The organism is Bacillus bruguierae (assembly GCF_037104725.1).
GTDB classification, from domain to species: Bacteria; Bacillota; Bacilli; order Bacillales; family Bacillaceae_G; genus Bacillus_A; species Bacillus_A bruguierae.
Map to the genome: position 1 here is coordinate 115,344 of NZ_JBAWSX010000005.1, position 57,671 is coordinate 173,014.

General features: G+C 35.0%; 55 protein-coding genes and 5 pseudogenes (2 of these 60 cut by a window edge). 45 read left to right on the forward strand and 15 right to left on the reverse strand.

The window, feature by feature from the left end; translation table 11 throughout:
* Positions 1-147 carry the 5' portion of a PAS domain-containing sensor histidine kinase gene (locus WAZ07_RS10905; RefSeq protein ID WP_336472462.1) on the reverse strand. The gene continues 1,413 nt to the left of window position 1, outside the view, so the window shows 147 of its 1,560 coding nt (coding positions 1-147); its start codon is at positions 145-147; its stop codon lies beyond the left edge, outside the window.
* A gap of 584 nt (positions 148-731) precedes the next feature.
* Between WAZ07_RS10905 and WAZ07_RS10910 the strand changes: the two are divergent.
* Positions 732-1,106: pseudogene (locus tag WAZ07_RS10910) on the forward strand (VOC family protein).
* A gap of 34 nt (positions 1,107-1,140) precedes the next feature.
* Here WAZ07_RS10910 and WAZ07_RS10915 read toward each other — a convergent pair.
* Complete coding sequence (locus WAZ07_RS10915; protein ID WP_090913167.1) at positions 1,141-1,950, reverse strand: YitT family protein; 810 nt, start codon at positions 1,948-1,950, stop codon at positions 1,141-1,143.
* Between the two features lie 154 nt (positions 1,951-2,104).
* Between WAZ07_RS10915 and WAZ07_RS10920 the strand changes: the two genes are divergently transcribed.
* Genes WAZ07_RS10920 through WAZ07_RS10930 form a run of 3 tightly spaced genes read left to right on the forward strand, consistent with a single transcriptional unit; the run spans position 2,105 to position 3,640 of the window.
* Positions 2,105-2,908: a protein phosphatase 2C domain-containing protein gene (locus WAZ07_RS10920; RefSeq protein WP_336472463.1), complete on the forward strand. Its 804-nt coding sequence runs from the start codon at positions 2,105-2,107 to the stop codon at positions 2,906-2,908.
* A gap of 11 nt (positions 2,909-2,919) precedes the next feature.
* On the forward strand, positions 2,920-3,393 hold the full coding sequence (locus WAZ07_RS10925; protein WP_336472464.1) for a peptidoglycan recognition protein family protein: 474 nt from the start codon (positions 2,920-2,922) through the stop codon (positions 3,391-3,393).
* A 1-nt stretch (position 3,394) separates the two neighbouring features.
* Positions 3,395-3,640, forward strand: a complete 246-nt coding sequence (locus WAZ07_RS10930; RefSeq protein WP_090913175.1) for a DUF2164 domain-containing protein — start codon at positions 3,395-3,397, stop codon at positions 3,638-3,640.
* A gap of 583 nt (positions 3,641-4,223) precedes the next feature.
* Here WAZ07_RS10930 and WAZ07_RS10935 read toward each other — a convergent pair.
* A complete protein-coding gene (locus tag WAZ07_RS10935) occupies positions 4,224-4,988 on the reverse strand; it encodes an ANT(4')-I family aminoglycoside nucleotidyltransferase (protein ID WP_413788883.1) in 765 nt (254 codons plus the stop codon).
* A 523-nt stretch (positions 4,989-5,511) separates the two neighbouring features.
* Here WAZ07_RS10935 and WAZ07_RS10940 point away from each other — a divergent pair.
* The 11 genes from WAZ07_RS10940 (at position 5,512) to WAZ07_RS10990 (ending at position 17,919) form a co-directional block, all read left to right on the forward strand.
* Positions 5,512-6,750, forward strand: a complete 1,239-nt coding sequence (locus tag WAZ07_RS10940) for an esterase/lipase family protein (protein ID WP_336472466.1) — start codon at positions 5,512-5,514, stop codon at positions 6,748-6,750.
* Between the two features lie 169 nt (positions 6,751-6,919).
* Entirely contained in the window at positions 6,920-7,933 is a 1,014-nt protein-coding gene (locus tag WAZ07_RS10945; protein ID WP_336472467.1) for a S66 family peptidase, read from the forward strand.
* A 24-nt stretch (positions 7,934-7,957) separates the two neighbouring features.
* Positions 7,958-8,533 (forward strand): GNAT family N-acetyltransferase, encoded by a 576-nt coding sequence (locus WAZ07_RS10950; RefSeq protein WP_336472468.1) that lies wholly within the window; start codon positions 7,958-7,960, stop codon positions 8,531-8,533.
* A gap of 308 nt (positions 8,534-8,841) precedes the next feature.
* Positions 8,842-9,489: a 2OG-Fe(II) oxygenase gene (locus tag WAZ07_RS10955; protein WP_336472469.1), complete on the forward strand. Its 648-nt coding sequence runs from the start codon at positions 8,842-8,844 to the stop codon at positions 9,487-9,489.
* A gap of 349 nt (positions 9,490-9,838) precedes the next feature.
* The gene (locus tag WAZ07_RS10960; RefSeq protein WP_336472470.1) at positions 9,839-11,452 is read left to right on the forward strand and encodes a long-chain fatty acid--CoA ligase; all 1,614 of its coding nucleotides are present in this window, start codon (positions 9,839-9,841) and stop codon (positions 11,450-11,452) included.
* 120 nt (positions 11,453-11,572) lie between these two features.
* Positions 11,573-12,133 carry a biotin transporter BioY gene (locus WAZ07_RS10965; RefSeq protein ID WP_336472471.1) on the forward strand — a complete coding sequence of 187 codons (561 nt, stop codon included), beginning with the start codon at positions 11,573-11,575 and terminating at the stop codon, positions 12,131-12,133.
* A gap of 39 nt (positions 12,134-12,172) precedes the next feature.
* Positions 12,173-13,636, forward strand: a complete 1,464-nt coding sequence (locus WAZ07_RS10970; RefSeq protein ID WP_336472472.1) for an acyl-CoA synthetase — start codon at positions 12,173-12,175, stop codon at positions 13,634-13,636.
* The gene (locus WAZ07_RS10975) at positions 13,629-14,723 is read left to right on the forward strand and encodes an acetyl-CoA C-acyltransferase (protein ID WP_336472473.1); all 1,095 of its coding nucleotides are present in this window, start codon (positions 13,629-13,631) and stop codon (positions 14,721-14,723) included. The genes WAZ07_RS10970 and WAZ07_RS10975 overlap by 8 nt, the downstream gene beginning before the upstream one ends.
* A 527-nt stretch (positions 14,724-15,250) precedes the next feature.
* Positions 15,251-16,699: a MocR-like pyridoxine biosynthesis transcription factor PdxR gene (pdxR, locus tag WAZ07_RS10980; RefSeq protein ID WP_336472474.1), complete on the forward strand. Its 1,449-nt coding sequence runs from the start codon at positions 15,251-15,253 to the stop codon at positions 16,697-16,699.
* Positions 16,700-16,704: 5 nt separating this feature from the next.
* Entirely contained in the window at positions 16,705-17,619 is a 915-nt protein-coding gene (locus WAZ07_RS10985) for a D-alanine--D-alanine ligase (protein WP_336472475.1), read from the forward strand.
* Between the two features lie 36 nt (positions 17,620-17,655).
* Positions 17,656-17,919 carry an HAD hydrolase-like protein gene (locus tag WAZ07_RS10990; protein WP_336472585.1) on the forward strand — a complete coding sequence of 88 codons (264 nt, stop codon included), beginning with the start codon at positions 17,656-17,658 and terminating at the stop codon, positions 17,917-17,919.
* 19 nt (positions 17,920-17,938) lie between these two features.
* On the opposite strand, the gene WAZ07_RS10995 is transcribed toward WAZ07_RS10990, so the two are convergent.
* The gene (locus tag WAZ07_RS10995; protein ID WP_336472476.1) at positions 17,939-19,147 is read right to left on the reverse strand and encodes an alanyl-tRNA editing protein; all 1,209 of its coding nucleotides are present in this window, start codon (positions 19,145-19,147) and stop codon (positions 17,939-17,941) included.
* Between the two features lie 340 nt (positions 19,148-19,487).
* On the opposite strand from WAZ07_RS10995, the gene WAZ07_RS11000 reads away from it, so the two are divergent.
* Positions 19,488-19,880: a hypothetical protein gene (locus WAZ07_RS11000; protein WP_336472477.1), complete on the forward strand. Its 393-nt coding sequence runs from the start codon at positions 19,488-19,490 to the stop codon at positions 19,878-19,880.
* Positions 19,881-19,962: 82 nt separating this feature from the next.
* A complete protein-coding gene (locus WAZ07_RS11005) occupies positions 19,963-21,201 on the forward strand; it encodes an MDR family MFS transporter (protein ID WP_336472478.1) in 1,239 nt (412 codons plus the stop codon).
* A gap of 128 nt (positions 21,202-21,329) precedes the next feature.
* Here WAZ07_RS11005 and WAZ07_RS11010 read toward each other — a convergent pair whose 3' ends face one another.
* Both WAZ07_RS11010 and WAZ07_RS11015 read right to left on the reverse strand, forming a co-directional pair.
* Positions 21,330-21,713, reverse strand: a complete 384-nt coding sequence (locus WAZ07_RS11010) for an Hsp20/alpha crystallin family protein (RefSeq protein ID WP_336472479.1) — start codon at positions 21,711-21,713, stop codon at positions 21,330-21,332.
* Between the two features lie 148 nt (positions 21,714-21,861).
* Positions 21,862-22,008, reverse strand: a complete 147-nt coding sequence (locus WAZ07_RS11015) for a small acid-soluble spore protein P (RefSeq protein ID WP_020063100.1) — start codon at positions 22,006-22,008, stop codon at positions 21,862-21,864.
* A gap of 208 nt (positions 22,009-22,216) precedes the next feature.
* Here WAZ07_RS11015 and WAZ07_RS11020 point away from each other — a divergent pair, with 208 nt between their 5' ends.
* Together WAZ07_RS11020 and WAZ07_RS11025 are read left to right on the forward strand one after the other, a co-directional pair.
* Positions 22,217-22,480 (forward strand): hypothetical protein, encoded by a 264-nt coding sequence (locus WAZ07_RS11020; protein WP_090913231.1) that lies wholly within the window; start codon positions 22,217-22,219, stop codon positions 22,478-22,480.
* Between the two features lie 106 nt (positions 22,481-22,586).
* Positions 22,587-23,255, forward strand: a complete 669-nt coding sequence (locus WAZ07_RS11025) for a polysaccharide deacetylase family protein (protein ID WP_396547766.1) — start codon at positions 22,587-22,589, stop codon at positions 23,253-23,255.
* A gap of 34 nt (positions 23,256-23,289) precedes the next feature.
* Here WAZ07_RS11025 and sspO read toward each other — a convergent pair whose 3' ends face one another.
* Entirely contained in the window at positions 23,290-23,439 is a 150-nt protein-coding gene (gene sspO / locus WAZ07_RS11030; protein WP_020063103.1) for a small acid-soluble spore protein O, read from the reverse strand.
* Between the two features lie 282 nt (positions 23,440-23,721).
* On the opposite strand from sspO, the gene acnA reads away from it, so the two are divergent.
* The 3 genes from acnA (at position 23,722) to WAZ07_RS11045 (ending at position 27,957) form a co-directional block, all read left to right on the forward strand.
* The gene (gene acnA, locus WAZ07_RS11035; RefSeq protein ID WP_336472481.1) at positions 23,722-26,445 is read left to right on the forward strand and encodes an aconitate hydratase AcnA; all 2,724 of its coding nucleotides are present in this window, start codon (positions 23,722-23,724) and stop codon (positions 26,443-26,445) included.
* A 303-nt stretch (positions 26,446-26,748) separates the two neighbouring features.
* Positions 26,749-27,105: a hypothetical protein gene (locus WAZ07_RS11040; protein ID WP_336472482.1), complete on the forward strand. Its 357-nt coding sequence runs from the start codon at positions 26,749-26,751 to the stop codon at positions 27,103-27,105.
* A 207-nt stretch (positions 27,106-27,312) separates the two neighbouring features.
* On the forward strand, positions 27,313-27,957 hold the full coding sequence (locus WAZ07_RS11045; protein ID WP_336472586.1) for an alpha/beta family hydrolase: 645 nt from the start codon (positions 27,313-27,315) through the stop codon (positions 27,955-27,957).
* A 140-nt stretch (positions 27,958-28,097) separates the two neighbouring features.
* Here the strand turns inward: WAZ07_RS11045 and WAZ07_RS11050 are convergent, their stop codons facing one another.
* On the reverse strand, positions 28,098-29,423 hold the full coding sequence (locus WAZ07_RS11050; protein ID WP_336472587.1) for an MFS transporter: 1,326 nt from the start codon (positions 29,421-29,423) through the stop codon (positions 28,098-28,100).
* Between the two features lie 615 nt (positions 29,424-30,038).
* On the opposite strand from WAZ07_RS11050, the gene WAZ07_RS11055 reads away from it, so the two are divergent.
* Positions 30,039-31,322, forward strand: a complete 1,284-nt coding sequence (locus WAZ07_RS11055) for a phytoene desaturase family protein (protein ID WP_336472483.1) — start codon at positions 30,039-30,041, stop codon at positions 31,320-31,322.
* A 17-nt stretch (positions 31,323-31,339) separates the two neighbouring features.
* Positions 31,340-32,212 (forward strand): RNA polymerase sigma-70 factor, encoded by an 873-nt coding sequence (locus tag WAZ07_RS11060; RefSeq protein ID WP_336472484.1) that lies wholly within the window; start codon positions 31,340-31,342, stop codon positions 32,210-32,212.
* A gap of 90 nt (positions 32,213-32,302) precedes the next feature.
* Here the strand turns inward: WAZ07_RS11060 and WAZ07_RS11065 are convergent, their stop codons facing one another.
* The gene (locus WAZ07_RS11065) at positions 32,303-33,808 is read right to left on the reverse strand and encodes a serine hydrolase domain-containing protein (protein ID WP_336472485.1); all 1,506 of its coding nucleotides are present in this window, start codon (positions 33,806-33,808) and stop codon (positions 32,303-32,305) included.
* 557 nt (positions 33,809-34,365) lie between these two features.
* Between WAZ07_RS11065 and WAZ07_RS11070 the strand changes: the two genes are divergently transcribed.
* From WAZ07_RS11070 to WAZ07_RS11090, 5 genes and pseudogenes are all read left to right on the forward strand, one after another.
* Entirely contained in the window at positions 34,366-36,132 is a 1,767-nt protein-coding gene (locus tag WAZ07_RS11070; RefSeq protein WP_336472486.1) for a sensor histidine kinase, read from the forward strand.
* Positions 36,110-36,850: a LytR/AlgR family response regulator transcription factor gene (locus WAZ07_RS11075; protein WP_336472588.1), complete on the forward strand. Its 741-nt coding sequence runs from the start codon at positions 36,110-36,112 to the stop codon at positions 36,848-36,850. Before WAZ07_RS11070 ends, WAZ07_RS11075 begins: the two co-directional genes overlap by 23 nt.
* A gap of 137 nt (positions 36,851-36,987) precedes the next feature.
* Entirely contained in the window at positions 36,988-38,190 is a 1,203-nt protein-coding gene (locus WAZ07_RS11080; protein ID WP_336472487.1) for an L-lactate MFS transporter, read from the forward strand.
* A gap of 222 nt (positions 38,191-38,412) precedes the next feature.
* Entirely contained in the window at positions 38,413-38,580 is a 168-nt protein-coding gene (locus tag WAZ07_RS11085; RefSeq protein ID WP_336472589.1) for a DinB family protein, read from the forward strand.
* Between the two features lie 39 nt (positions 38,581-38,619).
* A pseudogene (locus WAZ07_RS11090) lies at positions 38,620-38,812 on the forward strand (SMI1/KNR4 family protein); the annotation flags it as partial.
* A gap of 800 nt (positions 38,813-39,612) precedes the next feature.
* On the opposite strand, the gene WAZ07_RS11095 reads toward WAZ07_RS11090, so the two are convergent.
* Together WAZ07_RS11095 and WAZ07_RS11100 are read right to left on the reverse strand one after the other, a co-directional pair.
* The gene (locus WAZ07_RS11095; protein WP_336472488.1) at positions 39,613-40,647 is read right to left on the reverse strand and encodes an alpha/beta hydrolase; all 1,035 of its coding nucleotides are present in this window, start codon (positions 40,645-40,647) and stop codon (positions 39,613-39,615) included.
* Between the two features lie 193 nt (positions 40,648-40,840).
* Positions 40,841-41,287, reverse strand: coding sequence for a GNAT family N-acetyltransferase (locus tag WAZ07_RS11100; RefSeq protein WP_336472489.1), 447 nt, complete (start codon positions 41,285-41,287; stop codon positions 40,841-40,843).
* 156 nt (positions 41,288-41,443) lie between these two features.
* On the opposite strand from WAZ07_RS11100, the gene WAZ07_RS11105 reads away from it, so the two are divergent.
* Together WAZ07_RS11105 and WAZ07_RS11110 are read left to right on the forward strand one after the other, a co-directional pair.
* The gene (locus WAZ07_RS11105; protein ID WP_336472490.1) at positions 41,444-41,791 is read left to right on the forward strand and encodes an ammonia permease; all 348 of its coding nucleotides are present in this window, start codon (positions 41,444-41,446) and stop codon (positions 41,789-41,791) included.
* An 89-nt stretch (positions 41,792-41,880) separates the two neighbouring features.
* The gene (locus WAZ07_RS11110; RefSeq protein WP_336472590.1) at positions 41,881-42,267 is read left to right on the forward strand and encodes a Type 1 glutamine amidotransferase-like domain-containing protein; all 387 of its coding nucleotides are present in this window, start codon (positions 41,881-41,883) and stop codon (positions 42,265-42,267) included.
* A gap of 545 nt (positions 42,268-42,812) precedes the next feature.
* Here WAZ07_RS11110 and WAZ07_RS11115 read toward each other — a convergent pair.
* A complete protein-coding gene (locus tag WAZ07_RS11115; protein ID WP_336472491.1) occupies positions 42,813-44,015 on the reverse strand; it encodes a serine hydrolase domain-containing protein in 1,203 nt (400 codons plus the stop codon).
* Positions 44,016-44,472: 457 nt separating this feature from the next.
* Here WAZ07_RS11115 and WAZ07_RS11120 point away from each other — a divergent pair, with 457 nt between their 5' ends.
* Positions 44,473-45,246 carry a Cof-type HAD-IIB family hydrolase gene (locus WAZ07_RS11120; protein ID WP_336472492.1) on the forward strand — a complete coding sequence of 258 codons (774 nt, stop codon included), beginning with the start codon at positions 44,473-44,475 and terminating at the stop codon, positions 45,244-45,246.
* 30 nt (positions 45,247-45,276) lie between these two features.
* Here WAZ07_RS11120 and WAZ07_RS11125 read toward each other — a convergent pair.
* Positions 45,277-45,586, reverse strand: a pseudogene (locus tag WAZ07_RS11125) (IS4 family transposase); the annotation flags it as partial.
* A 13-nt stretch (positions 45,587-45,599) separates the two neighbouring features.
* Here WAZ07_RS11125 and WAZ07_RS11130 point away from each other — a divergent pair.
* Positions 45,600-45,962: pseudogene (locus WAZ07_RS11130) on the forward strand (DUF3139 domain-containing protein); the annotation flags it as partial.
* Positions 45,963-46,136: 174 nt separating this feature from the next.
* Here the strand turns inward: WAZ07_RS11130 and WAZ07_RS11135 are convergent.
* Positions 46,137-46,631 carry a DUF6022 family protein gene (locus WAZ07_RS11135; RefSeq protein WP_336472493.1) on the reverse strand — a complete coding sequence of 165 codons (495 nt, stop codon included), beginning with the start codon at positions 46,629-46,631 and terminating at the stop codon, positions 46,137-46,139.
* A 148-nt stretch (positions 46,632-46,779) separates the two neighbouring features.
* On the opposite strand from WAZ07_RS11135, the gene WAZ07_RS11140 reads away from it, so the two are divergent.
* The 10 genes and pseudogenes from WAZ07_RS11140 (at position 46,780) to WAZ07_RS11185 (ending at position 55,071) form a co-directional block, all read left to right on the forward strand.
* A complete protein-coding gene (locus tag WAZ07_RS11140; RefSeq protein ID WP_336472494.1) occupies positions 46,780-47,481 on the forward strand; it encodes a MerR family transcriptional regulator in 702 nt (233 codons plus the stop codon).
* Between the two features lie 326 nt (positions 47,482-47,807).
* Entirely contained in the window at positions 47,808-48,569 is a 762-nt protein-coding gene (locus WAZ07_RS11145) for a glycosyltransferase (protein ID WP_336472495.1), read from the forward strand.
* A gap of 515 nt (positions 48,570-49,084) precedes the next feature.
* Complete coding sequence (locus WAZ07_RS11150) at positions 49,085-50,014, forward strand: hypothetical protein (RefSeq protein ID WP_336472496.1); 930 nt, start codon at positions 49,085-49,087, stop codon at positions 50,012-50,014.
* Positions 50,015-50,485: 471 nt separating this feature from the next.
* Positions 50,486-51,089, forward strand: a pseudogene (locus tag WAZ07_RS11155) (DUF3967 domain-containing protein).
* A gap of 195 nt (positions 51,090-51,284) precedes the next feature.
* A complete protein-coding gene (locus WAZ07_RS11160; RefSeq protein WP_336472497.1) occupies positions 51,285-51,560 on the forward strand; it encodes a hypothetical protein in 276 nt (91 codons plus the stop codon).
* Between the two features lie 212 nt (positions 51,561-51,772).
* Entirely contained in the window at positions 51,773-52,399 is a 627-nt protein-coding gene (locus WAZ07_RS11165) for an ATP-binding protein (protein WP_336472498.1), read from the forward strand.
* Positions 52,400-52,954: 555 nt separating this feature from the next.
* On the forward strand, positions 52,955-53,296 hold the full coding sequence (locus WAZ07_RS11170) for a PadR family transcriptional regulator (RefSeq protein ID WP_242221317.1): 342 nt from the start codon (positions 52,955-52,957) through the stop codon (positions 53,294-53,296).
* Positions 53,289-53,771, forward strand: coding sequence for a hypothetical protein (locus WAZ07_RS11175; RefSeq protein WP_336472499.1), 483 nt, complete (start codon positions 53,289-53,291; stop codon positions 53,769-53,771). Before WAZ07_RS11170 ends, WAZ07_RS11175 begins: the two co-directional genes overlap by 8 nt.
* Positions 53,768-54,295 carry a permease gene (locus tag WAZ07_RS11180; protein ID WP_139207598.1) on the forward strand — a complete coding sequence of 176 codons (528 nt, stop codon included), beginning with the start codon at positions 53,768-53,770 and terminating at the stop codon, positions 54,293-54,295. The genes WAZ07_RS11175 and WAZ07_RS11180 overlap by 4 nt, the downstream gene beginning before the upstream one ends.
* 230 nt (positions 54,296-54,525) lie before the next feature.
* On the forward strand, positions 54,526-55,071 hold the full coding sequence (locus WAZ07_RS11185) for a GNAT family N-acetyltransferase (RefSeq protein WP_336472500.1): 546 nt from the start codon (positions 54,526-54,528) through the stop codon (positions 55,069-55,071).
* Between the two features lie 755 nt (positions 55,072-55,826).
* Here the strand turns inward: WAZ07_RS11185 and WAZ07_RS11190 are convergent.
* Positions 55,827-56,363 carry an NAD(P)H-dependent oxidoreductase gene (locus WAZ07_RS11190; protein WP_336472501.1) on the reverse strand — a complete coding sequence of 179 codons (537 nt, stop codon included), beginning with the start codon at positions 56,361-56,363 and terminating at the stop codon, positions 55,827-55,829.
* A gap of 291 nt (positions 56,364-56,654) precedes the next feature.
* Here WAZ07_RS11190 and WAZ07_RS11195 point away from each other — a divergent pair, with 291 nt between their 5' ends.
* Positions 56,655-57,002: a winged helix-turn-helix transcriptional regulator gene (locus WAZ07_RS11195; RefSeq protein ID WP_090913307.1), complete on the forward strand. Its 348-nt coding sequence runs from the start codon at positions 56,655-56,657 to the stop codon at positions 57,000-57,002.
* 241 nt (positions 57,003-57,243) lie between these two features.
* Positions 57,244-57,671: the beginning of a polysaccharide deacetylase family protein gene (locus WAZ07_RS11200; RefSeq protein ID WP_336472502.1), read on the forward strand. Its footprint extends 433 nt past the window's final position; the window shows 428 of its 861 coding nt (coding positions 1-428); its start codon is at positions 57,244-57,246; its stop codon lies beyond the right edge, outside the window.

The window sequence follows — 57,671 nt, forward strand, 5'->3', positions numbered from 1 at the left end:
AAGTGAATCTAATTGTTGTTTTGTTAATATGAAATTTTCTTTACTCTGTTTTGTGTTTCTTGTCTCTTTCATTCTATTTTTTGTAATAGTAGCGCGTCTTTTTAGATATATGCTTTTTTTAACAGACGTAAATCTTTTCCTTTGCATCAATGATTCCTCCGCATATATATAATAATTTTAAATAATGATTATACTATATAAAGTCATTTTAATTTTCCTGCATATAAGTGGCTGCAAGGCAGAGCAAGACATGACCTGCATGTGCTTTCTCCTTTTGTTTTAAGCTTTGCATGAGCAGGAAAGGACACTGATCGTTTCTATGCGCAGCCAGATTTCCTCGTTCTCTCTACTTATATATATTAATTTTTCGACATATAAGTCGGTGCTATGCAAAATCCAACATGACCGCTTCTAGGCATGGCCAGATGCTCTCGCCTGCCTAAAAAGAAAGAAGATTTTATGTCGATTTTTTCCTTTTGTATTTATATAACTTGTGTTTATATTTTATTTTAGAGATATAACGCTGCTAATGTTATATCCTTTAAGAGTATAGACGTGATAAGGATAAATAGTCAATTTCTCATTTAATATTTTTGAATTGTAAGTTTTATTTCACGATTTAAAAAATGAGAGGTTCTTTCGTTTTGCTTGTACATCTTCATAATAGGTATGAAAGTTATTGTTAAAACAATCTTTGGTATAATAAGGATAGTAAAGGGGAGGAGATTGTTATGACGTTTAAGATTCAAGGGATTGATCATGTACAATTAGCAGCACCAGAGGGGTGTGAAGAAAAAGCGCGTGCGTTTTATGGAAATATACTCGGATTAGAAGAAATTCCAAAGCCTGCAGAACTAAGAAAGCGGGGAGGTTGTTGGTTTCTCTGTGGGAGTTAAGAATTACACATTGGAGTAGAGCAGAAATTTTCTCCTGCAAAAAAAGCTCATCCGGCGTTTTATGTTCAACATATTGAATATTTCCAAGAAAAATTAACACAAAAAGGAGTCGCTGTTATAGTCGATACAGCACGTCCTGATGTTACAAGGTTTTATGTATTAGATCCATTTGGGAATCGAATTGAATTTATGGAACGGAAAAATAGATAAAAAAACGAGGTGGATACAATGCCACCTCGTTTTTTTATCCTCTTCTAAATAATCCTAATACTTCCACAGTTTCTGTAATATTCACGAATGCTTGCGGATCAATTTCAGAAATCATAGTTTTCATTCCTGCTAGTTCTTCCCTAGAAATAACAGTCATTAGTACACGTTTCTTCTCATTTGAGTATGCGCCTTCTCCATCAAGTAATGTAATGCCCCGTACAAGACTTGAAAGGAGCTTTTCTTTCATTTCTTCTGCTTGACTTGTTACAATCATTAGAGTTACTTTTCGATGTTTCGTGTGGATTGCATCAATTACTTTCCCTGTAACGAAAATAGATAATAAACTGTTTAAGGCAGTATCCCAATCGAAGAAAAATCCAGAAATAACGATTACAATAGCATTAAGTGCGATTAAGAATCCGCCAAGTTGAATATCTTTTTTACGTGAAAGTAACATACCAATAACATCAAAACCACCCGTTGAACCGTAGCAGTTGAAAACAAGGCCAATACCTGCCCCGGCAATTACACCACCAAATAAAGAAGAAAGTAGTGCATCTGTTGCCACTGCATGTACAGGAATCACATATAATGCCGCCGAAAGTGTAATAACGGATATGATTGTATAACCAATAAATCGTTTTCCAAGTCCAATATACCCTAAAATAAGAATGGGTAAGTTTAGTAAAAAGTTTACTAATCCGGTATTAAAGGGAGTTAAGATTCCAATGATCATTGCGATTCCGCTAATCCCACTGCTTAAAATCTTGTGTGGAATAAGGAAAAGATTAAAAGATAGTGCCACAACTAAAGATCCTAAAATCACTCCAAGTAATCGATACATACCTTTCCCGTCCTTCACTAAAGATGCTATATATACAAACTGACAATAATTCAAAATTATATATGAGATTGTAAGATTTGAGGGAAAACAGTTTATTTTGGGAAATTAGATTAGTTCGAAAATTGAAAGCGATTTATTCTAGGGGGAGAGGGATATGAAGGTCCAGCTTTTTCAACAAACAAGTCCATTAAAACAAGAATGCGAAGATGCACTAATTTGTAATGAAGCTTTAAAATTATATGGTGTTTGCGATGGGGCAACGCCGCTTATTGAGTTTCAAGATGAGAATGGGCATAACGGAGCATACTTAGCCTCTCATTTGTTTCGACAACATTTTGAATCGATTTCGAATATGTATTCATTACAAACTGAAGTTGCTATAGCAAATCAGTTACTGCAAGAAAAAATGCAATTATATCATATTGATATGGCAAAAAAGGATCAACTTTGGTGTACTTGCATTGCTGCTATTCATATCACAGATAAAACAATAGAATATGCGCAGCTTGGAGATTGTATGATTGTTGCTAAATTTGTTGACGGGTCAGTTAAAGTACTTACGGAAGATACAGTGAAAGGCATTAGTAAACGGGCAAAGCAACAACGCGAGGAAGATCGTAAAAAGGGGCTTTCTGTTCCAAATGAAGCAATATTTACTGATAAAAAAGAGCAATTACGATACAATCGTTACATGGCAAATACTCTAAACGGATATTCTGTTGCAAATGGGATGAATGAAGCAATTTCTCTTATTCAGCAAGGAGAACTGTTACGACAAGAAATTGCAAATCTATTTATTTGTTCAGATGGTTTGTTTCATCTCGAGTGGCCGCTAGAAATAAGTGCACAATTTGTGTGGGAACATGGTATTAAGAAATACTTAAAAATAATAGAAAAATTAGAAGCGAAACAGCTTATCCATCCAGATGATAAAACCGCAATTATCATTCATTTGTAAAGGGTGAGACTATGCACATTCAGAAAGCGCATTTATCTTTTCGTGATCCGTTGCAGCCATTACAAGCTGTTACACATATTATTATTCATCACACAGCGGAAGATGGCTGGGACGTATATAAGACACATGAATTTCATCAAAATAATCGAGGATGGAGCGGGATAGGATATAATTATTTTATTGAGGAAGATGGCACCATTTACGAAGGAAGAGGACTGCATATAGGAGCTCATGCGAAAGGTTATAATACGAGTAGTATTGGGATTTGTATATCTGGTAATTTTGATGTATATGATCCAATACCAGTACAAATGATTTCTTTGCATTGGCTATGTAAACAGTTCATGTATCAATTTTCTTTAGATAGTGAGCAAGTTCTCGGTCATCGTGAATTAGATGGGGTAACAAAAACGTGCCCAGGAACGCGTTTTTCAATGGGAAAACTACGCCATATTCTATCAAATAACGAAAAAGGAGCTGTATAATATGACTTTTATGAAATTACCAAATGAGAAAAAAGAAACACTTGTAGAACATATTCAAGAATTTTTTAAAGAAGAAGAGCTAGGGGAGATCGGCCGTTTTCAAGCGGAGCGCTTAATTGAAGAAATGATAAAAGAACTAGGACCACATATATATAATCAAGCAATAGGCGATGCTAGAAAACTTGTCGCAGATAAACTTGCAAATTTAGAAGAAGACTTATATGTGCTAGAAAAACCAATCAAATAGTACAAATAGGAGAGCAGTACTTTGTAATATTAAAGACAAGTGATAAAAGCTCCTCGCTCCATTTGATTCACGAGGAGTGTTTATCACTTAGGTTTTGTTTATTGACTATATATCCATTTTGATTTTTCAACATCTTTGTCTAGCTCTGCCTCCTAAGCCCTCATGTCTAAGAACCTTCCACACGAGAAGGTAAAAAACACCTTCTGTGTGAAAGAACCTTAGCCAACGGGCCTAAACAGTCGGCTCCGCTTTTCTTTATAATCCAGCTCCAGCGGCTAGAACAGTCGGTGGCTTCGCGTCTTCCGCCGAGGCAAAAAGCGCCTCTATGTCAGAAGCTCCATCCCCCTCTTGTTCTGAGCGAGCCGCTTCCGCTTTTCTTTATAAGTAGCGGCTATGCAGAATACAGCATGACCGCTACTTGCTTTCTCCTTTTGTTTTAAACCTTGCATGTGGTAGGAAAAGGCCCTGACCGTTTCTATGCATAACCAGATGCTCTCGCTCACCTAAAAAGAAAGAGAGTTTTTATGTCGATTTTTTAATTTGTGTTTATATAGAGTGCTTTTGTTGAAAAATTAATGAATTATCAAATAAAAGGTATATCATTTGAACATTTTATCACATAACCATTTTTAGCTGACCAACTTAATAAACCCTTCCAAAAGTTTTCACAGACATTCATAATTTGTTTAGGTTCGGAAAGATATCCTGACATCACCATTTCACAAAGTGCATCAAATCCTTCTGGCTTATCTGTAAAAGCTCTAGCCTCAGGTAATACTTGAGCTGATGTCGTAAAATATCGTTTGTTGTGTAATCCTAAAATCATCGCACCTGCAGTTGCTATTTTTATAGCCAAAGTAGGTAAGAACGTTTCAGGTCCTTGAATTTCTATATTTCTTAATTTCCCAATGTATTCGTACATTTCTTCAACTAGTGTTTTACAAATCGCTTTTTTAAAAATTGTGTGATCTACAGAACTTGCTTTTTGTCTTAACTCTTGGAAAAATTCTTCAGGATCATATATTGGTAGTATCGTGAAGAATTGTCCATGAGTAAGTGGCCAATCTTCTTCTATTGTAGTGGCTTCTTCTACAATATCTTCTTCACTATCAAAGTTTACTTCTGCCTTCCAATCACCTGCTGTCCATTCATAGCTATAGCTATCTTCTAAAGAATTTAAAATACATTTCATTTCGATATCTGAAAATGGACCATCTGCTTTTCTAGCTAAAGAACCGTATATACCAATAGCTTTAACTTCTGAACCATATTTTTCTAATATTTGATTTGCTATCGTATAAGCGATTTTTATTCTTTCTTCTCTTGTAACCTTTCCTGGACCCATCATATACATTTCTCCTTTTTTATAAAAATATTGAGTGAGATAATATATAGATGATCAAGGAGGACCACGGGCTTAACAGGGAACTTTATCTGGTGTCATTTAAATACACCACCTTTCTAAATCATATAAAGTGAAACTTCCATCAGTAGGGGGGCTCCATCCTCCACTGATGGTTAATTGAACTAATCGGGCTTTACGGGCAGTTGTCCCTCACCTATCTTCTTTAGAAAAGCGGAAGCGCCTCGTCGGAGGGGGACGAGCTGGACAACGCTTCTCCCTAAATTTTAAGGAGGGGGTCTTACTGCCTGTTAATGAGGGATAAAAAGTCACGTACATACAAATTAGGAAATGAAATAAAATCCATTTTATGAAGTTTATTGTAAATGGAATGAGATATTTAGTCAAAGAAGAATATAAAAACCCTCTTTTAGTTAACACATATGACAGCAATTGTTGAGAAAAATTTTCATGTCTTCAAAAATAACAGAAAATTCAGTAAAATTAATTAAAACAAAGGAGGTTTTTTATGAGGAGATATGTAAATGCAATGCTTTCTATGTTACTTATTATTGGTTTACTTTGGTCGCCGCTTGAATTAAAAGCAGAGGAACAAAATCAAAAAGAACCGATTATTCTTATTCATGGTTTAGGTGGTTGGGGCCGTGATGAATTATTTGGCTTTAAGTATTGGGGTGGTTTCAAAGACATCGAGACAAACTTGAATCGACAAGGGTATAAAACATATACAGCTTCTATTGGACCACTCTCAAGCAACTGGGATCGTGCAACAGAGCTATATTCTTATTTAAAAGGTGGAACAGTTGATTACGGAGAAGCTCATGCGAGAGCACATGGACATGCCCGTTATGGAAAAACATATTCGGGGGCATATAGCCAATGGGATAATCAACATAAAGTTCATTTCGTTGGACATAGCATGGGTGGTCAGACAGCAAGAGTATTATTACAGCTATTAAAAGAGGGAAGTTTAGAAGAACGAGAGTATTATAAACAACATCCTGAGGTAGGGATATCGCCTTTATTTGAAGGGAATAAAGATTGGGTACGTAGTGTAACAAGTATCGGTACGCCGCATAACGGTTCTACGTTTGCAGATGAAGAAACGATGTCTTCGTTTATTAAAGAATTTGTATTAAAGATTGCTAGTTTATCAGGCAGTAATCCAGAAACATTTGGCTATGACTTTAAACTGGAACAATGGGGATTAAAGCGAAAACAAGGAGAGAGCTTTTTACAATATGCAGATCGAATGCTTAATAGTTCCGTTTGGAAAAGTAAAGATGTCAGTGCTTACGATTTAACGACAGCGGGCTCTAAAGAGCTTAATCAATGGGTAAAAACATACGATGATGTATATTACTTTTCTTATACAGGAGATGCGACGTATCGATCACTACTGACAGGGCATTCTGTACCTTTGTTGACGATGAATCCACTTATGTATTTGTCTGGCTTACATATTGGCAAGTTTACACGAGGATATGCAGAGCCGTTTATTAATGGAAATTGGTGGCCAAATGATGGCCTTGTTAGTGTTGTTTCGTCACAATATCCGATAGGGCAGCGAAATCAGCTGTATGCAGGAAATGCTCAAAAAGGTGTTTGGAATTATACGGCGACAAAATATAATTGGGATCATCTCGATTTTATTGGAATTGATCTTGCAGATACGTTAGGGATTAGTGATATATATTCGTTTTATAATGAAGTTGCTGGCAATATTTATCGTTTACCCTTGAATTAAAAGAAGGAAATAGAAATCCCCTTCATATATTATGAAGGGGATAAAATATTATAGCATCTTTGTCCAAATCGCCTTCGTATAAGCAGTTTTGATTGCTTGAAATGAAGGGTTTCAATAGTAGTTTAACGAATATAAATCTAAATATATAGAAAAGAATGGAGAAATACATATGATACAATATCCGTTTTTGCAAAAAGGAGCAACAATTGGGGTAACGGCACCTTCTTCTGGTGTAAATTCTGCCTTACATAATATGTTCAAACAATCCTGTGAAAGTATGGAAAGAAAAGGTTATACAGTCGTCTGCGGAGAAACAGTTTGGACGCAAGAGAAAGCTAAGTCTTCTAGTGCGAACAAAAGAGCAAATGAATTTATGGAAATGATGCAAGATGAGAACATTAATATCATCATTCCTCCTTGGGGTGGTGAACTATTAATTGAAATACTAGAAGAAATTGATTTTGAAAAAATAAATAAGAAATGGGTATTGGGATACTCGGATACGAGTGTTTTATTATTAGCGATAACGTTAAAAATAGGAATAGCGACTGCTCACGGAACAAATTTCGTAGATGTAAGAGGCGAATATTCCGATCATACAACAGCAATGTGGCAAAGTGTATTATCAACGGAAGTAGGGGATTCAATCACTCAGTATTCTTCAGAGAAATATCAAGCGAAATGGCAACATAATAATCCATCGCCATGTGTGTTTCACTTAACAGAAGATACAAATTGGAAAACAATTTCGAATGGGAATGTGAGTATTACAGGTCGATTGCTTGGCGGATGTATTGATGTGATTAGACACCTCATTGGCACGCCATTTGGTAACGTGCAAGAGTTTAGGAAGAAGCATTGTAATAACGATCCGTTCATTTGGTATTTTGAAAATTGTGAGTTAACGACTACTGATTTACGACGTTCATTGGTTCAAATGAAACTGGCTGGTTGGTTTGAAAATTGTTCAGGTATTTTATTTGGCCGCAGTGCTGCAAATCATCCAGTGAATGAATATACCGCTGAAGATGTATATACAGAATTAGCTAATGAGTTGCAAATTCCAATTATTTATGATGTAGACTGTGGTCATAGGCCTCCGCAAATTACATTTATAAACGGGGCATTTGCAGAGGTTGAAGTGGAGGGCGGTAAAGGAGTAATTACACAGCATTTTAAGTAGAAATGTAGAAAGGAAATGATATGAATGGAATATGAAAAGATTGCAGAAAAATATCCAGCACTCATTACAGAACGATTATGTTTACGGCCGTTAACAATAGAAGATGCTGATGATGTATTTGAATATGCTTCAAATTCAGAAATTGCAACATATACAGTATGGTATCCGCATGAGACACTACAAGATTCAAAAATGTTTGTTCAGTCAATCTTAGATCAATACGAAAAAGGAGAAATGGCGGCTTACGGAATAGAACTGAAAAAGGAAAAAAAGATGATTGGGACGTGTGGTTTTATCGAGTATGACAAGAATCATCATAAGGCAGAGCTGGCTTATGCATTATCGCCAAACTATTGGGGACAAGGCATTGCGACAGAAGCAGCAAAGGCATGTATCCGTTATGGATTTGAAATCTTACAGCTAAATCGTATTGAAGCAAGATGTCATGCTAGTAATGTACAATCCGAACGAGTGATGAAACGTTTAGGAATGCAATATGAGGGAACGTTACGAAAAGATATGTTTGTGAAGGGAGCATATCGAGATACGAAAATATATTCGATTTTGCGAGAGGAATATGATGTACAAAAGGGAGAGTAATAGAGTGAATTACTCTTCTTTTCTTCTACTCTCTTAATCATCTAGAGGTATGCCCATTTTGACTCCAAATTCTTCGAGAGTGCGGTTTTTACCAGTGTAGGTCTACTGGTTTAGAACCCTACTCTTCTTAACACAACATGAGATAGAGAGAAAAATTATGAACCTCGATTCCAAAGTGAATCGAGGTTTTTTATGACAATGGTTAAAATACAACGGAATAGTCCTTGTTTTAATTTTAAAAAAACTGAATAGAAAGAAAAATATGATATATTTATACTATCCAATCATTTTTAAGGGAGATGGGGAACATGACAACGGAAAATCAAATAGTTGAAAATAAGGAACTCACGATTTTTAACCACATTGGAAACACAATTGTAACAGAAGATAGAGAAATCCAAATTATTTCAAGATTAGAAGAGCCTCTTATTGTCGTGTTAGCAAATGTATTAAGTGATGAAGAGTGTGAAATGTTAATGCAAATGTCCAAAAATAAAATGAAACGTTCTAAAATTGGTGTTTCGCGCAAAACAAATGACATTCGGACGAGTAGTGGTACGTTTTTAGAAGAAAGTGAGGTCACTACTAGAATCGAAAGACGAATTGCTTCGATCATGAATGTTCCTATTGAACATGGAGAAGGGTTACAGATTTTAAAGTATACAGTTGGCCAAGAATATAAAGCGCATTATGATTTTTTCGCAGAAAACAGTGCAGCAGCAAATAACAATCGGATGAGTACCCTTGTCATGTACTTAAATCATGTAGAAGAAGGCGGAGAGACTTTCTTTCCCAAACTCAACCTTTCTGTATCTCCGAAAAAAGGAATGGCGGTATATTTCGAATATTTTTATCAGGATGCATCATTAAACAAACTCACTTTACATGGCAGTGCACCTGTTATCAAAGGTGAAAAATGGGTTGCGACGCAATGGATGAGAAGAAGACCTTCGTAGTCAACTACCCACCACTTAAACGCTAACACGTTTTGAAGCGGGGGCTTAAAAAAAGCCCTGGTTGCCTAGCCTCAGTCTTTCGTGGACTCCGTTCGTAGTTGCATACCCAAGAATGATTCCCTAGTTCTTGGCTCTATGGTGGCTCTCTTTTAGTCAATATCAACATGAATGTTTGGCAGTGCTTTATTTAAAAAGAAAAATTAAAAATATATAAATATTTATCTAAATTTTCTAAAAATATTGACAAAATAACTTTCAATTTTTATACTTATGACAGCATAATGAACTGTTAATAAGTCCTTTTGTAATATCTAAAAATGAAAGCGTTTTTATAAGGGGGAGAAGAAATATGATGATGGATGTGCCATTAACAATTAGTTCGATGATCGAAAGAGCAGAGAAGTTATTCCCGAAGAAAGAAATTATTTCTCGTACACATAGCACAATTACACGGTTAACGTATAAGGAGTTAGGTGAGCGAACGAGACGTTTGTCTAGCGCGCTGCAAAAATTAGGTGTGAAGCAAGGAGAACGTGTTGGCACATTAGCATGGAATCACCATCGTCATGTAGAAGCATATTTTGCGATTCCTAGTATTGGTGCTGTATTGCATACGATTAACATTCGTTTATCTCCGCAGCATATTTCTTATATTATTAACCATGCAGAAGACCGCATTTTACTCATTGATGAAGATATGGTACCGGTTGTTGAGAAAATGCAAGAGGAATTATCAACTGTACAAGCTTATATCATCATGACCGATAAAAAAGAGCTTCCTGAAACTTCGCTTCAATTTGTATACCACTACGAACAACTTCTTGAAGAAGGGAATCCTAATTTTTCATTTTTAAAAGATATTGATGAAAATATGCCGGCTGGTATGTGCTATACATCAGCTACAACAGGCAATCCGAAAGGCGTCGTATATACACATCGCAGTACTGTTTTGCATAGTATGACGCTTGGGCTTGCAGATACAGCGGCACTTTCTGAAAGTGATGCTGCTATGCCGGTTGTTCCTATGTTTCATGTAAACGCTTGGGGATTACCGTTTGCAGCAACATGGTTTGGATCAAAGCAAGTTCTTCCTGGACCGATGTTTACACCGAAAATTTTATTAGAAATGATGCAGGAAGAAAAAGTAACATTGGCAGCCGGTGTGCCAACAATTTGGCTTGGTGTGCTGCAAGAATTAGAAAAGAATCGTTATGATCTATCAAATATGAAACGAATTTTATGCGGCGGTGCAGCTGCGCCGAAAAGTGTGATTGCAGCTTTCGAACAAAAATACAATGTCCCATTTGTGCATGCATATGGAATGACAGAAACAAGTCCGCTTGTCACGCTTGCGCGTTTGAAAAGTTATGAACGTGAACTACCATATGAAGAACAACTTACGATACGTGCGAAGCAAGGTTATTTAGTACCTGGTGTTGAAATGAAAGTTGTTGGAGAAAACGGAGATGTAGCATGGGACGGACAAGAAATGGGCGAGCTATGCTTACGTGCTCCTTGGATTGCGGCAAGTTATTATAAAGACGAGCGAACAGCAGAGGGATTTCGAGATGGATGGTTATATACAGGAGATGTCGTTACGGTTGATGAAGAAGGGTGTATTAAGATTGTCGATCGAACGAAAGATGTAATTAAAAGTGGGGGAGAATGGATTTCATCTGTTGATTTAGAAAATGCTTTAATGGCACATGAAGCAATATTTGAAGCGGCTGTTGTTGCAGTGCCGCATAAACAGTGGCAAGAGCGTCCTGTTGCATGTGTTGTTGTAAAACAAGGTCAATCTGTTACCAAGGAAGAATTATATGATTTTTTAAAACCACAATTTGCAAAGTGGTGGCTACCAGATGAGATTGTCTTTCTGAAAGAAATTCCGAAAACTTCAGTTGGGAAGTTTTTAAAGCAAGCGCTTCGAAAAGAGCTGGAGCAATATTATATAGAAAATTGAATAGTGATTGTAAACTTCGATTGAGTTTTGGTTGACAATATAGAAAGAGCAAGGTAACATATCACATGTGATATGTTACCTTATTTTAATTTATAGTTTACAAACAGGAGAAAACATAATATGGATACAAGAAATTTAGTTTTTGTCGCTTTATTTAGTGCCATTATGGCAGTGTTAGGACTTATACCGCCAATTGCTTTATCATTTACACCTGTACCGATTACATTACAATCACTTGGTGTTATGCTTGCGGGCGGTTTGTTAGGATCTCGTCTAGGGGCTCTTAGCCAATTCGTATTTTTACTTGTTGTAGCAGCGGGTGCACCGTTGTTAGCTGGAGGCCGCGGTGGATTTTCAGTTTTTGTGGGACCGAGTGCTGGTTATTTAATGGGATATGTAATCGGAGCATTTGTTATTGGATATTTCGCAGAACGTCTTCGCAACGTATCATTTCTGAAATTATTTTTAATTAATATTATTGGTGGTATTTTTGTTGTATATTTCTTTGGTGTTATCGTACAAGCCTTTGTGATGGATATAAGTGTAGTAAAAGCAGTGAAATTAAGTGTTGTGTTCTTACCGGGAGATATATTGAAGGCTGTATTTGCGACAATTCTTGTAACGAGATTACAACGTTCATTGAAACGAACAATTTATCATACAAATTCTGAAACACGTTAAAACGTGTTTCTTTTTGTTATAGAAAAGGAAGTGAAATAGGTGGGAATTACAAAATCTTATGCAGCACATGCACATTATCGATCGAACAAAACTGCAATAAAAACAAAAGATAGAAGCGTTACATATAAAGAATGGTATAAGTCTGTTTGCCAAGTTGCAAATTGGCTTCATGAGGAAGAATTAAGTAATAAAAAGATTGCGATTTTACTTGATAATAGCGTGGAATTTTTACAAATTTTTGCTGGATCTGCTATGGCAGGTTGGGTTTGTGTACCACTTGATCTAAAGTGGAGTATTCATGAACTTGAGGAACGACTACAAATCGTACAGCCTTCTATTATAGTTGTAGCACAGCATAAACGTAATCAATTGCCCAAAACAAATAGTAAAATATTTTCTATCAGTGCGTGGTCTGATAGAATAACAAACACTTCTATTACAGTAAATGATATAGAAAAGGTGGGAGAGTTACCTTTTTATATGGGATTCACATCAGGATCAACTGGAAAAGCAAAAGCGTTTCTCCGTTCACAACAATCATGGGTAGAAAGCTTTGCTTGTAATGTTCATGATTTTCATATGAAAAAAGATGAGACAGTATTGCTTACGGGAACGTTTGTACACTCTCTCTTTTTATACGGTGCAATGAGCGCTTTATTTTTAGGACAAACGATATACATGACAGAAAAATTCATTCCAAACCGTGTTCTTTCAATATTAGAGAAGGAATCTATTTCTGTTATGTATACAGTTCCAACGATGCTAGAGTCTCTATACAAAGAAGAAAGAATGATAGAACAGGAGATAAAGATTGTTTCATCAGGTGCAAAATGGGAAGCTGAAGCAAAGCGAAAAATAAAACAGGTCTTTCCAAATGCAAAGCGATATGAATTTTATGGAGCGTCTGAATTAAGTTTTGTTACAGCACTATCCCATCATGATAATGAACATAAACCATCTTCAGTTGGAAGACCATGTCATAATGTAAAGATTAGTATTCGCAATGGGGACGAACAAGAAGTAGAGAAAGGAACAGTCGGCACAATTTATGTGAAGAGTGAGCAGTTTTTTATGGGGTATATAATAGATCATGTACCAATTTCTCACGTAACGAGTGATGGATGGATGACAGTTCATGATGTGGGTTATGTTGATGAAGATGGGTTTTTATATATTGTAGGACGAGAAAAAAATATGATTATTTATGGTGGAATCAACATTTTCCCTGAAGAAATTGAACGTGTATTGCAGATGCATCCAAATGTAGATGAAGTAGTTGTTGTTGGTAAGAAAGATATATATTGGGGAGAAAAACCGGTAGCACTAGTTAAAGGAGCGGTATCAAAAAAGGAACTGAAGCAACTTTGTTTGGGAAGGTTATCTTCCTATAAAATTCCGACAGAATGGTATTTTGTAGATGTAATTCCTCATACAAGCAGTGGGAAAGTTGCACGGGCAGAAGTAAAAGAAATGCTTGAAAAGCAGGGGTTTATGTATGAATAGAGCAGTAATTGTTGAAGCAAAACGCACTCCAATTGGAAAGATAAATGGCATGTTTAAAGATTATTCTGTTGAAAAATTAGCAGCTCCTTTACTTACATATATAAGTAAAGGTATCGAAAAAGAAATCGATGATGTTATATTCGGAAATGTTGTCGGGCCTGGTGGGAATGTAGCTCGGCTGTCAGCATTAGAGGCCGGTCTCCCATATGAAGTACCCGGGGTGACGATTGATCGCCAGTGCGGGGCAGGACTGGAAGCAATTCGGTTGGCATGTCATCTGATTCAGGGCGGAGCGGGAACTTGTTACATTGCAGGTGGAGCCGAAAGTGTAAGTACCTCACGATTTGAAAAGCGAGCTCGTTTCTCACCTGAGCATATTGGTGATCCTGATATGGGAGTTGCTGCAGAGTATGTAGCGAAGCGTTACGGAATTACAAGGGAGATGCAAGATACATATGCATGTCTAAGCTATAAACGAACATTAGCAGCATTAGAAAAAGGATATTTACGAGAAGAAATTGTACCAGTTTCTCACAATGCAGTAGACGAAACGATTAAACATTGTATGAATTATGAAAGAATGATAAAACGAACACGCCCTGCCTTTTTACAAGAGGGGACAGTGACGGCAGGTAATTCATGTGGAGTGAACGACGGAGCGTGTGCACTTCTTATTATGAATGAAATGCAAGCTGAAAAGCTTGGTTATAAACCGGTACTACGATTTGTATATAGTGCCGTTTCTGGCGTAGATCCTCATTTTCCCGGTAGTGGGCCGATATTTGCGGTGCAAAAATTATTACAACAGATGAATCTCACAATGGAAGATATTGATTATATTGAAATGAATGAAGCGTTTGCTTCCAAAATAGTTGCATGTGCGCGCGAGTTAAACATCCCTTATGAAAAATTAAATGTAAACGGCGGAGCGATTGCTGTTGGACATCCATACGGTGCATCGGGAGCAATGCTTGTGACAAGGTTATTTTATCAAGTGCAAAGAGAACAGGTGAAATACGTGATTGCAACGTTAGGTATTGGCGGAGGGATTGGAGTTGCACTTTTGTTTGAAAAAGTAGAAACGTAGAAATTTTAGGCGCATATTATGTTACTCATTTTTACCCCGCTATTTTGGCGTAGTAAGAGCCCCACCTCAAGATTCAAAGAGAGACGAGGAAGATAGGCGGGGGATAATTGCCAGTAAAAGCCCGATTAGGCGAGATTTTCATCAGTGAAGGATGAAGAAAACGATCACTGATGGAAGTGTTTACGAATAATAGATTTGTTTAAATATGGAAGTTCAACATCCGTTTGCTTATTATTAAAATAAGTGAACGGATGTTTTGTTTTTTAGGAGTGAGAACAGTGGGGATTTCTATATAAAAGTTAGGATTTTCTAATATTGATAAGCATTTAGCACATTTATTTCAAGCACAAATTATTGATCTTATGAAAAAGTACTATAATGGAGAGAAAGTCGCAAATATTTTTTAGGAGAGAACGAGGATAAAATTAGTGCCTAAAACCATACCACTGGTTAAAGAAAATACCTATGTTGTGGACCTTTTGGGATAGATATAGTTATGCAAAAATGATAGCAAGGGGGTCAAGGAAGTGTTTAATGATTTTAAGCTTGTGGATAATCGTCCTGTTTATATTCAATTAAAGGATTATTTAAAAAAAATGATTATGAAAGGACACCTGCTGGAGCACCAGAAGCTTCCATCTACCCGAGAACTTAGTAAATTACTATTGATCAGCAGAAATACTGTACTCACTGCTTACGCAGATTTAGAACAAGAAGGTCTAATCTATGCAATAAAGGGAAAAGGAAATTTTGTAGGGAAAGTCAAAACAGCCAAAACTCCATCCATCGAATTAAACTGGAAAGAAAAGGTCAATGAAGTTACCTTGCTAGCTGATGAATTAGATTTAATGAAGCACGGTGTTCGCTGGAAAAAAGGCATGATTTCATTCAATAGCATTGCCCCAGACGAAAAGCTTTTTGATGTTGAAAATTTTAAAAGGGCTTTTCTGACCCGAATGTCTATTGAAGGAGATATCGTTTTGAACTACGGATATGCAAAAGGCTATAAACCCCTAATTGATTACCTTCTTCACTATATGGAAATGAAAGGCGTAGATATTTCCAATAAGGATATTCTGATCACAAATGGCTTCACCGAGGGTCTGGATATTTTGTTGTCTTCCTTAGCTAAAAAATCTGGGCGTATTATTTGCGAAAATCCTACCCATCATGCCGCATTAAAGCTTTTTCGATTATATGGACTTGATATCTACGGGATTGAAATGAAGGATGATGGTATCGATATTTGTGAAGTTGAGAAGATTTTATCCGAAATGGATTTTGATTTTGCATACTTAATCCCGTCCTATCATAATCCGACCGGGATTGTCACGTCCTCGGAAAAAAGAACTGAAATCATGAAACTTTTTTCAAAATATCAAATTCCTATTGTGGAAGATGGATTTAATGAGGAATTACGTTATTCAGGTTCCCATTTAGCACCGTTATTGACTTTCGCCGGATCAGGCAACAATGTGATCTATATCAGCAGTTTTTCAAAAATTCTTTTTCCGGGATTACGTGTTGGTTGGATTTTAGCAGATAAGGAATTAATCCATTGTTTGGAAAGTGTGAAAAGGGCACGAACGATTCATACATCCACGCTGGATCAGGCAGTGCTTTATCAATATTTGCATGATGGTTATTTTGAAAAATATTTAAAAAAGGCCAAGTCAGTTTATAAGAAAAAATATGAACTAGCCTTTCATGCTTGCAATCAATACATTCCTTTTCAAAGAATGACAGGGGATGGCGGACTTCATCTTTTTATAGAGTTAGCAAAAGGAATGAATTCGCGTACACTTTTGGAAAAATGCTATGAAAAGGGAGTTGTTTTTTCTCCTGGAGACGTCTTTTACACGGATGGAAGGGGAAGTAATACGTTTCGATTAGGATTCTCTCGGTTAAAAGAAGCGGATATTCTTAAGGGAATTAAGATAATTGGAGATACATTGAAAAATGAAAATGGGAGTTGAAAAAAGTGAGAGTTGGCGTAATTATGGGAGGCGTGTCCTCCGAAAAACAAGTATCCCTCATGACTGGGGAAGAAATGATTGCCCATTTGGATAAAAGTAAGTACGAAATTGTGCCTATTCAACTAAATAACAAAAAAGAGCTAATTGAAAAGGTAAGGAATATCGATATTGCCTTGTTAGCGCTTCACGGAGAATATGGGGAGGATGGTACGATTCAAGGTACATTGGAAACGCTCGGCATTCCATATACCGGAAGTGTCATGTTATCAAGCGGTATTTGTATGGATAAAAATATGTCGAAAAAATTGATTCGTTATGAAGGAATTCAAACCCCGGATTGGATTCATCTTTCGAATATGGAAGAACTTCAGCTTGATGAAATTGAAAAAATGGGGTATCCGTTAGTGGTAAAACCTAATTCGGGTGGTTCCAGTGTAGGGGTAAAGATCGTATACGATCAGGACTCTTTACTATCCTCGCTTGAAGATGTACTGAAATGGGATTCTGAAATCGTAATTGAAAAATATATAAAGGGTGAAGAAATTACCTGTTCCATTTTGGACGGAAAACTTTTACCGATTATTTCAATTCAACATGTGGCTGAGTTCTTTGACTATCATGCGAAATACGATGATGCGGCTACGATTGAAGAGATTGTAGAACTTCCGGTCACAACTCAAAAGCGTGTCGCCGAGGCTGCAATGGCCTGCTATAAAGCATTAAAATGCAGTGTTTATGCTAGAGTTGATATGATTATAAAAGATGGAATCCCATATGTCATGGAGGTTAATACATTGCCGGGGATGACAAAAAATAGCTTACTGCCGAAAAGCGCTCATGCGGTGGGAATCTCTTATAGCAAGCTATTGGATATGATCATTGAAATCTCTTTAAAGGCTAGGAGAAACGAAGGGTTTTAATAGAAATATAATTAAATGCAGTGTTAAAATGTATTGTTGATTCTACACTACTTTTCTGAAATTATTGGGTGGGAAGATGGATTTCCTAAAAAGCCGAATCCAGAAGCATATATCCATATGCAAAAGAAACACTCTATTAATTTTGTTGTGGGAGATCGTGCGTTAGACATTATGCCAGCTACAAAACTAGGAATCACAACATGTGCTTTTCAAAACGCGATAATTCAAGACGCAGATTATTATATTGATTCTTATCATCAGTTACTTCATATTATGAAAGAGAAGAGTCTTCACATATAAAAGAAACACAAGAAACGATTTATGCTTCTTGTGTTTCTTTTTGTATATGAATAAGGTGCGATAAAAATGCTTCGCCTGTAACAGTTGCTTTACCGCCGCCGCGTGCGCTTTTTGGATTTCCGCCACCTTTTCCTTCTATAAGGGGAAGGGCTGCTTTTAAAAGGGTATTCATATTTAGCTTAACGGCTTGACCACATGCACAAATGCATTGTAAGTTTTCGCCGTTTTGTGTAACAAAATATGTAATGGCATATTCATCTTTTTCTGTAAGGATGGCTGCTAATTTTGCAAGTTCCTGCATAGAACGATCTGTAAAGTTAACGGCAATTTGTTTCCCAAATGAAGTTTTTTCTGCGTGCTGTAACAATTCATTTGCTTCTACAAGAATGAGTTTTTCGTTGACTGCTTGCAACGCTTTCTCAGTTTCTTTTTGAGTGAAAAGGAGCTGCTTTATTTTGTTTGGAATATCGTCCTCTTTACTTTGTAACTGCTGTGCTGCGCCTTTTACGAGAGCTTGATTACGCTGCATCAGTTCAATTGTACGCCAGCCGCAAACAAATGTAAGACGAATGTTTCCTTTATGACGCTCCCAATTGATGATTTGAACCGGGCCGACTTCACCAGTTTGTTTTGGATGTGTACCACCACATCCGTTATAATCAAGATTTTCAATAATAACAACACGAATATTTTCTGTCACTGTTGGTTCCTTGCGTAAAGGAAGTTGCTTTGCTTCTTCTAGATCTACCCACTGAACTGTAATTGGACGGTTTTCAAGTACAATTTGATTAGCAAGATTTGCAGCTTCTTCAGCCGTTTCGAAAGAAAGGTCAGAAGTTTCTAAATCAATTGTTACGATTTCTCTTCCTAAGTGAAAACCGATTGTTGGAATGTTGAAGTGATCCCAAAATATAGCGGACAAAATATGTTGCCCAGCATGTTGCTGCATATGATCGAAACGACGTTTCCAAGAAACATGTCCCGTTACTTCATCTGCATGTATCTCTTCAGTAATGTAATGACGAATTTCTCCATCTATTTCTTCTACATTTATAACAGGAATTTGATTTAAATACCCTGTATCATGTGGCTGACCACCGCCCGTTGGATAAAACGCTGTTTGTGTTAATACAACATAGACTTTGTCGTCTTTGTCACATACTTGTTTTGTGATTTGAGCTGTAAATGTTTGTAAATATGAATCTGCATAAAATAATTTGTGATTCACGATCTTACTCCTTTCAAACTTAGCTATATAAATACAAAATAAAAAATCGAGATAAAAACCCTCTTTCTTTTTAGGTAGGCGAGAGCATCTGGCCATGCATAGAAGCGGTCAGGGCCTTTTTTCTGCCACAGGCAAGGTTTAAAACAAAAGGAGAAAGCAAGTAGCGGTCCTTTTGTATTCTACATAGCAGCGAGTTATATGTAGAAAAATTAAAATGGACAAATATAGTTCTATTGTAAAACAATACGTATTAATTTTCCTAATATTTCATAAGAAAAATTCTCCTTTTTGGAATTTTCTTGCTATAATGAGAAAAAGGAACATAACGGGGGTGGATGATATGTTGTATGAAAATGGCGTACGCAAACTGATTCATCTAAACACAAGTATTTCTGAACTATACCGAGAATTGCATGAAATGACCCGTCATTTAAAAGAATGTAACCGTGAAAGTGTAACATTTGATCGATTATATGTGAAAGAATTATTTTGGAAAAAAGAAGATATAGTTTCTATGTATGATCAGCTCCTAATTCAACTTTGTATTAATGATTGTTTTGATATGAAAAGTTTCATTTCTGGGGAATATGCTTATACACATGAAGAAGTAGAGAATTGTGTAGCAGAATTTAATAATAAACATAATGTGAATATTACAGTAGAGGAAGTATTAAAAGAATTACAGTTTACATATGGTATTGATATGGAGCTGAAACGAACAGCTCGTGTTTAAGAAAACGAAAATTATGTTTTCAAAGGAAGCTGCTTTTCAGCTTTCTTTTTCTTTGCATTTAGATATAGAGAAGGTGAAAGAGATGAAGGAGAAGTTAAGGAACATTCATCCAATCGGGATGAATATCATTATTGGAACATTATTTGCAAGATTTGCAACATCGATGAGCATTCCATTTTTAGCAATTTATTTGACGACTGCAAAAGGAATATCAGCTGGAGTTGCAGGAGCTATTATTGGAACGAGCGCATTAGTTGGTGTATTCGCAAGTTTTATTGGCGGAAATTTATCAGATCGTTATGGGCGAAAGAAGATTATGTTAGCCTCTATTTTTGTTTGGATTCTTGTCTTCATTGGATTTGGATTTGCGGAGCATGTTGTTGCATTTTTCCTGCTAAATGCACTAAATGGGATGTGCCGTTCATTTTTTGAACCAACGTCTCGTGCTTTATTATCCGATTTAACAAAGCCAGAGCATCGCTTAATGGTGTTTAACTTGCGCTATGGTGCGATTAATGTCGGATTTGCAATCGGACCGCTTATTGGTCTTCAGCTTGGCAGTGCAAAATCAACAATGCCATTTTTTATAACAGCTGTTGTGTATATTCTATATGCAATTGTGCTTGTAGTACAGTTCCGAAAGTATCACATTGAAGAAGGAAAAAAGGAAGAGAAAAAGGCAGCTACTTTTATAGATTCTTTGCACATTATAAGAAAAGACATTGTCTTTTTAGTTGCGTTAATTGGAATTATTATTAGTACAGCAGGATATGCGCAATTTTCATCAACGCTTTCTCAATATTTCGCGAACTCCCATGTATTTGAAAATGGAGTGACGTTGTTTTCTTACGCATTAACATTAAATGCAGTTACTGTCGTTATCGTCCAGTATCCAATCGTGCAAGCTTGTAAAAGGTATACACCGCTTGTATCAATTATGATCGGTACACTACTTGTTAGTGCGGGATTATGTGGATTTGGATTTGCAGGATCAATGTGGGCTGTTTTCGTTTGTACAATCATATTTACAATTGGAGAAGTACTAATGTTTTCCATGACAGATGTGTTTATTGATCAAATTGCAGCTTCAAATTTAAAGGGAACTTATTTCGGTGCGATGGGGTTCTCTGGAATTGGTGCTGTTATTGGACCATGGTTTGGAGGAGCTCTGTTAGATTATTACGGTTATCAGAGTGGTTTTGTGATTTTTACAATTTTGGCGACTCTTTCAATGTTTGCATTTCCGATTCTTTTATTAACAAGAAGTTTGCTTCGTAAAAGAACGATAGAAGAAAACATGAGCAGTACAAATGTAATGTGAGTTTACATGTAGGAATAAGGTTTTGAAAGAAAAAGGTGGATGATTGTAGTCAGCCACCTTTTTTTCGTATACATCATTTTAGTTAAAGAAAGGGTATTTCTTATATTACTTGGAAAATTTGTATACGATTATTTTGTAAGGAGAACGGTTCGTTCTGTTAATTGCGCCGCTTCTGTTTTAGAAATGTGAATGGCAAGAAGGCCATTTTCAAGATAGGCTAACATTTTTTTATATATAATATTGGCTGGTAAGAAAATCATATGCTGCAATGCAGAATTATTACTAGATACACTAATTTGTAGGCCTGTCTCCATCTTTTTAATAAGAATATTTTGCTCAACTACGTTCGGGATATCAGCTTCTAAAATATATTCTTGTTCTGTTTCAAAAAGGTCAACGTGAATACCGTTTGGAGAGGGGGAGTTTGCGTATAAATCGGAGCAAAATTGATTCATCCATTCTTCAAAGCCATCAACATGAAAAAGGCAGTCTTTTTTCTTTTTCTTGCCCATTGTAAGAAAACCTCCGTAAAAGTTCATTCATAATACGATATTCACTTTGAAAATAGAGGTGAAAAGGAAAGAGGAAATGTGCTTAAAAAAGAAGAGGAGATAGTATAAATATATGATAAATAGACAGTGCACATGCACTGTCTATTTTTTACATGTCGTGGTGAGCATGGTTTTTTTGGCGTGAATGCTTACGGTTTTTTACTTTGTGTGATCCGCTTAATGGTTCTGGTTGTCCTCCAGAAACTTGTCCTTGCGGTGAATTTTTACGAATGGATTTGCTGTTGTTTTTTTCCATTTATAATACCCCTCTTTTTATTAAGCTCCAGTGATGAATTGGATAAACGGTAGAGCTTGATTAGCGAAACGAATCAGCTGAGAAAGAGCACTTCAGCTTAAAGTTTCGCTTTATATTAGGATGAGAGAACTTCATAAATTTATACGAGAATGTTTTTTGAGAAAAAGGTAAAAGATAATGGAGAGTAAAGACAGAAAGGGGAATGATTATGCCGTACCACAAGGATAAACAACAAGCATTTCAAGCTGCGCAGCAAGGAACGGAAGATGCAGAAAATTTATATCAAAACATTGTGAAAAACGATCCAAATTATGCCCAGGACTTAAAACATTTACGTCAAGAAGTGCAAGAAGCATATGAACAAATCCAAAATGCATTAGAAGTCGCTTCTGAAACGCAGCGAACGCAATTACAGCAATATGAGCAAGAGTTGCAACATATTATGCAAAATGTGGAGGAAGCACGTGATTAATAGGTTGTTGAGTGTCCTCAGCAGCCTTTTCACATAAAAAGGGATAATAATGATTAAAAAAACGAACCGCATTATAATCAGTTGTCTAATCATAGTGTTAAGCTTGATGGGAATTGAAAAAGTTGATGCAAAAATGTTAATGAGAAAAGAGTTAGAGCCAACTGGCTTTGTAACGTGGGAAGTACCAACGAATGAAAAAATAATAGCAATTACTTTCGATGATGGTCCGGATCCTACATATACACCGCAAATTTTAAAAACATTACGCGAATACCACGCTGAAGCAACCTTCTTTATGATTGGCTTCAGAATTCAGCGTAATCCATATTTAATCGAACAAGTATTAAAAGATGGTCATGAAATTGGGAATCATACGATGAACCATTTGTATGCACGCAGTGCAACAGGCCAAAAGCTTGAAAATGATATTCTAGAGGGGAAAAAATATTTGGAAAAGTGGGTAGAGAAACCACTCCTTTTCCGTCCGCCTGGTGGTTATATTAATGAATCGGTGTTTAAAACAGCGACAGAAGCAGGATATCAAATCGTATTATGGTCTTGGCATCAAGACCCAAAGGATTGGTCTAATCCTGGAAAAGATAAAATTGTAAAGCATGTTCTAAACAATGCAAGAAGTGGTGATATTGTTTTACTGCATGATGGCGGAACCGATAGAAGCCAAACTGTTGAAGCATTAAAAGAAATTTTACCAGCGTTACAAAAACAAGGATATCGATTTGTGAAAGTGTCAGAGTTATTAAAGTACAAGCATTGAAAAATCCCAAAAGATTATCTTTTGGGATTTTGAATTATTGATTCTTTTTACGTTTTTTATTGTTTTGGCGTTGTGCAGGTGTTAATGGCTCATTCGAAAATTCCTCATTGTATCCTGTACCTTGTCCTTGTGCAGAGGCGGCATTCATTCCAGGAATGACATGATTTGCTTTACGCTTTCCCATTACTATTCCCCCTAATTGGCTATAAGAACTTGAATTGTTCCACTTATTTATAAAGTAAAATATCTTTTAAAAAGAAGTTTCACTTTACAGGAATAGTATCTGTTAACGAGAAAATTATTATACAACAACGAAGGTATAAAGAAAACTTATGGGAAACTATAAGTTTCTTATTATTTACTTATCCATTAAGTTGTAATAATATATTATCGTAAGGTATTGAAAAATTCGTCTACATTTTATATTCAGACAATTTCAGTCACGTTTAACAGGGGGGTAACCATAATGGTAAAACACAATCCATTTAACACTCGCGCAACATTTGTAGTAGATGGAAACACGTATCACTATTATAGTTTGAAAGCGCTTGAAAATGCAGGGGTAGGTAATGTTTCTAAATTACCTTATTCGGTTAAGGTATTACTTGAGTCAGTACTTCGTCAAGTTGATGGCCGTGTTATTAAAGAAGAACATGTTGAAAATTTAGCGAAGTGGGGAACGAAAGATATTCAAGATATCGATGTACCGTTTAAACCATCTCGCGTTATTTTACAAGACTTTACAGGAGTTCCAGCTGTTGTTGATTTAGCTTCTCTTCGTAAAGCAATGGCAGATATGGGTGGAGATCCTGATAAAATCAATCCAGAGATTACAGTTGATCTTGTTATTGACCACTCTGTACAGGTTGATAGAGCAGGTACATCAGATGCACTTCAATTTAATATGGACTTAGAGTTTAAACGTAATGAAGAACGTTATAAATTTTTAAGCTGGGCACAAAAATCATTTGATAACTATCGTGCAGTTCCACCAGCAACAGGTATCGTTCACCAAGTAAACCTTGAGTATTTAGCGCCAGTTGTTCATGCAGTGAAAAATGCTGAAGGCGAACTTGTTGCATACCCAGATTCATTAGTAGGAACAGATTCTCATACAACAATGATTAACGGTATCGGCGTTCTTGGATGGGGCGTTGGCGGTATTGAAGCAGAAGCTGGAATGCTTGGACAGCCTTCATACTTCCCAGTACCAGAAGTAATCGGTGTGAAATTAACAGGTACACTTCCAAGTGGTACAACAGCAACAGACGTTGCATTAAAAGTAACACAAGTATTACGTCAAAAAGGTGTAGTTGGAAAATTCGTTGAATTCTTCGGTAGCGGTTTACAAAGCATGCCATTAGCTGACCGTGCAACAATTTCTAACATGGCACCAGAGTACGGCGCGACTTGCGGATTCTTCCCAATCGATGATATTTCATTAGATTACCTACGTTTAACAGGAAGAAGCGAAGAACAAATTCGTATCGTTGAAGAATATTGTAAAGCAAACGGCTTATTCTATACAGCTGATAGTCAAGATCCAACTTATACAGATCTTGTTGAAGTTGATTTAAATACAATCGAGTCTAACCTTTCTGGTCCGAAACGTCCACAAGACTTAATTCCTCTTTCTGGTATGAGAGATGAGTTCCGTAAAGCTGTTGTGGCACCAGTTGGTAACCAAGGATTTGGCTTCTCAGATCAAGAATTTGATAAAGAAGTGAAAGTAGTATTACAAGATGAAGAAGTAACGATGAACACAGGTGCAATTGCAATTGCTGCGATTACAAGCTGTACAAATACATCTAACCCATATGTATTAATTGGTGCAGGTTTAGTTGCGAAAAAAGCAATTGAAAAAGGACTTAAAGTACCTGGTTATGTAAAAACATCATTAGCACCAGGATCTAAAGTTGTTACTGAATACTTAGATAAGTCTGGATTAACAACTTATTTAGATCAATTAGGTTTCCAAACAGTAGGTTATGGTTGTACAACTTGTATCGGTAACTCTGGTCCATTAGCACCAGAATTAGAAGAATCAATTGCTGCAAATGACTTATTAGTAACATCTGTATTATCTGGTAACCGTAATTTTGAAGGTCGTATCCATCCGCTTGTAAAAGCAAACTACTTAGCATCACCACCGCTTGTAGTTGCATACGCACTTGCTGGTACAGTAGATATCGACTTGAAAAATGATGCAATCGGTAACGATGCAAACGGCAACCCAATTTACTTTAACGACATTTGGCCAACAGCGGCAGAAATCGAAGAAGTTGTACAAAACGTTGTAACATCTGAACTGTTTAAGAAAGAATATGCACAAGTATTTAACAGCAACGAACGCTGGAACGAAATCCAAACTTCAAACGAAGCGTTATATACTTGGGATAATGACTCAACATATATCCAAAACCCACCGTTCTTTGAAGGATTATCTAAAGAGCCAGGTGAAGTAGAAACACTTTCAGGACTGCGCGTAGTTGGTAAATTTGGCGATTCTGTAACAACAGACCACATTTCACCAGCAGGATCTATCGGTAAAAATACACCAGCAGGCCGTTACTTATTAGAAAATGGCGTACAGCCAGTTGACTTCAACTCTTACGGTTCTCGCCGTGGTAACCATGAAGTTATGATGCGTGGTACATTTGCGAACATCCGCATTAAAAACCAAATCGCACCTGGCACAGAAGGTGGATTCACAACGTACTGGCCAACAGGCGAAGTGACATCTATCTATGATGCAGCAATGAAATACAAACAAGACGGCACAGGTCTTCTTGTTATCGCTGGTAAAGACTACGGTATGGGAAGCTCACGTGACTGGGCTGCAAAAGGTACAAACCTATTAGGCATTAAAGCAGTTATCGCAGAAAGCTTCGAGCGTATCCACCGCAGTAACCTTGTATTAATGGGTGTATTACCACTGCAATTTAAAGATGGCGAAAGTGCAGAAACATTAGGTCTTACTGGTCAAGAATCATTTGAAATTCAAGTTGATAAAACAGTAAAACCACGCGACCTTGTAAAAGTAGTTGCGACTGACTCAGAAGGAAACAAAAAACAATTTGAAGTTGTAGCACGTTTCGACAGCGAAGTAGAAATCGACTACTACCGTCACGGCGGTATCTTACAAATGGTTCTTCGTGAGAAATTAGAAGAGTCTAAGGTTTCTAACTAAGTTTAGATGTCAATGATTTTAAATGAACAATAGTTTAGTAGTTTCTAGATTAGTATAAATATTTACACTGTATGTAAAAGGGAAGGTGACGAAAGTTATCTTCTCTTTTTTGTAACTACTCAACTACTTTATGAAAAAAGGCAGAAAAGCATTTTTTTAAGTGGGCGAGAGGGACTGGCGATGCATAGGAGCGGTCAGGGCCTTTTCCTACCACGTGCAAGGTTTGAAAACAAAGAAAGGCAGCGAGGTGTAGGTCCATTTTTATCTTCATTGCAGCAATTATAGGTAATAAGGGGCAGTGTAATGACTACTATTAAAGAAATCGGAAGCTTATGTATTACAGATAAAGATGGATATATGATCAACCAGTCGGATAAGAAGAAAATCAATCCTATTTTTTTACCTGCAATACATGATGTGATTCATGCTTATTCTACCTATCTCAAAGATGATTTACATAGTGTATACATAAGGGGATCAATTCCAAAAGGGATAGGCATTGAAGGTGTGGCTGATTTAGATACAATAGCGGTTACCAAGCAACGCCCTAATAAACTACAGTTAAATTGGGTGAAAAAAATAGAACACAGATTAAATCAAAAATATGATTGTGTAGATGGTATTGAACTAAGCTTCTATTCCATAGAAGATATAGATTAATTAGTAACTTTTGAGAATATGAATGCATGGTTATAATCAACGGATAAACAAGAAAGCAGATACTCACAATGTTTGAATCGATAAAAAGGTTTTTGACATACAGGATAAAATGTATTTCCGATAAATCATCCTGTTGTAAAGAGGACAATTTTCAAAAAAAACGGTAATTTATGTTATGGAATTATAAAAGTTTCGGAGGGAGCAATGATGAAAGGAAATAAAAAGGAGATACAAACAAACGACAAGACGATTCGTTATACACATATAGAAAGGGGTTTCAAAACGATTTGCTTTATGTTTTCAGGTTCAGGTTACAATTACGATAAACCATTGTTTTATTACGCGACAATGGCAATGCTCCAAAATAAAATTGATATTGTCCAGATCCATTACTCCTATAATGAGCAACCAACGAAAAATAATATTGAAAAGATAACAAAAATAATGATGGATGATATTAATCCTGTGATTTTCGATGTTTTAAAAAGTGGACAATATAACAATTCTATTTTTTTAGGAAAATCACTCGGAACAATACCAATCGCGAATGACTTAATGAAGAGAGAAGAATTCCTAAAGTCAAAAATGATTTTATTTACTCCTCTAATAAATTTTGATTCAATCTTTGACTCAATCTTGAATAGTCATCATCAAGGTCTTTTCGTTATCGGGGATAAAGATCATTATTACAATGCAAATCAAATTGACCAATTAAGTAAAGCGAATTTAAAAGTTGCTGTAATTCAAAATGCAAATCATTCCTTAAATGTTGGAGAACTTGAAACAACAAATTCAATTTTAGCTTTATCAAGGATAATGGAAAAACTTCAAGAAACCGTTAGGACAAATTAGTGATAAACTGATATTATCAAAAGTGTAAATTTAATTGCTAAATAAATGTAAAATAGGTACTAATTGCACCTATTTTTGAATGGTCATTTTTAATTTTGTACTTCAAATCCGAACCCGTTACTATTAGAAGAACTGCTTTATTATGCTTTTAAACTTTCAGCACCTTGAGACGAAGATTGCTGTTTTCCTGGTTTCACAAATACCATGGCCAGCATACCAATAACGACTGCAATCGCGGCAGCAAGGAACATGGCTTGATATCCATATTTTGCAACAAGGCTTCCTGTTAAGGTCGGTGCAAGGATTGTCGCAAGATTGGCAATGAAATGCGTAACACCTCCAAATGTACCTGCCTTATTGGGCTCTGTATCTAATACAATCGTCCAGTAAATTGAGTTAGGTAAGTAATTGAATGCATTCCCAATGCACATTAAAGTGAGTACCATCGCAGGGCTTTTTACAGCTGGAATCAGCATAAAACAAACCGCTGTGCAAAATAAAGAAGCAACGGTAAACCAAGATCTTGCTAGGCGCAAATTCCCTGTTTTTTCTCGTATTTTATCAGAAATTTTCCCGCCAAGCAGTCCTGTGAATATCGCACCAATCCATGGGATCATTCCTAAAAACCCAAGCGAAGCTAATGAAAATCCAAATTCATCTTGTAGATATTTTGGTGTCCACGTAAGTAGTAAAATATTCACATATAAAAACGCAAAATATCCAATGGCATTCATGACTAAGGAAGGGTTTTTGAAAAAATGATACCAAGGGATCTGGGTTTGTTCTTTATTTTCTAATTGACTTTCCCCATCAAGCAAGCCATCTGTACTTCGAATTTCTTCTAATTCTTCTTTTGATACGTTCGGATGATCTTCTGGTAAATCCGTAAACACTTTCGCCCATACAAATACCCATAGTAACCCGACAACGCCTAAAATAATGAATGTGACCTTCCAGTTTGTAACAGAGAGAAGACCAACAACAATTGGTGCGGTAATGAGAGCACCGACGGGTGTTCCAATTAATCCAAGTGCGACCGCAAATCCTTTTTCCTTTGGTGATACCCAGTTTGCCATGGTACGATTCATCGTTGAAAGTGTAGGACCTTCTGCAAAACCGAACAATACACGAAACACAGCAAAGCCAGCTAATGCTGAACCGCCAAATAGTGCAGCGCCCAATTGCCCAGCAAAAATCGTTCCAATTTCAAAGATTGACCAACTCGTACCTGCTAGGATCCACATAAATTTCGGTCCCTTTTTATCTGCAAGCGCTCCGCCAAATAAAGCGCCAAATATGTACCCATATCCAAAGTAGCCAAGAATTGCTCCCCAGCTTACTGGATTCAAGTTGAATTCTTTAATAATGGCAGCTTGTGCGTAAGACATGGCGCCTCGATCGATATAGTTAATAATCGTCATAAGAACAATCATAAAAATGATAAAATATCTATATTTATTCTTCATCATGTGTCCCCCATTTATAGATCTTGTAGTGCAATTGTAGTAGGTGTTTTGTATATCATTTTTTGTGAATCAAATATAGTAATAAAAAAGCAGATTAAAAGTGCCATTTGTTATGTAAGACAAAAACATATGCTTTAAAAAACCCTCCATTACGATCTTTCCAAAGTATTTCACCACCTTAACTAAAATGTATTTGAATTTTTAGAAAAAATAATCTATTCAATATTTTATCATAGTTATTTTATATATAAAAGACAATGTATAGATATTAACTAGAGATATTCTCATCTCCTTGAATATCGCGCGATGCTGGTTGTATCCATTTCTATAATTATTTTTATTTTTTCTTTATCTTCAACAACCTGGCCCTTTAGTTGAGTGACATAAAGTTGTTCCGTTAAAGGGCAAGATTGTGAAATAACTATTTACATGATGGATACCGCAAGTAAAGGTAGTATCTGCGAATTGTGCCACCATATGTCCAATAATGAATATAGCCCACAGGTAAACTGGTTCGTATATTCGGCCAAAAAAAGTTTTCATAAATTAAGTTTTTTTGTCACAATTGAAACCCTCTATACGTCTTGATTAATGAAAAGAATAGGAGGGATTTAAATGAATAAATTTGATGTTGCCATTATTGGTGGTGGGTTTGCTGGATTAACAGCTGCTCTTTTTCTAGCAAAGGAAGGTAAGAAGGTAGTGGTGCTTGAAAAATCAGACCGATACGGAGGACGGTCGATGACCATTAATAAAAATGGCGTTCTCATGAACCTAGGTGCACATGCCCTTTATAAAGGCGGTGAAGCAATGAAGATATTTGATGAACTCGGGATTACAATCAAGGGAAATGAACCGTCTACGGGTGCACATGTTATTTGGAAAAATGAGGTTTATCAAGTACCGATGGGTTTACGTTCCTTATTTTCGAAGCAATTTCTTAATGGTTTAGGGAAGGTCCGTCTTGCAAAGCTTATGTTTCATCTCAGTAAAATGGATGTGAATTCGGTTTCAAATGAAAGCGTGCAAGCTTGGGCAGAAAGGGAAATCATTGATCCAATGGTGCGCCACTTCTTTTATGCATTATGTAGATTAACCACTCTAACATATGCTCCAAGTATACAGCTAGCTCACCCAGTTGTAAGGCAGATCCAGAGGGGGATAAAAGAAGGTGTTCTCTATGTCGACCATGGTTGGGAATCTATTGTAACCGAATTAAGGTCTAAAGCTGTTAGTTTTGGTGTTAAACTTCTTGAATCTATGAATGTGAATAGTATTGACCACAATGGCCAAGTTGAACGAGTGAGTTGTACGAATGGAGAATCGTTTGATGTAGAAAGTGTGATTATTGCAACATCTCCTAACGAAGCATGTCGTCTTGTGCCCCATGTTGAAAAAACCTCCCTGTATCGTTGGAAGGAGGAAGCAATTCCTGTAACCGCATCTTGCTACGATTTAGGATTAAAAACGTTACCTAATATAAATCATCAATTTGTGCTGGGGCTTGACCAACCAGTCGCCTTTACAAATCAATCCAGGGCCGCGAAGCTGAGTAATGACGGAACATCCGTAGTTTCCTTGGTTAAATATCATGATTTGAATAGAATTTCGATAGATTCTCGAACAGATAAACAACAATTAGAACATACAATGGATTTGCTTCATCCAGGCTGGCAAAAAGAAGTGGTCGAACAGCAATATTTACCTAAAATAACCGTTGTGCATAATTTTCCTCATACCGGTAGAACGGAAAAACCAGGTCCAGCAGTTCCAGAAATAAAGGGCCTTTATATAGCAGGAGATTGGGCAGGAGACGAGGAATTATTGGTCGATGCAGCTGTTGCAAGCGCGAAACGTGCAGCATTACACATATTGAAAAAAGATTGGGTGTTAGTATGAATCAAGAGAAAAAGAAGATGGAATTAGAACAAATTTATCAAGATTACAAGCCACTGCTTTTTTCTCTGGCATATCGAATGCTAGGAAGTGTGATGGATGCAGAAGATATTGTTCATGAATCATTCGTTACTTTTGCAAAACTTAAAGATTCTAAGTCCATTACAAGCGTAAAAGCCTATTTGTGTAAAATTACGACCAATTGTTGTATTGATCACTTAAGGTCTGCTGCCCACAAGAGAGAAACTTATGTGGGCACATGGCTTCCTGAACCGATTGTGGAAGATTACCTTGATGATCCGGCTAATTCATATTTTATGAAGGAATCTTTATCCACCGCCTATATAATGTTGTTGCAACAGTTATCTGAAGTTGAAAGAGCGGTGTTTCTTTTACGAGAAGTCTTTCAATACGAATATGATGAGATTGCCTCTATGGTGGATAAAAGCAGCACAAACTGTCGGCAAATATTTCATAGAGCAAAGAAAGGCCTTGTATATGAACCGAATGTTTACCAACAAGATTATCAGCAATTTAGTAACTATGTAGAAAGGTTCACTGCGGCATTGCAAAACGGTGAAATTTCAGAAATGATTCAAATGATGCAGAAAGACGCAATCTTTTATGCAGATGGTGGTGGGAAAGTTACAACTGCACTTAAACCCATTTATACTGCGGATCGAATTTCACACCTATTCTTGAATGTAATTAAAAGGTTACCTGAAGGTGCTTTGTTCAAATTTAAAAAGGTTAACGGTGGACCAGGAATTGTTGTTATGATTAACGGTTACCTAGCTTACGTAATTTCATTTGAGTTTAAAGAAGGGAAAATCAATTCCATTTACATGGTGGCGAATCCTGATAAGCTTAGCCGTTTAAACGAAAATATTTAAGCGGTTATCCAAAACATCAATAAAAAATGATGTTTTGGATAACCTTGTATTCTACTTACTTCATTATTGCTGAAGTTGTTTAGGTGAAATCTATTTCGTCTTTAATTTCATGTTCTTGGTGAAAACAAGCAATAATCCAAACAAATAATAAATGATACTTACTGTTATAACACTATAAGTAAACACTGGAATCGTCGTTGGAGCCCATACTTTAATAAATGCCCAAGACCATCCTCCAAGTAAAATTTTCGGAAACATGATTGTAAGCGTCAAGATTGCAGCTACAATCAACGTATGAATGGATAATAACAAGATCCTCTTTGCGTTTAATGATGTCCTAACTCGTTGTTTTCTAACGAGCTTCCGTATTATTCTTAGCGATAGTAGGATAAAAAATAAACCCAAACAGCCGACTACAATACATAGGATAGTCACGAATCTATCCAACTTTTGATAGTTATCGGAATGATGATTAGTAACATTGTTTCCCTCCCATAGATCCATCACGCCTTCACCTATGGCTGTTGTAAAGTTCGTATTCATATTGGACAGAATTGCTACCCCTAATTGTTCATCGGGCTGCATGATGAAATATGAGGTGAATGTTGGATTCTCTCCGGCATGGAAAATATATTGTTTTTCGTTTTTTTTTATAACTGCCCATCCGCTGGCATAGTAGGTATCCTTATCGAAAGGCTCCACTGACTGATCAGGGATATGCGATTCTTGAATGAGCTGCTTGTCGATTGTATTGCTCGGATCGTTTCCTAATTGTAGTTTCATCCATTTCGCTATATCATTCGTATTGCTGATAAGATATCCCGCTGGTATGTTCCCACGATAAATAGGCGGCGTGTAATACTGCTCTTTCATAAATCCTCTTTTATAACCAGAAGCCATTTCAGTGGACTGAACTTGATGCAACCCAACGAACGAGTCTTTCATACCGATCGGCTCTAATATCTGTTTTTTCATATATATATCGTAGGGTTGCTTCGTTACGCTCTCGATAACAAGTCCCAGTATATCATAATTGATTGTCGCATATTCAAAAGAGCTACCTGGCTTTCGGTTTAATTGCTGATTCAGTAATTTTCTTACGGTTAACTCAAGGGCGTTATCTGCATTACTTTCAGGAATTTGTGTTATAGAATTAGAAGCTATCCCGCTGGTATGATGAAGCAGCTGATTCAAAGTAATCGTCTGCGGTTCTCCATTATATTTTAACTCTAACCATGGGATATACTTCCGGACATCATCTGATTGTTTTAACAGCCCTTCTTTTTCTAATTGTAAAATGGCTAGACCTGTAAATGCTTTCGTTGTAGATCCGATTTCAAATAACGTATTAGAGGTCACAGGTGTTTTCGCCTTTACATCAGCGTACCCGAAGCCTTTTTGATAAACCGTTTTCCCTTTCTCTACAATAACTAACGATATCCCTGGAATTTTACTAATGCTTCTTTGCTCTTCAACAAACTGTTCGATCTTTTGAATTTTTTCACTTGATTCAGCGTTAGCTATTTTGGGTATGAAGCCACTAACCGCCAGAATTATAGCAATCATTAACATACAAAGTCTTACTGCTGGTTTCATTACCGATTCTCCTTGATTAAATTTATGCTTTTCATATAGCTGTTGCTGGCTACATAAAAGTAAATCGTTTGCATTGCCACGTAAATGTCTTCATGTACTTTAATTCCTCCTTATACATTGTTGGTGTACTAGATCATATGTCTTTTGTATACAACATAAACGAGAGACGGGCGTGAAGGACTATAAAAATGGAACGGATATTTAAATATTTTAGAAGAATATGGTTAAAGAAGACATGTATCTGTCTTACAAATTAAGCTTGTATTCTTACAAATTTGTCACTTTGTATAAAGCATAGTCACAAGGTTTCTGTCATAGAGTGCAAGGTAAATTGTTATAAAATAATAAGATTCGTTATCAAAAACCCGTATTTTTTGTAACTATTAACATGTTTATTAGCCTGTTAATTAAAGTGGTAATCCGCTGTGAAAAATGAAGTGAACAAAAAGTAACTCTAAAATCAATCTTTATGGTGTAACTTGGATTTTATTGACGTTTACGGTATAGACATAATGATGTAATATATTGAATGAAAATACATGAAGGATGGACATAAAATGGGAGATTTATTATTGATGATGATTGAACGAGTTGGTTTAATCGTTATTTTAGGATATTCACTTTCACATATTAAGGCGTTCCGTTGGCTGCTGCATAAGCAAGATGGTTATAAAGGTAGCTTTATGTTAATTGGCATATTTTCATTATTTACAATTGTAAGCAACTACACAGGGATTGAGATTTCTGGTAATACGATTTTGAATGATAACTGGCTGCGGGGTGTCTCTTCTTCTAGTACGATTGCGAATACGCGTATTATGGGAATTGGGATTAGCGGGTTACTTGGAGGTCCAATTGTTGGAATAGGAGTAGGATTTATAGCTGGCATTCATCGTTATATGCTAGGGGGAACGACTGCATTGAGCTGTGCAGCCTCTTCAATTTTAGCTGGGATTGTGACAGGTTATATTGGCTATTTATATCAAAAACGAAATCGCGTTGTGACCCCTAAGTTTTCTTCGGTGCTTAGCATCTGTATGGTATCGCTGGAAATGCTTATGATTCTTTTTATAATCGATGACGGCTGGAGCATTGTGAAAACAATTGCAATTCCAATGATTATCGTAAATGGTTTCGGAAGTTTTATTCTATTGTCAATGATTCAGTCCATGTTACGACAAGAAGAACATGCGAAGGCATTACAAACGCATAAAGTATTGCGCATTGCTGATAAAACACTTCCGTATTTTCGCCAAGGATTAACGGAAGAATCATGTACGCAGGTGGCGCAAATTATCCATCACTTTACAGGAACAGATGCAGTTTCTTTAACAGATACAGAAAAAATATTAGCACATGTTGGATTAGGATCTGATCATCATATTCCTTCCCATAGCTTAATTACTGAATTGTCAAAAGAGGTGTTAAAGGTCGGGGAGATTATGAAAGCAAAGTCGCGTGAAGAGATTAATTGTCAGCATGGAGGGTGTTTATTACAAGCTGCAATCGTGATTCCGCTCACATCACGTGGAAAGACCATCGGTACGTTAAAGCTTTATTTTAAAAATCCCAATTCATTAAGCCCCGTAGAGGAGGAGCTGGCAGAAGGATTAGCGAAAATCTTTTCAACGCAGCTTGAGCTTGGAGAAGCAGAACTGCAAAGTAAATTGTTGCAAGATGCGGAAATAAAGGCGCTGCAAGCACAAATTAACCCTCATTTTCTTTTTAATGCGATTAATACAGTCTCTGCTTTATGTCGTACAGATGTAGAGAAAGCAAGGAGATTATTGTTACAGCTAAGCGTATATTTTCGCTGCAATTTACAAGGTGCAAGGCAGCTTCTTATTCCATTGGAACAAGAATTAAATCATGTGCATGCGTTTTTGTCGTTAGAACAAGCAAGATTTCCGAATAAATATGAAGTGAAAATGTATATTGAAGATGAATTGCATAATATTTTGCTTCCACCGTTTGTGCTGCAATTATTAGTAGAAAATGCTCTTCGTCATGCATTTTCTCAAAAACAGCCTATATGTCAAGTTGAAATTCATGTTTATGCCAAGCAAAACAGCGTACATTTCAAAGTAAAAGATAACGGTCAAGGGATTGAACCAGAACGATTAGAGCGGTTAGGAAAAGCAATTGTATCGTCAAAAAAAGGAACGGGAACAGCATTATATAATATTAATGAACGGTTAATGGGCTTGTTTGGAAAAGATACAACACTTCATATTGTTAGTGAGCTAGAAGCAGGGACGGAGATGTCCTTTATGATTCCAATTCAAAGAAAAGGAGGAAGCGATATTGAGAATATTAGTAGTTGATGATGAAATGTTGGCGCGTGACGAATTAAAATATTTATTATATCGAACGAAAGAAGTCGATATTATTGATGAGGCAGACAGTGTAGAAGAAGCGTTAGAGAAGTTGATAGAAAGTAAACCAGATCTTGTTTTTTTAGATATTCAGCTGTCGGATGATAATGGATTTGAAATTGCTAATATACTAAAGAAGATGAAAAAGCCGCCTGCTATTGTATTTGCAACGGCCTATGATCAATATGCCATTCAGGCATTTGAAGTAGATGCTTTAGATTATATTTTAAAGCCGTTTGACGAAGAGCGCATTGTCCAAACGATTAAGAAATTTAAAAAACGAAAGCAACATGAAATGGAAGAGAAACAAGAAATACATGCGTCAGATGGATCTAGCAGAATGAAAAAATTAGCGCTGCTGATTGATGAATCGATTGTATTAGTGAATATAGAAGATATCGTATATGCTGGATTGTTAGACGGAAAAGTAATTGTGAAAACGATTTGTGATACGTATGTGACGAACGATACGCTTGCCATATTAGAAAAAAAATTGCCACAAGTGAATTTTCTGCGTGTGCATCGCAGTTTTATCGTAAATGTAAACCATATTTCTGAAATTCAGCCGTGGTTTAACTCTACGTATAATTTAATTATGAAAGAGGATTCAAAAGTGCCTGTAAGCCGAACATATGCAAAAGAATTAAAGAAGCTGCTTTGTATTTAACAAGCAGCTTTTTGCATTTCATCCTTCTTTTTCTGTAACTGATTTCATATATTTGACGCCCTGTGTTGTAAGCACCTACACAATCGTTTACATCCTATACAATAACGGTATCAAATCGAAAGAGGTGGAAGGATGATATGAAACGTTCATCTGTTAATCCATGGCTTGTTGTCCTCGGTACAGTCATTGTCCAAATGGGACTTGGAACGATATATACATGGAGCTTATTCAATCAGCCTTTAGTGAGTAAATACGGCTGGAGTCTTAACGCTGTTGCGATAACTTTCTCAATCACTAGCTTTTCTTTAGCATTTTCAACTTTGTTTGCGGGTAAATTACAAGAGAAATGGGGACTTCGTAAACTCATTATGATAGCTGGATTAGCCTTAGGAATTGGGTTGATGCTTAGTTCGCAAGTTTCCTCATTACCAATGCTTTATGTACTAGCAGGCGTTGTTGTAGGTTACGCAGATGGTACAGCTTATATCACTTCACTATCCAATTTAATAAAGTGGTTTCCAGAGCGTAAAGGTTTAATTTCTGGTATATCTGTCTCTGCATATGGCGCGGGTAGCCTAATTTTTAAATACATTAACGCAAAGTTCATTGCTTCAGTTGGTGTATCACAAGCGTTTTTATATTGGGGCTTAATTGTCGCAGTTATGATAGTGATAGGCGCTTGTTTTATCCATAAAGCGGCTGAACAAGATACAGTTCATGAAACAAAAAGTCATGACTTTACAATAAGAGAAATGCTACGCACAAAAGAAGTGTATCTGTTATTTATTATGTTTTTTACATCATGTATGAGTGGCTTATACTTAATTGGTATGGTAAAAGATATCGGTGTTAAACTTGTAGGGCTTAGCGCAGCAACAGCAGCTAATGCTGTCGCTATGGTTGCGATCTTTAATACGGTTGGCCGAATCATCTTGGGACCGTTGTCAGATAAAATTGGCCGTTTAAAAATTATTTCCACAACGTTTGTCGTTATAGCTATGTCTGTTTTTGTTCTCAGTTTTGTGGATTTAAATTATGGTATCTATTTCGCATGTGTAGCAAGCGTAGCTTTTTGTTTTGGTGGAAATATCACGATTTTTCCAGCCATTGTTGGTGATTTCTTCGGTCTAAAAAATCATAGTAAAAACTACGGTATCGTGTATCAAGGCTTTGGTTTTGGAGCACTCGCAGGTTCCTTTATCGGTGCAATTCTAGGCGGATTTAAACCAACCTTTATGGTGATTGGCGCATTGTGTGTCGTGTCATTTATTATCGCTATTTTAATTCGACCACCTAGTCAGCAAAAAGAAAAACAAGAAAATTATCGCAGTGCAGCGTGAGCATGTTTCATTTTTATTTAAAGTTTAAAGATAAAAGAAGAGGGATTCGCTTTTCTAATGAAAAGTAAATCCCTCTTCTTATTCATACTTATAAATATATATGATTTTTAAATTTAATTAAGGATATAATTACGATTTCTAGCCTAAGTGATGTGGGGATTTTTTCTAATATAACCAGACCAGTGACAGAGAGCTTTTTAGAGTAGTATGCTCTTGATTCCTATGAGAAGTAAGAGTGGTAATTTATTTTCATTTACTTATGAAAGAATTATTCGTCATATCATTACTCATGAAATTCATCACATTGGACAGTTGTCTGTTTGGTTACGAGAAATTGGCTTAAAGCCTGTTTCATCTGATTTATTAATAAGGGATTATATAAGAATTTAGTTCTATTTCTTAATGCTATTATTGATTTAAAATAATGTTGAGGCTTTTTCAAATCTAGAAGATGAATATGATGTGGTTTGGCATAACAAGTTAGCTTTTTGTGAAGTGGGAAATGGAGATTACTTAGCGTTTGATTTGAATCATAGTAATGATGCTCCAATAGTTCTACCTTAGTCATGATGATGGAGACGGACACGGATATAAAATAGCGAATAATTTCATTGAATTTATTTGATAATTGTCTTGTGCTTATTCGTGAATCGAGCACTTTTTTTAAAATGAAAAATAATAAACGTGTGTGAAAAAGGATGTTATGTTTCCTCATAGAAAAAAGCAACCGGTTGAATTATCAAAGTTGAAATTAAGATCCATATGGCAAGGATAAGGAATGTATTCGTCATTGGGCTTATAAAAATTAATAAACAAGTTAGTAAATGAAATAGAACATAGATCAGAAAAGATTTTTTTGTTGCATGTAATGTTGTATCGCAGTTTGGGCAAACAAGCTTATGAGTGTTGTTTCATAAAAAGAGGGTTCTTTTCTTTATTTCGCTATGGCATTTGGGACATGTTTTCATTTTTATTTCACCTCATCATTTGTTAATTTGAAGACTACAAAATTCTTTGGATAAAATAAGAAAAGGAGTAGAGCAATTCAATGTTTTTCTTTATCTGTCAATCTACGTAAAAGAGAGTATATTGATAGAAAAATGATGATATAAATCCCGAAATCAATTGTGAATAATAAAATGTCGAATTTATCCTGAAATACGTTGTAATTCAGGCCGATATAAGAATATATGAATTTGGAAATGAGATTTGAAAGCAGAATAGAAAAGAACATTACAATGAAGTTTCTCATTGACACCCTCCTATAAAATACCATATATGTATATTTATTGTACTGAAAATTCTAATTATATTCAATAGATGAACAAGAAACCTTTGAAGGGATGACTTTATCTTGAATTTATCCCCCACCTATCTTCTTCGATTCTCTCTGAATATTGAGGTGGGGGGTCTTACTGCCCGTTAATGCGGGATAAATGTATCGCACATCCATTCATAAAATTTTTCCTTCTCTTCAAATTGTGGATAATGAGCTGATTTCTCAAAAGCAATAAATTCTTTTTTATTGGCTTCAATCATATCAAAATATTTTTTTGCTGCATTAGATGAAGTCATATAGTCATATTTACCCATGATAAAATAGCACGGTAATTTAAGTTTTGTTACTAAAGTAGGTAATGGATTTTTCAATACTTCCTTTAACAAAATCTTTTGTGAATAGGCTAACCCATAGTTATAACGGATTACATCTAATAAATTATACTCACTACTAAATAACATACTGATGTTATTACCATCGGGATTATCAATAAGTCTTGAACTCCCACCATATTTCATAACATAATTTCGTGGAGTAAACGTATCGCCATTTTTGATTTTTTCAGTTAACCCTTGTAAATATAAAACATCATCCGTATTGCCATCATTTTGAGCCTGATTAATAGAGTAATTCAAACTGTCAATCTCGTTTTCTACTGTATCACTCATCTGTCCAATACCAACATATGCTTCATATTTTTCAGGAGCTTTATAGGCAGCTTGCATTCCAATATATGTACCATAAGAATGACCAATTAGTATTACCTTTTCTTTGCCAAGACGTTCTGATATATAATCCGTCATAGCTAATAAGTCCTCTACGAGTAAGTTTGATGAAAGATTAGAATAATCCTCAAAAAAATGATAGGATTTTCCACTTGCTCTTTGGTCGTAATTAACAACCGTAAAATTGTTTTCCAATAAGTCTTGGTACTTATCGGCATACGGTATTTCCGGACATCCAGGTCCTCCATGTACAAAAATAATAACTGGATTATCCTTATTTTTGCCACGTATCATAATTTCATGATTACTTCCATTTATCTCTACTTGTTCTAATGTACTTATACTGTTATCACCTTTTATATGCGAAGTCCATGTAGGGAAAAAAAGTGCTATGATTAGTAATATGATAATAATTACTCCGATACATTTTATTAATTTTTTTATATTTTTCATATGACCCCTTTCTTCTTAATGTGTTTATTTGTCGAAAGTAAATTATTACCTTTTCACTTTAACACAGTTGAAATAAATATGGGTTACATTATTTGTAAAAATATCTACTGACAATTAATAAAAAGAGATTACTGCTTTTTGAACGAACCTGCCCCGTTAGTTAAAAAGAAAATACCCTTAGATAAATAATTACCTAGGGAGTTGACTGAATAGGTATGTATTTTTTGAATCCCTTGCTTATGGTTCCATTATAGCCATTTTTCGTGAAGAATTTATGTGCTTCTACTCTAGTTGCGCTACTTAATAAAATAATTCTTGTAGATTCTCTTGCAATTGATAGCTGTTCTACATGTTTCAATAATTTTTCACCTATTCCATTCCCTCGAAATTCTTCATTTACAATCACATATTCTACAACAGTATATGGTCGAAATTGATATCCAGGGTCAAGGCAAAAAGTCATAAATATACTTCCCTTCACCTTGCCATGCTCCTCATAAACAAACAAAAAGTTATTGGCATCATTCCTAATTTGTTCAATTCTTTCTGGCAAAACCTTAATGTTTTTACTGTGCGGTGCTAATATTTTATAGAGATTTTCAATTGCATTACTGTCCTTTGATTCAGCTTCGCGAATCATATAACTCCTCCTCTGTTCACATTGATATATAAATAGTTTGAAATATTGTTACATCTAAATCATATCCTAAGAAATACTTTTTTGGTACAATTTAGATGTAGGTTTACGCTTAGCACAGCCAAAAAATAAAATGTATGATATGGAGAGACTTTATATATGCAAATTTTACTTTGGATTTTCTTTATGCCAATACTTATATTATGTGGAATTATTGGAGGAATCTTTTTAATTATAGCAGGGGCTAAGTATCGCAAATTACTCGTTATCATATCAGGAATTGTTTGTTGTTCATTTATCATTATGCCTTTTGTTTTCTTAGGAATGGGTATCGATATGGAGAAACTTATTCCGATTCCAACTGTTATGTACTGGAGTTTGTTTGCTTTAACGGGGTTATTTACATGCTTGAGTGGGAGTAGTAATCAAATTGTGAGTATTCGAAATGTGGGAATTATTATTTGTTCTGCAGGAACACTTGGAGCTATTTTTTATCAAATTATATAATATTAGCGATGATGAGCGAAATTGCTGTTTTCATATTTTGCGAACTAACTTCGTTGCAATTGAAGAGATAACCAGTTTATTGTGATGCTATTCATTTATCTGGAGGACAAACGAGTTATTTTTATAGGATGATTAAAAAGAGGGGATTTGACAAAATAATTAGAGAGTTCATCTTAAGTAGGAAAATTCTTATTGGAATGAGTGCAGGTGCAATAATAATGGGGAAATCAACAAGAATAGCTACTTTATTAGAGAATGATATAGTAGAAAATGATAAAGGATTATGTTTGTTTGACTTTGAAATTTTTCCACACTACACAGAAGAAAAAGAATCTATTATCACTGAATATATTTATGAGTATCCAGATAATATGGTCTACGGTTTACCTAATGACGCACTTATACACCTCAAAGAAAAGAAAATGAGGTTGTTAGATGATATATCTATTTATCATTCCAAAGTTTTCAACATATAATTTTATGTGAAATTAATATCTGTATAATGTGTAATTCTATCTTCTTATTTGAGTAAATTCCTTCTTGGTTTCGCTGGTGTAGAGATACGATTGAAAAGTGTAACAAGTATGTTGCTAATGTTGGTGGAATGTATACAAGAAAAATAATAAACACTTAAAGTAATTTTTTACTTTGAGTGTTTATTATTTTTTGAGACTATATATGATAAGTCAATGGAGATTGGCCAGGTTTATTATTTGTGTAACCCTATTATTCTCATACTTAACAGTAGTTCTTATTTTGCATAATAGTGATGTAATATAAGGAGAGTTTATATGGTACTCATTAATAATCTTGATATAAAAATTTTCCTATTATAACAAAAGGTATTTTATCTTGACTTGGATAAAATGACTCTTTGGCATTGATCTGACCTAAGAAGTAATTCTAGTACTAATACAATTAATAGGATCCATTTCTATGAAAGGAAGTGAAAAAATGATTTGTAAATTATGTGAATTTAGTTGAATTATATTGAACATATATTACGGATTTTACACCGTTGTTATAGAATTATTTTATAAAAAGCTTTGCGAATCGCTGTTTCTCTAGGATCATCAAACATTTGCATACCAACGTGTGTCATCGCATAAGAAAAGCCAACTCGATTTATTGGATCAGCGAAACATAAAGAGCCACCCGCGCCTGGATGACCAAAGCATGAGGAATTTCCGTAGTGAGAACCTGTTTCTAACGGTTTGAAAAAACCTAATGAAAAAGCGGTGTCAATGGTTTGGACAGCATCACGCCAGCCACCGCCCGTTTGTGCAGGTGGTTTTGATAGTTCGCTTAAAGTATATGGGCTTAAACCTAATATGGGACCACCATTAGCAAATTCACTATATATTTTTGCCATATCACGCACTACACCGATACCATTTCCAGATGGGAATTCTATTTCTCGTAATTCTCTTTTGTTGAAATTATCATGCGCTAGTAATCCTTTTGGATCCACCATACTGCGTTTTGCTAAGGATTTTGGATTCATAAATGCCCATAGTAAGCTTTTGGGGAAAGAACCAAAACTTTTAAATATGTCAAAGATAGATTGAATTCCTTTAATAGTCGCTATTCGTTCATCTGGAAATGAAGAGGGGATACCAATATACATTTCTGCTTGTAAAGGCTGTGCAATCTCTTCATTGAAAAATTGAGTTAGATTTCTTCCTTTTGGATCTACATGACGAATTAATTCACTTATATACCAACCGATTGTCCAAGTATGATAGCCATGTCTTGTACCAGGTTCCCAAGCTGGGTTCATGGTTTCCAAATAAGGAGCAACGTTTTTGGTATCGAAATCACTCAGTGTATATAGTGGTAATTTGTTAATACAACATAAACCAGCTTCGTGTCCAAGTAGTTGACGAACTGTGATGTTTTCTTTTCCGTTTACCCCGAATTCGTTCCAATAAGTAGATACTTTTTCTTCGTAATCTATATAACCTTTTGAATGAGCTAAGGCCAGAGCAAGAGAAGCGAAACCTTTTGTTCCAGAAAATATGAGAACGGCTGTATCTTCTTGCCAGAGTTCTTTTGTAAGATGATTACAATATCCACCCCATAGATCAACAACACACTCACCGTTGTAATAGATGCAGCAAGCTGCCCCTAATTCTTCACGATCTGTAAAATTTTCTATAAATACTTGTTTGATTTTTTCAAATCCAGGTTTGACAAAACCGTCAATATGAATAGCTTGTTCCATTGTCATATCCCCTTACTGTTCAAATTAGGACAAATAAAATATTTATTATATATAATAATACAACACCAAAATATGTAAATCCTTTATGCTTAACTTAATAAAGTAACATAAGGTTAATTTTGAATATAGAATGTATATATATTCAGTTGTTATTAAAAGGGTATGGAGAAACACTACAAAGTAACACTTATTTTTACATATATGTTAAATTGCGCCTCCGCAAGATCAAAACTTCAAGTAGGATTTTACGATGATAACCATTATATATTTGAGAGTTATCGAGACTTAAAGGTTAAACATTTCATTTTATTTTACAACGTGTCATGTTTTTCTTATTTTTAGAAATATTGCTAATTAATGTATTTGGTCTTATATTATTAGAGTACATAATTTTCTGTTTTTTACTTTTAGGTACTTATCTTCTGATTTATGTATTGATTTGTAAAGGAGTTATTTTATGGATTATAAAATTGTATTTTTTGATGTTGATGGAACCCTTACACATCATGAAAATGGTAGTATTTCAGATAATACGAAAGAAGCTATAAAATTACTGAAAAATAAAGGATTAAGGGTGGTTGCAGCAACAGGAAGACCGTTATCTATGTGCGATGAAATAAGAAAATTAGGAGTAGATACATTCATTACAGCAAATGGAGCTTATGTGAAGCACAATCAAGAGGTTCTTCATAAAGTACCAATGGATAAAAATATCATTCGAGAAGTGGTTGAATTTGCAAATATGGAGAATAATGGGCTCTCATTTTTTACAGAAGATTTTAGTATGAATGGTGTAGAAGATAAAGAAATACTAAAAGCATTGAATGAAACGTTGTCATTGAATGCTTATCCAACTATAGATAAACATATTTATAATCAAGAGGTCTATTTGATGTGTTTATATGCTACTGATGAAACAGTAGAGAAATACATTCATAAGTTCCCACATTTAACATTTAGCAGATGGCATCCTTTTGTTTTAAATGTTTTACAAGAAGAAGTATCCAAATCCTTAGCAATTAAGAGTGTCTTACAGTATTTTGGCATTGATAAATCAGAGGCTATTGCGTTTGGGGATGGTGGAAATGATATAGACATGTTGGAATTAGTAGGATTTGGGATTGCTATGGGAAATGGGAATGAAGAATTAAAAGCAGTTGCAGATTTCGTCACGAAAGAGTCAAGTGAAGATGGAATCGACTTTGCTCTTAGAAAGTACGGAATTATTTAAGTATGAATAAATAACGATCATTTTTTTGATTTAAGCCGCTTGATTATCAGACATGGTACAATTGTAAACGACACCTAATATATCAAAGACTGTTTTCTTCTCATACCTATGAGATTTTCGTCCGTTTTGCTGTAGGAGGTTGAATAGGCGAAGTAGAACCTTTGATAGCTCTTGGGTGTCTTTCTGTATAGCTTGGAAAAGAAGAAGAAAATAATCTTTCATCATATATGGCCTTATACTCACTCAGTTCTTGTTTCTTTTTCATAAGAAGTAATTGCCGAATTTGAAACATGACAGAAGAACAGAGTAGAATGGCAATCAGTTGTCCATACAAATGGCAGACACTTTCAAAGGTAGTGTTTAAAAATGAACCATATGTTACATACTTTTATAATTACGATGAAAATAAAAAAATAATACAAGACAATAGTATTTTAGGGAAACACACTGAATCATTTGGAAATCTTAATTTAAATTGGTCGCTTTTCGACCAATTAGTAGATGGCATTCATGAAAACTTAAAAGAAAGAGGATTGAGTGAGAAAAAAGATTATTCTATACGATACATTCAATTTATTGATGTAGATGATGATAAAAATGGTGCAGAAGCTTTCGTAGATTTTAAGAAAGATAAAGAATCTCATTACGTATACCGTATGAATAATGAGGGAAAAGCTTATCAATACAGTTGCAAAAATGGTAAATGCACTTTTTAAAAATAATTAAAAGGGGGAGGGAGACATTTGATCTCCCATTTTCAATCCTCCCCATTTCTCATAATGCTTTAGTTACTTTATTTTAACTATAGGAATTTAAATAGTAGGTAGTTCCATATATTGTTGCTTGTTGGATGGGGCAAGCCCTTTTTAGACAGCCTCTTGTTACATTAATCAAGAATTTTCGTTTAGGCTTAGAATTTTTTTGGTAATTTCATTTCTTTCAGTACTTGTAAAAGTCATTAGTTTTGGAGCTGAAGGGAGGTTGAAATTTACATGAGAATGAGATAATTCAAAAAGAAAAGTACCAATTAATTGTTTATTTCGGTTTTCAATGACAATCCAAAAGATACGCTTTTCATGATCAGGCGTTCCCCATTTTGCTTTTTCAATAGAATTTCTAAAATTTAAGCACCCAGCAATAATAAAGTCATCTTCTTTTATTTTTTCAGCAGACTGAAAACCTGCTTTCTCAAGCTCTTTCCATGCTGGGGGAAGTAGTTTATCTAAGTACATACCATACGTGGCATCTTCATACTCAGGAAATAATTTTTGGAGTTCCTCAATGGTATTTGCAAGAACTTCTTCCCAATGGTCCTTTAGATAACCAGATACTTTTTGTCCTAACTCTTCAATTGACATTTCGGGTTGAATGTTTAATTTTGACACTTAGATCCCTCCATCATTTTTTGTTACTTACTTCTTAATCTTATAACATTAAAGCCAATTATAAAGTTTTCAATTGTATATACTTATTTTAGAGGGGATTAAACGATAAACTTTATAATAAATTTAAAGTTGATAGGGATGAAAAAGAATGAAGAATAATATAAGGCCTATTGATATTGCGAAAAGGTTAAATTTAAGTACTAGCACTTTAAGAAGTTACGAAACAAGGGGGATTATCCCAACCACAGAAAGGTTGGGTACAGGATATCGAATCTATACGGAGGAACATTTAGCATATTTTGAATGTATAGTAGCCATGTCACCCGGGTTTGGAATGGAGATAACAACAGCTGTATTAAAAAAACTGCAACAAAAAAATCTGAATTCTGCACTCTGGATAATCAACGAGATACAAGCAGTCACCTATCAAGAAAAAGAGTTAGCTACTAGAATAATAAAAGACTTAAACAATATCGTTGATTCTCAATCGATAGAAAATAACCTAATGACGATTGGAGAGGTAGCAAATAAAACAAAAATTTCTACTTCTACTATACGATATTGGGAAAAAGAGAGATATGTTAATTCAAAGAGAGGTGAAAATAATTATCGCTACTTTAATTCATATCAGTTTATTAAAATTTTGTTAATGAAGCTTACGCAAAACGCTGTGTATTCACACGAAATTGTTCAATTAAAAAAATCTATTAGAAATTTGGAGGAATACAATATTGAAGGGGCAAAAAGCATTGTCGAGGAGTGCCAACAGCATTTAAATAAACGTAATCAAGAACAGTTACATGGACTATACTTTTTGTATCGATTATGTGCAAAGTTAGGATTAAAATAACTAAGAAAATATTAATATAGGGTAATTTTGCCCAAATCCCCGAAAAGGGGGAATAAGATTGATTTATTATAAACAAAAGAAATCCCTCTAAACGAATTAGAAGGGTTTCTTTTGTGTTCAGCTTAGATACATTCCATGTAGAATCATTGAGATACACTAATCCACTACAATTTATGTTATTTTTTAAATACTCCAAGGTAAACTGTTAAATAATAGTTTACCTTCAGTTTCTATAATACAACCTAATAAATGTTAATAAACGTTAATAAATGTTAATATATGTTATGTATAATGGATATTTACTTTATAAAATAAGGGGGAATATTATGACTGAAACAAACGAATCTTCAGGAGTCAATTTTAAAAAAGATGTGAAGTTTTCTATTATAATCCCTGCACACAATGAAGAAAAGTACATTAGAAAATGTTTGGATTCAATTGCAAAGGCATCAGAGGCATATAAAAATCAAACTGAAGTCATAGTTGTTTTAAATCGTTGTACAGATAAAACAGAAGAAATAGCAAAATCTTATAACTGTATTACATTAAAAAATAACGATAAAAACTTATCCAAAATCCGAAATGCAGGGGCCCAAATAGCTAGTGGAGAAATAATCATTACTATAGACGCTGATACCCAAATGACAGAGTCTATGTTGTCTAATGTAGATAAATATTTAGCTTCAGGTAAATACATTGGCGGTGGGGTAACTGGGAAGTTTGAAAGAATATCTTTAGGAATATTCCTTTCCGCAATTTTAATAATAATCCCTTTATTTTTTAAGTATGGAGCTATATCTGTAGGGATTTTTTGGTGCTATAGAAAAGACTTTATGGCAATCAAAGGCTTTAATGAAAACATGCTTATGGCAGAGGATGCAGATTTCGCTAAACGGTTAAAAGAATGGGGAAAGCAAAATAATAAGAAATTCGGTACAATTAAAAATGGAATGATAACTTCATGCAGAAGATTTGATAAATATGGAGACTGGTCTTTACTTAAAAATCCAAAAGTAATCTTAGCCTATCTAAAAGGAAATGATAAAAAATACGCAGATAAAACATATTATGATAACCAAGAAAGATAACTGTGAAAATTCCTAAACAAATCATCATCAAATGAACTAGTAAAACAAGATAAATGTAAACTTTTGAATATTAGTTTACATTCAAAATATTGATTTCATTAGCCTTATCAACTTTAGCTATTTTTAGCAAAATCACCAGCAAAAGTATACATTCGAAGTATGATAAATAAAGAGATTAAGACACCCGTGATTAAAAAAAGCTAGATTCATGCTAGCTTTTTTACATAATTCTCGTTAATAGAAAAGTAAAAAATGTCTCAGAATGAATTTAGCAATGTTTTTTATAAACAACTAGAGGACTATTGGATTGATAATATGCGTTCCCACTAAGATTGTGGGTGCGTCATAAATTAAATAAAAAAGGGTTTTTTTAGCTAAAAATCTACTTCTACACATGGACAAGTATGCAGTCTTTCAAATATTTTTTTGAATAAAATATATAGAACAATAGTTGTACAAGCTCCTACTCTCTTATTTCTTTTATTACAATCTAACGATAAAGGAGGTGAATAATCTTGTCTTTTCCAAACATCCCTAATATCACACCCACTATTTCTATTACTACTGCACAGACGATTCCGTTGCTTTTAAGCTCTATTGCCCTAGAAGAATTAGCTTTGTCTCACATTATCAATGCTAAAGCAGAGGAGATTCAATTTGTTCTCGGAACATTACCGGGAGGAAGAACCCTCGTTCCTCCGACGGTTACGATATCCAATCTTCTTGATATTAACAAGCGTGTGCAAGGAACCCTTCGTGACGTCATCAAAAAGGAAATGCTGCTTGAGTTCAAATTCGAAAATGTTCTGGATCTATTAGCAACTGTTCCTCCTCCTCCGTCTACAGTAACTGTTACCTTGAATGCTGATCCAACTACGATATGCGCTTTTGGAACAGGGCCTAATACCTCGATTCTTACTGGTCAAGTATTGGTGAATGGAAGTCCCCCTCCAGCAGGTACACCGGTTTCCTTTATAGTATCTGCTCTTGGTACCGTAGCTCCTAATCCTGCTCTTACAGATGCATTTGGCAACTTTACTGCGATTTTCACATCTACTGATGGACCTGGAATGGCAGCTGTTATCGCTACTGCTTTGGGAGCAAGCAGCAATACCGTCACTATCACTATTAATAACTGTCAGACAACTATTACCTTGGTTGGTCCAGGCTCGATATGTTCTCTTGGAACAGGGTCTAATACCGGGATTCTTACTGGTCAAGTGTTGGTGAATGGAAGTCCTCCACCACCAGGTACATCAGTTTCCTTTACAATAAATAATCCTGCTCTTGGTACTATAGCTCCTAATCCTGCTCTTACAGATCTATCTGGCAATTTTACGGCTACTTTCACAGCTACTAATGGACCTGGGCTAGTAACGGTTACCGCTACTGCTTTCGGAGCAGCGATTATCTTAGCTATTAACATTATGGATTGCCCGCCGTAACTATTATTTTATTTACTGCTGAATATGTAGTGAATGATTCCATAAAAGAATCTAATATTACTACTTTTTCTAGACAAACATTGGTTGATGATAGAAATAAAAAACGAGCTAATATTAGCTCGCTTTTTATACATACATGGGAAAAAATAGTGTTTATTTTCATCTATACAATTAATAGGTTTTTATTTTATTAGGAAAGAAAGGTGTATATGTTATACATGTGAAGTTTGCATAACGCAACATTATGAGAAGCAAGAAAAACGCACAAACCTTTTCTAACATTGGATTTGTGCGTTTTCTTTTTCTATCATACTATGCATGATTTTATACATTGTAGAGATACTAGGGTTTTTTCAGGTTTATGAATGTCCAGTATTAGTACAAAATTTTGTATAAATGAAAACAAGTGATACGTGAATTACTAGGAAAAATATCATTGCTATAGCGAATATATTTTTGAGGTGAAACGCTATGAAGACGTTTTATAGTCCTAGTGACGTGGCGGAGCAATTAGGTATCCAATTATTTGCATTACGTAAGTGTGCAGACGTGTTAGAAAAAGAGGGCTACACTTTCATAAAAAACGAGCGTGGGCATAGGAAATATAGAGAAAGTGATGTAATGGTATTTCGTAAGGTTATAAACCTAAAGAACGACACAGATATGACACTAGAAAATGCCACAAAGCAAATTGTATTATGGCATCAAGGTGTTGAAGTGTTGCCATTGGATCGACATGAAGTTGAGCGCTATGAAGAACCGGATTTCAACGCTACAGACGATGATTCAAGATCAAAAAGAAATCATTGAAAAACAAAATGAGTTGCTCCAGGAATTAACTGAACGATTAACTGAGCAAGACCAGCGATTTATACAAAGAAAATCAGAGTTATTGAGCGCTATACAAACGATACAGGAATCCCAGGCACTTATTATAGCGACGAATACTAGCGAAGACATAGTAAAGAACCAGGGCCGTGATGAGATGCTCATGCAAACAATAAGGGAAGTTCAGGAAGTTAAGAAGATGATTGCAGCAGGTAAAGAGAAGAAATGGTATGAGTTTTGGAAATAATCTTTTGAAATTTGATTAATTATTTCCCTTTATCTCTAAAAATTTAGGAAAATAAATCCAATAATAATGGTATAATTTTTAATGTTATATGGGGAGGGAGAACATAGTTTAAATTAAGATTATGTCTGAAGAACTAGAATTGGTTGCTAAAAAGCAGGATAGTTTAAGAGAGAGTTTTGAGTTGGGGATGATAAATTGAAAAATAATAAATCAAATAGGGCTTTAAGGGTTGGAACTAATATCGTACTTATTTTATTACTCTTAGGTGCATTCCAAATGTTTTTTGATGAAAATTATACAAATGACCACTTTGGTGGGTTATTTTTGATAGCTTTTTGGATGGTTAGAAGTATTTATGGTTTTACTATAAGTTTAAAAGAAGGAAATAAGAAGTTAGCATTAATTGATTTAGGTTTAGTAATTTTTGCTTTTTATTTTTTATTTTCTCAGAGTATTAAATATTTCCTCTGAAAATTACTAATTCACTAACGAGGCTTTAATTTAAATAAACTTCATATAAAAGTAAAGCTTAGAGTCATATGAGAACTCTGAGTTTTTTTGGATACTACCGATAAGTGGGGTTATGTTAACCTTACATGAATATGATATTTATTGCTTCTTTGGATATTTAATTTGATAAAATTAAATATCCAAAGAAGCAAATTTCAACGGAGGTTAAAGTTGTGAAAAGATTAGTGATTATGACAGTAGGTAAAACTCATAGTGGGAAAACTACATTTGCAAAAGCACTAGAAAAAGAGTTATTTAACTCCTTTGTTATGGACCAAGACAACCACGCAGAATTTATAAATACTTTTTATGAAAAATTGCAGCCGAAACAAGGACCTAATACTCTTAAACACTCTATCTCTCGATTAATAGTTGATTACGCCATAAAAAATACTGATTTACATCTTATTGTTTGTAATTCAAATCGAAGTCAAAAAAGTCGATTAAACTTACTTGAAAATTTATTTACCAAAAATCAGTTTGTTCGTATTCTTGTTAATTTTGATATTCCAGATAATGTACTCCAAGCCAGAGTTACTCAAAGCGAACGTAGTACGAACATATTTAGAGGAGCCTATTCAAATTTTGAGGAAGTTCTTATTCGACAACAAGCTGAATCTCTTAATGAAGATGTAGTAGATCCAATAGAAGGTGAAGCAGACCATCTATTTGTAATTAAAGACAACGAAGAAGTTGGTTCCGTTATTAAAGAAATTGTTCATATTGCTAAAGGACTTGAGTTAAAGAACAAATCATCAAATAACTTCCATAATTATACGATTTCAGAAACGATTAACTAGGGGCAATTTTTAGTAGGTTCCTAAATATGTTGACTCCCGATAACGAAAATTATGTAAAACTTCCCTATTATTAATCATTCATTTATCGTTGCGATTGAATAATATATAAAAAAGGCTTGATTCCTTCACAAGAAATCAAGCCTTTTTACTATTTAGGGGTTTAGCCGCATCGCTATCAAGTTAAGAAATTGGTTGTTCCCCAAAACGAAAAAAATGAACTAAATTCCCATGGACACCTATGAAAAGATGAAATTTTCGTTATGGGGCCACTTTAAAATGTTAGCTTGATGGGCATGCGGCAGGCCCCCTAGAAGACATCGCATTCATTTCTGTTGACTTTATCAATTCTTCGGTAGTATTTGCAATTGAATTCATGTTATCAAAAAGATAAAAAAACATGTTGTATATTTTAGAATTGACATGAGATTATATTAATTTTATACTGTTAGTAACACATTACTGTTAATGACAGTATAATGTTGTTAACAGTATTGATTTTAATGTTATGTTAACGAAAAAATTTTTTTACATTTAAATTAGGAGGTTGTATATTTTATGAAACATACAGGGAGACATACAGGTGCATTTCTTTTGCTGTTTTTAACAGAGGGAGATTGCTATGGAGGGAAACTTCTGCAGAAATGTGAAGAAGAGCTTCCCATCAATCCAATTGATAGTGCCATCATATATCGCACACTAAAAAAATTAGAGAAAGAAGGTGCTGTTGAGTCTTATTTGGATACAACTGACCAAGATAAGCCGATAAAGATGTACAAAATTACTACAGTTGGAAAAAGAAAATTAGAAGATTTTCAAATAGATATTGAAGAAAAAATTAAGAATTTATCATTTTTCTTAAACAAATATAAAGAATGGAAGGAGTCTGATCATGATTAATGGTGTTATCCTTTACGCTATCGCTATTATTCTTATCAGTATTTCTTTTATAAAGGATCGAAATAAAACAAAAGATGCTCTATTAAAGTCATGGAAAATGTTTCGTAATATTATACCTGACATGTTATCAATTATGCTTTTCGTTGGATTATCACTATCTATATTAACGCCATCACTCATTTCTTCAATCATTGGAGAAAAATCTGGATTGATAGGTATTGTTTATTCGACAATAATTGGCTCTGTTGCACTACTTCCAAGCTTTGTTGTATTTCCTCTCGGACATACATTAGTCCAAAATGGTGCGGGTCTTCCTCAAGTAGCTGCATTAATGTCTGCATTAATGTCAGTAGGAATCACAACTTTACCTATGGAACAAAAAATATTTGGACGAAGTTTTGCTTATTCTCGCAATGCATCTGCAGTGGTAATGTCTCTCATATTTTCATATATTATTTGGGTGGTGATGGTATGAATGAATTAAGAAAGTATCGTTTCTTTTTTATTTTACTATCTGGTCTCATTATCCTAACTCTTATAAACCAAACGGTGGGATGGAAGGCATTTCAATTAACAGGAAAAAGCATTTTAGATATGTTGCTTCTACTCCCTCCTGTCTTAGTATTCGTAGGTTTGCTTGACAAATGGGTGGAGAAAGAAACGCTAATTAGATATATGGGGGAAAAATCTGGAATTTATGGCATCTTATTTTCCCTATTATTAGGAGGAATTGCAGCTGGCCCCCTGTACGTGGCTTTTCCAATTGCGGCACTTTTATTAAAAAAAGGAGCGAGCATACGATACATTGTATTTTTTTTAGGAGTTTGGACAACTGCGAAATTACCAGTTATTGTATATGAATTTGCTTCATTTGGAGTTAAATTTACACTCATTCACATTTGTTTTGGTTTATTATTTTTCTATTTAATGGGTGTTATTTTTGAAAAATTTTATGACCATCGACAATTGTTAAAGTATGATATAACGAAAGAAGTTTAGATTTAGATCAATAAGTCTTTAAGCTCCTCAAGCCCATATTCTTTTGTAACTGTAGATTTTAAATAGCATTTGATCAAAAATACTGTGTAGGTATGTAGGAGTCTTATGTTCAACGAACAGGCAAATTGTTAAATGAAATGAAATCAAATGAAATCAAATCAAATCAATGTTCCTGCTGCACATCGCTTAATGAATGGTATTTGGAATCAGATAATGAGGAGAATGGAAAAATGGGCGTAACTATTAAAAAATTCACAGGAGAAGACTTGGATTATTCTGTCATCATCAATGATCGATTCACAGTAGATTCGGTTCTTTTTTTAACAGCAACGGAGCATTCCATCCAGTATACGGTGAAGAAAGTCCTTCCTTATGAAAAACAGTATTCAGAGGATCCAGATAATCTACTTGATCTGCAAAAATACATTAATAATCCAGATAAAGCAATATTCTTGGCGATTGAAGGAAATGATATTGTCGGCCTGGTTATAGTAAGGCGAAACTGGAATGAGTTTGCTTACATCGAAGACATCAAAGTAGATCAAAAATATCGGCGACATGGTATCGGCCGCCTACTTATGGATAAGGTCAAAGATTGGGCTCAAGATAACCGAATGGCTGGTATTATGTTAGAGACACAAAATAACAATGTAGGTGCATGTAAGTTTTATGAACGCTATGGTTTCTTTATTGGTGGCTTTGACAAATATGTCTACAAAGGCATCAATCAGCTGAGTGACGAAATAGCGATATACTGGTATTTTATATTTGAGTAGATCTCTACAATAAAGTCATTACTTTTGCAAGCACCTATTGAAGTTCTATTTTGGTTTGAAGAATAGATTAATTCTATTACGGATAAGTAAACTTTTGTAATAGACATGTTCATGAGTTTTGATTAATCTTTTTTATAAAAACTCAATTCAAATTTCTAACATGGGAATCCATTTTGATCAATCTTTTTTCAAAATGGATTCTTTTGTTTTAGCGTAAAATGAGAGTTTAAGAAGGGTGTTTGACCCAACTATCGGTTTGAAGCAATGATGCACCGTTTGTAAGAAAGTCGTACTGTTTTGAAAAGTTGAACCGTTTATCCCGCTATTCGTGGGCAGTAATACTCCCACCTCAAAATTCAGCAAAAACATTGTCCAGCTCCAATGGCTAGAATGTTCGGTGGGAGATAAACGGCCCGTAAAAGCCCGATTGGTGAGGACTGATAATCAGTGGGGGATGAAGAAAACCCTCACTGATTAAAGTTTCACTTTATAAAAAAGATGAACTGAAATAACTTATTCTAGGCAGTGGAAGGGGTTTAGGATTCTTTTTGTTTGTTGCAAAATATAAGCCTAATTAATGTTTTGATTAAACCTTCTTTTAAACTAACAATGAATTTTTTCTTGTTTTCTTTCCTCGGAAAAATTGTTTTGTTCCTAATCCCATCTATACTGATATTGGATCAAAAAAAGAGTTCCTATACTTGGAACTCTGAAGTATTCTTAAAAATTAAAAGGATGTTAAATGATTAATATTTTTAATTATTAGATATTTCTTTCGTGTGAAGTATGTAATTTTTAGCACTTTCTTCTAATTTTTCATCTGTCAAATTGTGTTCAGCACCATATACAGCAAATGTTGGTAAGAACTTCATACCAGTATAGAGGCATGTAGCTTGATAAGGCTTTAATAATTCGCTTAATGTATATTCATTTGCTTCACCTGCTTGATATTCCTTCTCTATTACGCCTGCGGAGATTGCTAAACCGAACTCTTTTCCTTGAAGCTTATCTCCTTTAGATCCGTATGCAAAACCATATGTTAAAATATCGTCAAACCATTTTTTTAATAGTGGTGGTGAGCTATACCAGTAAAATGGAAATTGAAAAATATAACGATCATGTTCTAATAAGAGATTTTGCTCATATTCAAGATCAAAGTTCCAATTTGGGTAACGTTTATATATTTCGTGTACAGTGAAGTCTTCTGGGTATTTTTTTATTTCCTCTAACCAACGTTTATTCACTCGTGATTCTTCAATATTTGGATGCGCAATGACTACAAGTGTTTTCATAAATATTTCCCCTTTCAAAAAAATAATACTACATGATATCAATAACATCTCATATTTTGATCATATTGATATTATGTAGTATATATATTAATCTTTAAAGTACGCACTTAAAAGTGCTATAGGTACTTTTAAGTTCTATAGATACTTTTAAGTGCCTATAGAAGGGGAAAGGAAGTACTTATTCATTTTTTCGCAAGCTTTAGATTTAGAACTATTGTAGCTCTAGTATAAGTTAAAAAGTCAGTGAAGAAAGTAAGGGTTCTTTTTCTGACAAGTAAAGGGGGATATTTTATGAAAAAATACAATTTTCCTATAGAGGCAACTCTTGATGTTGTAGGTGGTAAATGGAAAGTAGTATTATTATGTATTTTATTAAATGGAAAAAAGAGGACTAGTGAGATTAAACGTGCGATGCCTAGTATTACACAAAAGATGCTTACCCAACAATTAAGGGAATTAGAAGCAGATGGGATCATTAATCGTACGGTTTATAATCAAGTACCTCCTAAAGTAGAATACTCTTTAAGTGAGTATGGAAAATCTTTAACGCCTGTACTTGATTGTATGTGTGAATGGGGTAAGAATCATATACAGAAACAATTAGAAGAGACAGATAACGGTATCAAATGTAACCACTAAATAAGATTGGACACTTTACTGTTTGATAAGGTTGAGCGCTTTTTTCCAGTTCGAAGCACCTGTTTTACAAGAAGAGGCGTGCATGATAGGCTAGATAACCTGCAAATCGCGGCTTTCAGGGGAACATCTTGTATGCAGAGGCTCCATCAAGTGATTACATTTGCCTTATTCGCTGTCATAAATACCTGGACATAAGGAAATATTAAACATACTGTATACACAACATAAAATGAGGGATAGTGTGAAAAGAAAACTATTGATTAGCATGTTTCTGTTTATCATTTTATATACATATACTTATGCTTATATGACAAGAGAAAAAGAACACCCCTTGACACAAGTTAAAAAACTTTCTGGAAAGGGGTGTATCATATTAAATTACCACCGAATTCGTCCCGGTAATGCCATCATCAAATATCTTGCGAAAGTAAGTGGAAACTCAGAATTAACAACGTATTCTGTTTTTAAAGATGATTTTATGAAGCAAATTGCATTTTTACAAAAACATCAATTTCAATTTATCACACCAAAAGAATTATATGATTACATAGATCAACAAAAAAAAATGCCTCCCAAATGTGCGATGATTACATTTGATGACATTGATCAGAGCGTTTATCGTTATGCGTATCCCTTTTTAAAAAAACAACAAATCCCTTTTACACTTTT

Bases quoted from the DNA above. Each gene is read 5' to 3' on its own strand.
- WAZ07_RS11070 (WP_336472486.1), top strand. From the start codon at position 34,366: ATGGGAGATTTATTATTGATGATGATTGAACGAGTTGGTTTAATCGTT.
- WAZ07_RS11095 (WP_336472488.1), bottom strand. From the start codon at position 40,647: ATGAAAAATATAAAAAAATTAATAAAATGTATCGGAGTAATTATTATC.
- acnA (WP_336472481.1), top strand. From the start codon at position 23,722: ATGGTAAAACACAATCCATTTAACACTCGCGCAACATTTGTAGTAGAT.
- WAZ07_RS10940 (WP_336472466.1), top strand. From the start codon at position 5,512: ATGAGGAGATATGTAAATGCAATGCTTTCTATGTTACTTATTATTGGT.
- WAZ07_RS11045 (WP_336472586.1), top strand. From the start codon at position 27,313: ATGAAAGGAAATAAAAAGGAGATACAAACAAACGACAAGACGATTCGT.
- WAZ07_RS11060 (WP_336472484.1), top strand. From the start codon at position 31,340: ATGGAATTAGAACAAATTTATCAAGATTACAAGCCACTGCTTTTTTCT.
- WAZ07_RS11020 (WP_090913231.1), top strand. From the start codon at position 22,217: ATGCCGTACCACAAGGATAAACAACAAGCATTTCAAGCTGCGCAGCAA.
- WAZ07_RS11185 (WP_336472500.1), top strand. From the start codon at position 54,526: ATGGGCGTAACTATTAAAAAATTCACAGGAGAAGACTTGGATTATTCT.
- WAZ07_RS10965 (WP_336472471.1), top strand. From the start codon at position 11,573: ATGGATACAAGAAATTTAGTTTTTGTCGCTTTATTTAGTGCCATTATG.
- WAZ07_RS10935 (WP_413788883.1), bottom strand. From the start codon at position 4,988: ATGATGGGTCCAGGAAAGGTTACAAGAGAAGAAAGAATAAAAATCGCT.
- WAZ07_RS11000 (WP_336472477.1), top strand. From the start codon at position 19,488: ATGTTGTATGAAAATGGCGTACGCAAACTGATTCATCTAAACACAAGT.
- WAZ07_RS11190 (WP_336472501.1), bottom strand. From the start codon at position 56,363: ATGAAAACACTTGTAGTCATTGCGCATCCAAATATTGAAGAATCACGA.
- WAZ07_RS11145 (WP_336472495.1), top strand. From the start codon at position 47,808: ATGACTGAAACAAACGAATCTTCAGGAGTCAATTTTAAAAAAGATGTG.
- WAZ07_RS10960 (WP_336472470.1), top strand. From the start codon at position 9,839: ATGATGATGGATGTGCCATTAACAATTAGTTCGATGATCGAAAGAGCA.
- WAZ07_RS10950 (WP_336472468.1), top strand. From the start codon at position 7,958: ATGGAATATGAAAAGATTGCAGAAAAATATCCAGCACTCATTACAGAA.
- WAZ07_RS11180 (WP_139207598.1), top strand. From the start codon at position 53,768: ATGAATGAATTAAGAAAGTATCGTTTCTTTTTTATTTTACTATCTGGT.
- WAZ07_RS11115 (WP_336472491.1), bottom strand. From the start codon at position 44,015: ATGGAACAAGCTATTCATATTGACGGTTTTGTCAAACCTGGATTTGAA.
- WAZ07_RS11195 (WP_090913307.1), top strand. From the start codon at position 56,655: ATGAAAAAATACAATTTTCCTATAGAGGCAACTCTTGATGTTGTAGGT.
- WAZ07_RS11010 (WP_336472479.1), bottom strand. From the start codon at position 21,713: ATGGGCAAGAAAAAGAAAAAAGACTGCCTTTTTCATGTTGATGGCTTT.
- WAZ07_RS10920 (WP_336472463.1), top strand. From the start codon at position 2,105: ATGAAGGTCCAGCTTTTTCAACAAACAAGTCCATTAAAACAAGAATGC.
- WAZ07_RS11025 (WP_396547766.1), top strand. From the start codon at position 22,587: ATGGGAATTGAAAAAGTTGATGCAAAAATGTTAATGAGAAAAGAGTTA.
- WAZ07_RS11050 (WP_336472587.1), bottom strand. From the start codon at position 29,423: ATGAAGAATAAATATAGATATTTTATCATTTTTATGATTGTTCTTATG.
- WAZ07_RS11140 (WP_336472494.1), top strand. From the start codon at position 46,780: ATGAAGAATAATATAAGGCCTATTGATATTGCGAAAAGGTTAAATTTA.
- WAZ07_RS10930 (WP_090913175.1), top strand. From the start codon at position 3,395: ATGACTTTTATGAAATTACCAAATGAGAAAAAAGAAACACTTGTAGAA.
- WAZ07_RS11005 (WP_336472478.1), top strand. From the start codon at position 19,963: ATGAAGGAGAAGTTAAGGAACATTCATCCAATCGGGATGAATATCATT.
- WAZ07_RS11055 (WP_336472483.1), top strand. From the start codon at position 30,039: ATGAATAAATTTGATGTTGCCATTATTGGTGGTGGGTTTGCTGGATTA.
- WAZ07_RS11040 (WP_336472482.1), top strand. From the start codon at position 26,749: ATGACTACTATTAAAGAAATCGGAAGCTTATGTATTACAGATAAAGAT.
- WAZ07_RS10915 (WP_090913167.1), bottom strand. From the start codon at position 1,950: ATGTATCGATTACTTGGAGTGATTTTAGGATCTTTAGTTGTGGCACTA.
- WAZ07_RS11105 (WP_336472490.1), top strand. From the start codon at position 41,444: ATGCAAATTTTACTTTGGATTTTCTTTATGCCAATACTTATATTATGT.
- WAZ07_RS11015 (WP_020063100.1), bottom strand. From the start codon at position 22,008: ATGGAAAAAAACAACAGCAAATCCATTCGTAAAAATTCACCGCAAGGA.
- WAZ07_RS11175 (WP_336472499.1), top strand. From the start codon at position 53,289: ATGATTAATGGTGTTATCCTTTACGCTATCGCTATTATTCTTATCAGT.
- WAZ07_RS10975 (WP_336472473.1), top strand. From the start codon at position 13,629: ATGAATAGAGCAGTAATTGTTGAAGCAAAACGCACTCCAATTGGAAAG.
- sspO (WP_020063103.1), bottom strand. From the start codon at position 23,439: ATGGGAAAGCGTAAAGCAAATCATGTCATTCCTGGAATGAATGCCGCC.
- WAZ07_RS11170 (WP_242221317.1), top strand. From the start codon at position 52,955: ATGAAACATACAGGGAGACATACAGGTGCATTTCTTTTGCTGTTTTTA.
- WAZ07_RS10955 (WP_336472469.1), top strand. From the start codon at position 8,842: ATGACAACGGAAAATCAAATAGTTGAAAATAAGGAACTCACGATTTTT.
- WAZ07_RS11085 (WP_336472589.1), top strand. From the start codon at position 38,413: ATGAGAAGTAAGAGTGGTAATTTATTTTCATTTACTTATGAAAGAATT.
- WAZ07_RS11100 (WP_336472489.1), bottom strand. From the start codon at position 41,287: ATGATTCGCGAAGCTGAATCAAAGGACAGTAATGCAATTGAAAATCTC.
- WAZ07_RS10945 (WP_336472467.1), top strand. From the start codon at position 6,920: ATGATACAATATCCGTTTTTGCAAAAAGGAGCAACAATTGGGGTAACG.
- WAZ07_RS11065 (WP_336472485.1), bottom strand. From the start codon at position 33,808: ATGAAACCAGCAGTAAGACTTTGTATGTTAATGATTGCTATAATTCTG.
- WAZ07_RS11080 (WP_336472487.1), top strand. From the start codon at position 36,988: ATGAAACGTTCATCTGTTAATCCATGGCTTGTTGTCCTCGGTACAGTC.
- WAZ07_RS10925 (WP_336472464.1), top strand. From the start codon at position 2,920: ATGCACATTCAGAAAGCGCATTTATCTTTTCGTGATCCGTTGCAGCCA.
- WAZ07_RS11120 (WP_336472492.1), top strand. From the start codon at position 44,473: ATGGATTATAAAATTGTATTTTTTGATGTTGATGGAACCCTTACACAT.